This window comes from Flavobacterium sp. A45 (genome assembly GCF_002001005.1).
Classification (GTDB): domain Bacteria; phylum Bacteroidota; class Bacteroidia; order Flavobacteriales; family Flavobacteriaceae; genus Flavobacterium.
On sequence record NZ_MUNX01000146.1, the window covers coordinates 173,014 to 230,684 of the forward strand.

Consider the following 57,671-nt stretch of genomic DNA (forward strand, 5'->3'; position numbering starts at 1 on the left):
GTAATATGAACAGGGATTTTAAGCTCGCCCAAAGTTGAGTTTCTGAAAATTTCATGAAAATATTCCTTAAAAGATTCAGAGTCAATCAATCCTGCTTTGGTGAAGGTGAAATGTTTCCAATGGAAAAAATATATGGATTTAAAGAATTCCAAAATAGCCTCGGGGGATTTTCCACTCCCGTATAATGCAGCGACAATTGCTCCGGCACTTGAACCAGCAATCTGGGAAGGCTGAATGCTTTTCTCTTCCAAAAACTGCAAAACTCCAGCATGTGCAATGCCTTTTGACCCACCGCCGGATAATATTAAACCGATTGATTTTGATTTGCTATCCATTTTATAAAAATATGCATTTTGTTTATTACAAAGTGATTTTTATCACATTTTTAAAGAATCTGTATTGTTAATTTTACATCAGATAAACTTGTATAATGAAATGGGCATATCGACATTGTTTTGTATGTAATGAAGATATGCCGATTTTATGTAACAAACATATAAATAATTAGTTATGAAAAGTTCAGTAGCCAAGGCGTTATTTAATAGTTACACTTATTCAGAATATAAAAAAATCGTATCCGATTTACTCTCCGAAGGAAAGTCAACAGGAAATGAGCAATCAGAAGATTTGTTGCATTACAGTACCCTTAATGAAACCCGATTGAAGCGTCTGGATAAAACGATCACTGTTCCTGAGGAAGTAAGTGCGAAATTAAAAGCACTTGAAAAAGAATATATTTGGTTGGTTATCGCCGAAGGCTGGTGTGGCGATGCTGCACAGATTTTGCCGATTTTAAATAAAATGGCTTTAGAATCTAATAAAATTGATCTAAAAATTGTTTTCCGCGATTCAAACGATGAATTGATGAATCAATTTTTGACCAATGGAGCCAGAGCCATTCCTAAACTTCTTATTATTAATAAAGAATTGGGTAAGGTTTGCAAACATTGGGGGCCAAGACCACAAGGCGCAACCGATTTAATTAAAAACTATAAAGAACAATTTGGAATTGTAGATGAAGAAGCGAAAACTCAGTTGCAACTTTGGTATTTGCACGATAAAGGATTGTCTGTACAAAATGAAATTGTTGAAATAATGTATTCTATAAAAGAATGCGTTTGTCTATAAAAAATGTTTTTGTTTTTTATTTAAAAAAATGTAAATTAGTGGACGCTAACCAGGTCTATTGTATTGATTTACTTTTTTATAGGTGTGTTTAAATATTGTTTAACAATTAAAAAAAACATCGTTATGAAAAAACTATTTGAAAAGGTTTATGATTACGTATCACATTTCCTATTCGGAAATGAAAGTGCTACTCATTATTAACCAAACAGTGTAGGTAACTTGAAAAAAGTATGAATTAAAATTACTTTGATCTTAGCAAAAACACATCGCAAATTCAATTCTGTATTTGTCATGTGTTTTTTCTTTTTTATAATCGAGGGGTTAGGCTTTGTTCAAATAAAGTTACATCAATGGCATCGGCAACATTATAGTCCCCAATTTTCGTGCGTCGCAAAACGGTTAGATGAGATCCTGAATTCATCGCTTTTCCAAAGTCATAAGCAAGTGAACGAATATAGGTTCCTTTGCTGCAAACCACTCTAAAATCAACTTCAGGAAGTTCAATTCTAGTGATTTCGAATTCGTGAATGGTGGTTTTTCTGGAAGCAATTTCCACTGTCTCTCCAGCACGCGCGTGTTCGTATAAACGCACACCGTCTTTTTTTATGGCCGAAAAAATGGGTGGTTTTTGGTCAATTTCGCCCAAAAACTGTTTTACAGTTTCGTGAATAAGAGATTCATTGATATGATCTGTTGGGAAAGTTTGGTCAATTTCGGTTTCCAAATCATAGGACGGAGTCGTGGCTCCAATGTAGAAAGTCCCTGTGTATTCTTTGGCTTGGCCTTGAAGTTCTGAGATTCTTTTGGTGAATTTTCCAGTGCAAACTAATAATAATCCAGATGCCAATGGATCTAAAGTGCCAGCGTGCCCAATTTTGAATTTCTTGGGTAGACCTGCTTTATTGATTAAGGCATACTTGAGTTTATTTACAGCTTGAAATGATGTCCAGTGTAAGGGCTTGTCTATTAAGAGAACTTGGCCGTTTAAAAAATCTTCGGTTGTCATTAAATTACTGTCAAAGGATGAATAAAATAGTGAATCGCCAATAATACAATTCCTGCAATAATTCGGTAATAGCCAAAAACTTTAAATCCATTTTTTGTCAAAAAGCCTATGAAGCTTTTAATTGCCAAAAGAGCAACAATAAAGGCAACCACATTTCCTATGATTAAGAAGTTAATTTGGTCGTCAGACAATACAAATCCATCTTTGTAGTAATCGTAACATTTTTTTACTGTTGCTCCTAGCATTGTTGGAACAGCAAGGAAAAAAGAAAATTCTGCAGCCGATGTACGGGATAAATTTTGAGCCATTCCGCCAACAATTGTTGCTCCGCTTCTGGAAACACCAGGAATCATAGCAAGACATTGGAACAAACCTATTTTTAAAGCTTGTAGGTAAGTAATCTCTTGTGTGTTTTCGGAAACATCTGGATTGTTGAACCATTGGTCCACTTTTAATAAAATGATTCCGCCGATTAATAGTGAAACGGCAACAGTAACCGGGTTTTCAAGTAAAGCGTCAATTTTTTTGCTAAAAAGCAATCCGAAAACAACAGCCGGTATAAAAGCTACCAACAATTTAAAATAAAAATCAAAAGATTGAAAAAAGCGTTTGAAATACAAAACCAGCACTGATAGTATGGCTCCCAATTGAATCACGATGGTAAAAAGTTTGGTGAAATCATCTTGTGCAATTCCAAAAAAAGAGGAGGCAATAATCATGTGCCCTGTTGAAGAAATTGGTAAAAATTCTGTAATTCCTTCTATAATGGCAAGGATAATAGCTTGTAATGTATTCATTTTTGTGAAATTTTTCAGTTCTCAGTTTTCAGTTTTCAGACTGTTACTAACTGAATACTGAAAATTGCTACTATTTTTTAGGATTTTTAAGAATGGCATAAATGGTAATTCCAAAACCAATTAAAACGGTGGTCGGAGCCAGGCGGATTCTTCGGAAATTGAAAATATCTTCATTAAATACATTTGGATCATCACTTCCTCCTCCAGACATCAATATAAAACCAAATGCTATAACTGCGATTCCAATCAATAGAATTTTATAGTTTACCTTTTCAAAAAGGAATTCGTGTTTGTGTTCTTCGTTGTTTTTCATTTTGTCATTGTGAGGGACGAGCGCCATCTCACCCTCTGTTTTATGGTTATTTTTTAAAACTAAAAATCTGCAATCTAAAATCTGCAATCTAAAATCAATATAGGTCGTCAGTTCTTAAATTTAAAAAACGTTGTGTAGCAAAATAGGTACTCAACCAAGTAATCAAAACTCCAAGTCCAAATACAGCAAGCAATACAAGACCTATCAGTAATTTATCGTCTAGGATTCCAAGGTCTGGAAAATTGTTTTCCAGATAAACCAAAACTCCAATTAAAGCAAGAATGGCAAGTCCTGCTCCAATCATTCCCAGTTTTATGCTACGCATTACAAATGGTTTTCGTATAAAGGCTTTGGTGGCGCCAACCATTTGCATCGTTTTGATAATAAAACGATTGGAATAAATGGATAGGCGTAATGAGCTGTTGATTAAAAGGACTGCGATAAAAGTCAGGAAAGCACTAATTATCAGAATCCACATACTCACTTTTTTGATGTTGTCGTTTACTAAGTTCACCAATTGTTTGTCGTAAACAATATCCGAAATCATTGCATTTTTACGTAAGTGGGATTCAATTTTTGCAATACTGTCTTTAACAACGTAATCTGCTTTTAAGTGAATATCATATGAATTTTGCAAAGGATTTTCACCTAGAAAGGTTACGAAATCCTCACCAATAATGTCAGAATGCTCTTTTGCAGCCTGTTCTTTGGTAACATATACAAAAGTTTTGGAAAATTTGGTAGTTTTCAGTTCTTGACCAAAAGCTTTTAAGATAGAGTCATTGGCTTCTTTTTTGAAAAAAACGGTCATTGCTATTTTTTCTTTGAAATCATCGGCTAATTTTTTGGAATTAATGATGAAAAATCCCAGTATGCCTAATAGGAACAATACTAAGAATATACTTAGCACTACTGAAAAATAAGAGGAAATTAATCTGCGCTTTTGAAACTTTTCAAAGGATGAACTCATAGTATGTATAAATTATGGGGTAAAAATAATAAACATATTCTTTAATACGAAGTTATAACAAGCAAAGTTTTGACATTCTTATGGCAACATCTAAAGTTTTTATAGAATTTTGCTTTTAGAAAAAAGAATTTAAGTAAAAAGTAATTTCAAGCCCGCAATTGTCAAGCCAAGCGCCAAGAGATATTTTAATGTTTTGGAGTTGAATTTTTGACTGCCAAAATACGAACCCAGCAGACCTCCTATCACTGTAGCGATCACTGCCGCCTGTAAATCTTCAGTTAAATTAAAACCTCCTTTGTGAATTTGTCCGTAGAGTCCCGAAAGCGAATTAACAAATATGAACAATGCCGATACCGCAGCTGTTTCTTTTAATTTTGACCAGCGCATCAAAAGCATTACAGGACTAAGAATTATACCGCCGCCAATTCCTAACATTCCCGAAAGAAGCCCTATAATACTTCCTGAAAAAAGCCCAGCCCATAACGGAATTTCCCTATTTGGCTCCTTATTTTCTTCAAACTGATACACTAAACGAATGATGGAAATGAAAACACAAACGGCTAGTATTTTTTTATAAATAGAATCGGACAAAGTCATTGTGCCTCCCAAAAAAGCCATTGGAACACTCGCTATTGCAAAAGGGAGAAACAGCTTTAAACGGAAAAATCCCGACCTGTAAAAACCGATAAAAGAAAACAAAGATACCGCTAGATTCATGACTAAAGCAGATTGTTTCATCATAATTGGAGCTACTCCTGCCATTGCCATAACTGCTAAATATCCACTAGCACCGCCATGACCCACTGACGAATATAAAAAAGCAACAATAGCCAGCAGCAACAGCAATGAAATAGAATTATAATCCATAAGTTGTTTTTAATAAAATAATATTTTCAAAAATAAGTACTTATAAGTCTCGCTGAAAATGTATTAGTAATTTATTTATTGCAAATATAAGTTCCATCATAAACATGTTTTATAGTTTACCGATATTCCAGGTTAATGACAAGTAATAAAATGCTCCAATTTGTGGGCCTCCTAAAATAGAATAGTACGGTTTGTTTAGAAAATTAGTTCCTCCAAGTTTCGCGATAACACCAGGTTTTACAAAAGTATAATTGATTTGTGCATCCATTGACCAATAGGCAGGTACTTCACCGCTAACCAAAAATGAAACATAATCATATTTGCTTTGTTGATGATAAGTGACACTTGCTCCAAGATTTTTCCAAAAATTCTCGGCTACGATGGTTGCATTTGCCATTATTTGTGGTGTATTGAAACCATCTTCCAGTCCGTCTTTATCGTCAGTTCGGTCCAATTTGGAATAAGTTGCATTTCCTAAAGCCGAAAAAATATCGTTAAATTGATATTTCAATACTAAACTGCTTCCGTAATTGTAAATCTTACTTTTAGAATTGGTCCACAAACGGTAACGGCTTTGAGTTGTTTTAGCATAAAGAGTAGTTGGTATTTGTGTCGGATCAGTGGTGTTTGGAATACTGGCTTCTACCTGAGCGATGAAGTTTTCGTATCGGTTGTAATAAAAGTCGGTATCAATAAACAAACTCTTTTTTAATGCAACACCTCTAAATCCAAATTCAAAAGAACGAACAAATTCAGGTTGTAAATAAGTATAAGGATTTTTTTGAATTGTGCCTTTATTTTTATCAATGGCTTGCGCTTGTGTCAGACCAAGTGTGTTGATGTCATTGGTTACCTGAGTTTGGAATTTGTCAATAGAAACTTTAGTATAAGAGTTTTCGAAAATTCCGTCTGACATGATTCGCAATCCGCCCACTCGTTTTACGCCACCGCTGTTTACATTAGAGAAACCTTCAAAAATACTCGGGAATCGGTAACCACTTTGATAAGAAGCACGAAAGTTAATTTCCTCTTTTGGCGAATATACTGTAGTAATTCTTGGTGTGAATTTAACATCAAAATAATCGGCTTTGTCTGCACGAATGGCAGCACTCAAACGTAATTTTTTGTCGAACAAATCTTTGCTCAATTGAGTAAATCCGCCAGTTTTTCCATATTTTAAATTTTCACCATCATTCACTGGATTGATAAAATAATTTCCGTCAGGAACAATAATGTAAGTTCTGTAATCAAATCCGCTTAAAAGCTGTGCACCTATTTTTGTAAAAAAGTCAGCAAAAGCTTTGTCCCAGTTCAATAAACCTTCAGAATGAATGAGGCTAGATTTTACGCGAAGTGCCGCGCCATAATCCCAGTTATTGATGTTGACCAATTCTTCTTTCTTTTGTTCATATGCATCAGTACCAGGAATAAATCTTCCCTGATCGGATGCTGTTCTGGCTATTTTATGTGCATCTGCAACGACAGCTCCATCGGTTACAGCATCGTTATAAGCTGTAGTATAGTCGGCAAACCATTTGTCATCGGATTTGTAAGCACGATCCATATTTTCTGCTAAAGAACGCATATTGTATGAGTTACCCGTATTTTCTTGTGTTAAATAGCCACGAATCATAAAAATATCGGTATGATAATCAACCGCATATTGACTTAGTTTGTAATCTTCTAATCTAAAACGATTGGAACGCTGATAAACCGTATTAATCAGAGCTCCTTTGTAAGTTAATGCTAATTCGTGTCCTTTTTTTGGTCGGAAATACAACGCGCCATCCCATTTGTAATTTTCAATACCATAATCGGCAATGTCGGTTTCTCTGTAACCTGTTCTGGAAACTACATATTTTTTGCCATTTAAAGTCAGTGTTTTTCGGTTGGCTGATTCGTTTCCATATCCGTTTACCTCGTCATAAGCGGGATTGTCATCACCATATAAATTAGTTGAAGCATTAATTTTCGGAGCCAAATCAGTTCTGTTGTCTGCAACCCAATCCGTTCCATTAGTAATAGAACCATTTACTTTGAAGGCAATTTTTGAGTTGAATGCTTTTGCATAACGTAAATTAGTTGTGGTAAAAAGCTGGGGAGAAAAACGGTCAATATTTCCTGTGTGATTCACACCCGTTAATTGCTGAATACTCATTCCCTGATATTCAAATGGATTTTTTGTTTGGATGTTTGCCAATCCGTTAATGGCATTCATTCCGTATAAAGCGGCTGCAGATCCCGGTATCACTTCGATTTTATCAATATCAAGGTCGTTGGCTCCAAGAGCGTTGGCAATTGGCGCGCCTAAATGCGGAGCCTGATTGTCTATCCCATCGATTAATTGGGCAAAACGAACATTGGTAGTATTGGCAAATCCTCTGGTATTTATAACCTTGAAACCTAAACTGGGTGTGATGACTTGTACCGATTTTAAGTTTTCCAATGCATCAAAGCTGAATGGTGAACCGTAGTTTTTTGCTTCCGCCGATTTTAATTGTTCGATACTTACGGGAGATCTCAAAAAATTTTCCTGTGTGCGCGAAGCTGTTACGACTACTTCCTGAAGGGTTTCGGTTTTCAGGCTATCTTTTTCTTTTTCATAATTTTCGATTTGAGCGAAACTTTTTAGACCTAATAAGACTATTAATAAAAGTAGTTTTAACTTCATAATTTTAATAGATTTCCAGTATGTTTAAAAATGAATACTGTTATTTAAAAAAAAGCTAGAATTTTAAATTTTGAGTTTCTTTTTGGGCAAAATCTTTAATTCGTTTTTCGATTTCGTAAAACAGAGCAATAGCTCTTTCGCCGGCTTCGGTTAGTCTCGCTCCGCCACCGCCTTTTCCTCCGAGTAATTTTTCGACCAAAGGACTTTCGGCGCGTTTATTCATTTCTTCGACTAATTGCCAAGCCTGTCGGTACGCCATTTTCATTTCTTTGGCTGCATTGGTTATAGAACCTGTCTTTTGAATGTTTTCTAAAAGCCAAATTTTTCCAATTCCCAAAAAAGGACCTTCGGCTTCTTCGATCCAAAGACGGACTTCTATTTTGTATTGTTTAGTGGAAGACATAGATGTGTTTTTAAAAACATACTGCAAACATAAGTATTTTTACTTACTAAAAACTAATGGGTTCTGTTTTTTTATTGCAAAAGAGTTGATTTCTTTGCGCCTTTGCGTGAAATTGGGCTCGCAAAGGCCCAGAGGCGCAAAGAATAGAAAGTATGTTGTTGTTTTTGGATGATGGCAAAAAATCGAATTCTTTCTCCCTAGCCCCGATAGTAGTGAAAATCCTTGTGGCCCGGGGTTCGGGCGACAAGATTACTTCACTATGCTTTTATTTTTATTGGAGTTCAGTGAACTTCGTTTGCAATGAATAGCGGGACCAATGCCTCCTGAAAACACCAAATCTTTTTGCTCCAAAATCAATTAATTAAGCTCCAGTTTTTAAATAAAAAATAGCTTTGGTAACAAGCGACAATAAACGTAAATTTGCCAACTGAAAATTAAGATAAAATCTTAGAAACTTAGCGACTTAGAAGCTTAGAAACTTGAAGAAATGAAATACAATCCGAACGAAATAGAAGCCAAATGGCAAAAATACTGGGCAGAGCATAAAACTTTTGCGGCCAAAAACGATTCTGATAAACCAAAATATTATGTTTTGGATATGTTCCCTTATCCGTCTGGAGCGGGATTGCATGTTGGACATCCGCTTGGGTACATCGCATCCGATGTGTATTCGCGTTTTAAAAGACATCAGGGTTTTAATGTTTTGCACCCAATGGGTTACGACAGTTTTGGATTGCCTGCCGAACAATATGCGATTCAGACTGGGCAACGTCCTGAGGATACGACTCGCGTAAATATTGACGGTGGCGTTGACAAAGAAGGAAAAGTGATTGCCGGTTACAGAAAGCAGTTGGATAAAATAGGATTTTCATTTGATTGGGATCGTGAAGTGCGTACTTCGAATCCCGATTATTACAAACATACGCAATGGATTTTTATCCAATTGTTTAACTCTTGGTACAATAAAAACACAGACAAAGCGGAAGATATTTCGACTTTGGTTTCGGTTTTTTCTACTGAAGGAAATGCGAATGTAAATGCGGTTTGTGACGATATTATTGAATTATTTTCGGCAAATGAATGGAGCGCTTTCGCAAAAGAGCAACAGGAGAAAATTTTGTTGCAATACCGATTGACGTATTTGGCAGAAACCGAAGTGAACTGGTGTCCGGGATTGGGAACAGTTTTGGCGAATGACGAAATCGTGAACGGTGTTTCGGAGCGTGGCGGTTATCCTGTGATTCGTAAAAAAATGACACAATGGAGCATGCGTATTTCGGCTTATGCGGAACGTTTGTTGCAAGGTTTGAATGATATTGACTGGAGCGAAAGCATCAAGGAAAGCCAAAGAAACTGGATTGGAAAATCAGTTGGGGCGATGGTTACTTTCCCCATCCTATCCTTCCCCGAAGGGGAAGAGAACTTGGAGTCTGGAAAAACTTTAGGTTATATGAGGGGAGGGAATAATTCGCATTTATTGCTTGAGAGAGCGAAAGAAATGAGAAATAACCCAACAGAAGCTGAAAAAATATTGTGGTTAAATTTAAAATCGAAAGCTTTAGATTTTAAATTTAGACAACAACATTTGATTGATGACTATATTGTTGATTTTGTCTGTCTTTCAAAAAAATTAGTGATTGAAGTTGATGGAGAAATTCATATCTCACAACAAGAGGCAGATGCTGAACGCACAAAAGTTTTAAATAAAAAAGGATTTAAAGTAATTCGATTTAATAATAAAGAGATTTTAAATAATATTGATAGTGTTTTAAATATTATCAAACATGAGTTACATATCGCTGTTGTTCCCCCTTCGGGGGCTAGGGGGATTTCAGTATTTACTACAAGACCTGATACGATTTTTGGAGTTACGTTTATGACTTTGGCACCAGAACACGAATTGGTTGCACAAATCACGACTCCAGAACAAAAAGCGGAAGTTGAAGCTTATATCGAAAAAACAGCGAAGCGTTCCGAAAGAGAGCGTATGGCGGATGTGAAAACTATTTCGGGTGTGTTTACGGGAGCTTTTGCTGAGCATCCGTTTACGAAAGAACCGATTCCGGTTTGGATTGGGGACTATGTTTTGGCGGGTTACGGAACTGGCGCTGTAATGGCGGTTCCTTGCGGAGACGAAAGAGATTATGCTTTTGCGAATTTCTTCAAAGGTCAAAACGGAATGAAGGAAATCAAGAACATTTTTGCGAATGTAGACATTTCCAAAGAAGCTTACGGTTCAAAAGACAATGTGGAAATTGCCAATTCGGATTTCCTAAACGGATTGAATTATAAAGAAGCGACCAAAAAGATAATTGAAGAATTAGAGAAAATAGGTCAAGGAAAAGGAAAAGTCAATTACCGTTTGCGTGACGCGGTTTTCTCCCGTCAAAGATATTGGGGAGAGCCTTTCCCTGTGTATTATGTGAATGGTTTGCCACAAATGATTGATGCGCAACATTTACCTATCATCTTGCCAGAAGTGGAGAAATATTTGCCAACCGAAGACGGATTGCCTCCATTAGGAAATGCAACGGTTTGGGCTTGGGACAGTGTGAACAACAAAGTGGTTGTAACGAGTTTGGTTGACAATACAACTATTTTTCCATTAGAATTGAACACGATGCCTGGTTGGGCGGGAAGTTCTTGGTATTGGATGCGTTATATGGATGCTAAAAATGAAGGAGAATTTGCGAGCAAAGAAGCACTTGCTTATTGGGAAAGTGTGGATTTATACATTGGAGGAAGCGAACACGCAACCGGTCACCTGTTGTATTCCCGTTTTTGGAACAAATTCTTGAAAGACAAAGGTTTTGCACCAACTGAAGAGCCATTCAAAAAGCTGATTAATCAGGGGATGATTTTGGGGGAAAGTGCTTTTGTATTTGTTTTACAAACAAAATTAGGTGATGAAAATGCCTTTGAACAAGTTTTGTTAAATTACGATACATATAAGGAATATATAAATGGAGGTTCAATAAATAGCTTGCCTGAAAAATTATTTAAATTTCTTGATGAAAGATTATCAACTTTTGAGAGTTTTAATGAGAGATTAGCGGGATTAAAAAGAAGTTTTGTCTGTTATAAGTCAGCAATAGATGTTAAATATGTCAATTTGAAAAATGAAATTGATTTAACTGATTTATCCGAAGATGAAAGATATAAAAGCTTGTTTAATGCATCGTATTTTGATGGCAATGAAGTGACAGAGAATAGAAATATTACTGTTGTTCGCGAAGTCGAAAAAATGTCGAAATCCAAATACAATGTAGTTACACCGGATGATATTTGTAATGAATACGGAGCCGATACTTTGCGTTTATACGAAATGTTCCTTGGGCCATTGGAGCAAGCCAAGCCTTGGAATACGGCAGGAATTTCGGGAGTTTTTGGTTTTCTTAAAAAATTATGGCGTTTGTATTTTGACGAAAATGGTTTAATTGTAAACAACGACGAACCAACGAAAGACAACTTAAAATCATTACACAAAACCATAAAAAAAGTAGCAGAAGATATTGAAGGTTTCTCTTTCAACACTTCGGTTTCTCAGTTTATGATTTGCGTGAATGAATTGTCAGCTCAAAACTGTCATTCCCGTGCGATTTTGGAGCCGTTGGCAATTGTGATTTCGCCTTATGCACCGCACATTGCCGAGGAATTATGGTCATTGCTAGGAAATACCGGTTCAATTGCAACGGTTCCGTTCCCAGTATTTGAACCGGCTCATTTGGTAGAAAGCGATAAAGAATATCCGGTATCTTTCAACGGAAAAATGCGTTTTACTATCAATCTGCCTTTGGATTTAACCAAAGAACAAATCGAGGAAATCGTAATGAAAGACGAAAGAACCATCAAACAACTGGACGGTAAAACGCCAAACAAGGTGATTATTGTTCCGGGGAAAATTATCAATTTGGTGGGATAGAAAAAATCAAATTCCAAAATTTTAATAAATTCCAAATTCCAATTTTACGATTGGGGTTTGGGATTTTTTTGTGTAACGTTTTGAATGTTTTTATACCAATATAAAAAAACATAAAGATGAAAAAACACGAAATTCACATTTTGAAAAAAAGCGCTGGTTTTTCCGGCATGAAAGATGAATTGTCAAGAGAAGTTGAGGTTTTCTTGAACAAAAAGTCTTCTGAAGGGTATGAGGTTATAAATGTATCTTTTACATATTATGAAGCTACAGAATTGGTAGCCTTTGTTACAATCTGCAGATAAGTTATAAATGCCAAAATGACACAAAAACAATTTGGTTCAGAATTTGATGTTTAATTTAAAGATTTTAAACATAAAATATAAAAAACAAAAGATATGGGAATGAGTTATTTAATTCTTGCGGGCGCTATTATGCTGGCAAGCTGGTTAGTTAGTTCTAGACTGAAGAGTAAGTTTGAATTTTATTCAAAACTGCATTTGCAAAACGGAATGTCCGGTGCTGAAATCGCCGAAAAAATGCTCGCAGACCACGGAATACGTGATGTTCGGGTAATTTCAACTCCAGGGCAATTAACGGATCATTACAATCCTGTGGATAAAACGGTTAATTTGAGCGAAGCTGTTTATAATCAAAGAAATGCAGCAGCAGCGGCAGTTGCAGCACACGAATGCGGGCACGCAGTGCAGCATGCGGTAGGTTATCAGTGGTTAACGATGCGTTCGCAGTTGGTGCCAATTGTAAATGTGGCTTCGTCCTATATGCAGTGGATTTTGTTAGCAGGAATTTTGATGATTAAAACTTTTCCATCGCTTTTATTGATTGGAATTGTGATTTTTGCGGCAACAACTTTGTTTTCTATTGTGACGCTACCAGTAGAATATGATGCAAGTAACAGGGCTTTGGCATGGTTAGAGAACAAAAGAATGCTGACACAGCAAGAACAGGCTGGAGCAAAAGATTCTTTAAAATGGGCTGCCAGAACGTATGTAGTTGCTGCATTAGGTTCTATCGCTACCTTATTATATTATGTTTCTATTTATATGAATAGAAGATAATAATAGGAAATTTTCAAATAAAAAAAATCCAAATTCCAATAATACAATTGGAATTTGGATTTTTTATTTGGATTTTATAAAAGGTTATTTCCCTTTATTAGCCTCAGCTATGTATTTTTCTAATGCCATAGTCATTGATGGTGTTCCGGGTGTTGGAGCCATAATATCTATGCGCAATCCGTGATCCAAAGCTTCTTTCTGAGTGGTGCTGCCAAAAACAGCTATTCGAGTATTGTTTTGTTCAAAATCTGGAAAGTTTTTATATAATGATTTAATTCCGGTAGGGCTAAAGAAAGCCAAAACGTCATAATAAACATCGGCCAAATCGGATAAGTCGCTCATAACTGTTTTGTAAAAAGTGGCTGGAGTCCAGTCTACTTTCAAAGCATTTAAAGTTACGGGAATGTCTGCGTTTAATTGGTCAGATGCCGGTAATAGGAATTTTTCGTCTTTGTATTTTTTTATTAGAGGCGACAAATCAGCAAAATCTTTTGGGCCTACATAGATTTTACGTTTTCGGTACACTACATATTTTTGTAGGTAAAACGCGATTGCTTCCGATTGACAAAAGTATTTTAATCCTTCAGGAACTTTATAACGCATTTCATCAGCCACTCTAAAAAAATGATCTACACCATTTTTGCTCGTTAATATAATAGCAGTATAGTTATTAAGATCGATTTTCTGAAGTCTAATCTCTTTTGCGCTTACTCCTTCTACATGAATAAAAGGTCTGAAATCAATTTTTACTTTATGCTTTTGTTGCAGCTCAAAGTATGGAGAATTTTCCACTTTAGGTTCTGGTTGTGATACCAAAATTGTTTTCACTTTCATATTTAAATAATTTCTAAACGCTACCTTTTGTAAACCAATAGTACATAAAATAATAGGGTGCCATTTCAAGAGTGCAAAGATATAAAATAAAATAAAACAACTTGCTGAAAATTTCGTTTCTGTAGTTTTTTATAGAGTATACATAGATTAAAACGTTCAGAACTACTATGCTATATAGAACTAGCAGCGGGATATTTTTTAAGATAGATTCATAATAGAATAAAATGATGTCAATTGGTAGTAATATTAAACCGACATAAGTGCGATACGTAACCTTTTGTAAATTAAATTGTTCCACAAGTTCTTCTATCTTGAATGTAGTTGCAATGATTTTTTCAATCAAAAATTTAGATAAAATGAAGTAAATGATAAAAGTGAATATTTGAATAAACAAAACCCAATCTGTTTTTGAACCATAACCAAAACGATCCAATAAAATTTGTATAAAAAATGAAAATGAAATAATCTGGACAAAGAATAAGGAGATTGAGAACATCCCCATCAAATGGCTGCTGTCTCTGTATATTCGAATGTATTTGTCCGAAAATATTAACTTGGTGAAATCTTCAAAACGGTTTTCATATATGGATTTTGTTAAAGCAATGATGCCAAAAGCCATAATAAAAACGAGAGTTACCCAGTCGTTAGTGTCGGTTATTCTAGGATGAAGTACATGTTCAGTCATAATTAGAGCAAAATTAGTGATTTTTATAACATTATTTATTATAATTTTATAATAATCAAATGGCATAAAAAGGTTACTTTTGCACGGAAATTACGCGAAACATGAACAATTGCATTGTTATAATTCCTACCTATAACGAAATTGAAAACATCGAAAGCATTATAAGGGCAGTGCTCTCTCAACACAAACCTTTCCATGTCTTAATTATAGATGATAACTCTCCTGATCATACTGCTGATAAAGTAGTTATGCTTCAGTCTGAGTTTGACGGTAGGTTGTTTTTGGAGAAAAGAGCCAAGAAATCGGGACTTGGTACTGCCTATGTTCATGGTTTTAAATGGGCATTGGAAAAAAAATATGATTTTATTTTCGAAATGGACGCCGATTTCTCACACAATCCTCATGATTTGGAAAAACTATATGATGCCTGTCATTTTGGTGATGCTGATTTGTCTATAGGGTCTCGTTATGTTACGGGAGTAAATGTTGTTAATTGGCCTTTGAGTCGTGTTTTAATGTCGTATTTTGCATCAGTCTATGTTCGTATGATTACGGGGATGAAAATACACGATGCTACTGCCGGATTTGTTTGCTACAAAAGAGAAGTGTTGGAAGCTATTAATTTGGACAGAATTAAATTTGTTGGGTATGCCTTCCAAATTGAAATGAAATATAGAACGTTTTGTAAAAAGTTTGCCATTTCGGAAGTGCCTATTATTTTTACAGACAGAACCAAAGGGCAGTCCAAAATGAGTAATTCTATAATTGTTGAAGCCGTATTTGGCGTTATAATGTTGCGTTTAAAAAAGTTATTTAACAGTTTGTAAATGAAAAGATACTATGAATAGATATTTAATTAAAAATGCGAAAATAGTAAATGAAGGCGTTATTTTTGAAGGTGACGTTTTAGTGGAAAATGATCTTATCGTTGAGGTTTCTGAAAGCATTAGTCTAAAATCATCAGATTGTATGATTATTGATGCGGAAGGCAATTATCTTTTGCCTGGAGTTATCGATGACCAAGTTCATTTTAGAGAGCCGGGACTTACTCATAAAGGAGATATTGAATCAGAGTCCAGAGCTGCTGTTGCTGGCGGTATCACTTCTTTTATAGAGCAACCAAATACTGTTCCTAATGCTGTTACCCAGGAAATTCTTGAAGAAAAATACAAAATTGCTGCCGAAAAATCGTTTGCCAATTATTCTTTTATGATGGGCGCAACTAATGATAATCTGGAGGAAGTTTTAAAAACAAATCCTAAGAATGTTGCTGGAATCAAAATATTTTTAGGGTCATCCACAGGAAATATGTTGGTGGATAATGAAGCAGTTTTGGAAAAAATATTTTCGTGTACTTCAATGTTAATTGCTGTTCACTGTGAAGATGAAATGACAATTAAGAACAATTTAGAAAAATATAAAGAAGAATTTGGGGAAGATGTGCCGGTAACAGCGCATCATCTTATCCGAAGTGAAGAGGCTTGTTATATTTCTTCTTCAAAAGCTGTTGCTTTGGCAAAAAAAACGGGAGCTAGACTGCATGTTTTTCATCTTTCGACTGCCAAAGAAATGGAATTGTTTACCAATAAAATTCCTTTAGAAGATAAAAAAATTACAGCCGAAGTTTGTGTGCACCATTTGTGGTTTACCAATGATGATTATGCAACTAAGGGTAATTTGATTAAATGGAATCCTGCCGTGAAAACCGCTAACGACAGAAAAGTATTGTGGGAAGCACTTAATGATGGGCGCATAGATGTTATTGCCACAGATCACGCCCCACATACATTGGAAGAGAAAAAACAAAAATACTTGCTAGCTCCTTCCGGTGGGCCATTAGTGCAACATGCTCTTGTGGCTATGTTTGAAGCGCATCATCAAGGGAAAATAAGTGTCGAGAAAATTGTAGAAAAAATGTGCCACAATCCGGCCAAGATTTTCAAAATTGAAAAAAGAGGTTTTATTAAAGAAGGCTATTTTGCCGATTTAGTTATTATTAATGCAGGATTGCCTTGGAGTGTAAAGAAAGAAAATATACTTTCAAAATGCGGATGGTCTCCTTTTGAAGGATATACATTTAAATCTAGAATTACCCATACTTTTGTAAATGGCAAAATGGTTTATTCTGGTTTTAAAGTAAAAGACATTCGTGCTGGACAAAGAATGTTGTTTGATAGATAATATAATTTAGATGAAAAAGTACATTTCTCTTTTTGCTTTAGCGGCCTTATTTTTGAGTTGTAATAAGGATTTGGTTGAAAAACCGGATAATCTTATTGACAAAAAAGTGATGGGAGATATTCTTTATGATTTATCGATTTTGGAAGCTTTAAAGTATCAAGATCCAAATTCTTTATATAAGAACGGAATCAATCCAAAGACATATATCTACAAAAAATATAAAATTGACAGCCTTCAGTTTGCCAAAAGCAACGCCTATTATGCTGCGGATTACAGAGAATATAAAAAAATGTATGATGATCTTAATGATCGTTTGGGTAAGGAGAATACGGCTTTGGAATTAATAGTCAAAAAAGAGGAAAAAAAAGAGGCGGCACTTAAAAAAGCAAAAGCAAAGAAAGTGATGGATTCTATCAAAAAGGCTAATAAAAACAAGAATTTGAAAATCAAAACAAAGAAAGATTCCATTGCGCAAAAGAAGCGAGATTTAAAAACTGAAAAATAAAAGCAGTTACATATTTGTAATTTCCTTTATGTAATTATGAACGTCTATGAATGTAATATTCAAGGCGTTTTTTATTTTTTCATTGGAATATAAATCTGTTGTATATGAAGATCTTGCAGAAGCTTTACTAAGTTGTCTCTTTTGACCAAAAACGTTAGAAGCAACCCAGTCCAGTTTTGATAAGGTATTTATCATAAGCGGAGTCGCATGATATTTGGGTCTTTTGACTTTTAAGGCATCAGCGATGGAATTTAGGAAATCCTGAAAAATAATATTCTGGCTTATTAACGTAAAACGTTCACCATGGATGGGACTGTTCATCAGTTGATGCAGTATGGACACTACGTCCGAAACGGCTATAAAACCAGTTAATCCTTTGGTGTAAAATGGTAGTCCGTTTTTTACTTTTGTGAAAAGTTCCCCACTTCCTTGGTTCCAAAAACCCGGACCAATAATGACACCAGGATTTACAATCACTACTTGAAGGCCTTCTTGAAGACCTCGCCAAATTTCCATTTCGGCACCATATTTTGAAATGGCGTAATCACTATGTGGTTTTTCGGGATTCCATTCAGTTTCTTCGGTAATTATGGATTCGTGTTCAGGAAGGTCACCAAGAGCGGCTATGGAACTCACATGGCAAAGTTTCTTGATATTATTGGCCAAACAAAAATTGACAATATTAGCCGTTCCTTCGATATTGGTTTTACGGACGAGTTCTTCCTCTTTTGGATCAAAAGAAATCATCGCGGCACAATGGTACACTTGATCTATTTCAGGAAAGGCATTTTCTAAAGTAGGAATGTCCAGAATGTCTCCTTGAACCCATTGGATAGAATTATAAAGACCATTTTTTTGATACAATGAAAAAAGGGCTTTTGTTTTTTGGGTGCTTTCTGAATTTCTATAGAGGGCACGAACATTTTCTCCTTTTTCTAATAGGTGAATTAAAAGATGTGCGCCTACTAAACCTGTTCCTCCTGTGACTAATACCATTTTGTAAATATACTATTTTGTGTTAAATCATAAAATTTTTTTATAGCCATTGAATTGCTATTGATATTGGCATTGGTGTTGAAATTGCTATTGTTTTTTGAAATTGCCATTGCCATTGAAATTGTTATCTTTGCTCAAAATTGATTATTAGAAATGAAAAATATTATTTCCGAATTACAATGGCGTGGGTTGGTTCACGATATGATGCCAGGAACTGAAGAACAACTTTTAAAAGAAATGACAACTACCTATATTGGATTTGATCCCACATCAGATTCATTGCATATTGGTAGTTTGGTGCCAATTATTTTATTGGTTCACCTTAAAAATTTTGGACACAAACCTATTGCTTTGGTGGGTGGTGCGACTGGAATGATTGGAGATCCTTCCGGAAAATCGGATGAGAGAAATTTATTGGACGAAGCCACTTTAAATCATAATGTTGAAGGTATAAAAGGTGTTTTGTCTCGTTTTTTAGATTTTAATGATACAGCGGCAAATGCTCCAGTTTTGGTAAATAATTACGATTGGATGAAAGGATTGTCATTCATCAATTTTGCGCGTGATGTCGGTAAACGTATTACGGTAAATTATATGATGGCTAAAGATTCTGTGAAGAAAAGATTATCTGGCGAAGGAGAAGGAATGTCGTTTACGGAGTTTACATACCAATTAATTCAAGGATACGATTTTTATCATTTGCATAAAGAATACAATTGCTTGTTGCAAATGGGAGGTTCTGACCAATGGGGGAATATCACCACAGGAACTGAATTGGTTAGAAGAATGAACGTTGGTGAAGAAGCAAAAGCTTTTGCAATGACGTGTCCGTTAATTACCAAAGCTGATGGTTCTAAATTTGGAAAATCCGAAGGCGGAAACGTTTGGCTGACAGCGGATAAAACCTCGGTTTATAAATTTTACCAATTTTGGCTGAACACCACTGATGTTGATGCCGAGAAATATATCAAGATTTTTACTTTCCTTGGAAAAGAAGAAATAGATGCTTTAATTGAAGAGCATAAAGTAGCTCCGCATTTAAGAGTATTACAAAGAAAATTAGCTGAAGAGTTAACTGTTTTTGTGCATTCAAAAGATGAATTGGAAAAAGCGATTAAAGCTTCGAATATTCTTTTTGGAAATGCAACTGCAGATGATTTGAAACAATTGGATGAAACTACTTTTTTAGAAGTTTTTGATGGAGTTCCTCAAGCTGATATTTCAAAAAGCGATGTAGAAGCCGGATTGGATATTGTTACTGTTTTAAATGAAAAAACAGGGTTCTTTAAATCAAATGGAGAGGCAAGAAGAGCTTTGACTGCCAATTCTATTTCGGTAAACAAAGAAAAAGTGAATGAAACCTTTGTACTTTCTTCAAAAGACTTGATTAACGATCAGTTTGTACTTTTGCAAAGCGGAAAGAAAAATTATTTTGTGATTAGAGTAGTTTAAGGGTTTAATGTTTAACTGTTTAATATGGTTTAAGAGTTTTGCGACCATATACAATAAACGATAAACAACAAACAATTTTACACCACCATCAAATTACAACCACGAATATCTGAATTATCAAAACGTCCCAATACTTCGAAAGTGGTATTGGGATATTTTTTGCCCAAATCTTGCGTGGCAATAAATGAACAGGAGTTTATGTTGGCAAGGTCGATAACGTTAATTCCGCCCGTTTTTCCGTCGTTTATATATGTCAAAGCATCTTCGGTATCCCGAATGTGTATTTGCATCCAAGAGGGGCATTCAAATACGCCATTGCCTAACGAATAAGCTTGGGAAAGCAATTCAGTCATTCCGTATTCAGAATGGATGGCAGAAACTCCAAAACCGTTACAAAGCTGTTCATGTAATTCTTCACGAATCATTTCTTTGCGTTTTCCTTTCATGCCGCCGGTTTCCATGATAATGGTGTGCTGCAGTTCGAAGGTTCTTTTTTCGATTAAATCCAATAAAGCATAGGTAACGCCAATGAGAATTACATTTTGTCCCGCTTGGTCTAATACAACCAATTTTTGGATTAATTCGTCGTGATTGTTGAGGTAAAATCCACTTTCGGGATTATTGGTCATGTTGATTAAATCGTCAACCATATAAATCAAGGAAGAACCTTCTCTTTCAAGATAAGAAGGGAGTAAGGCTAAGACAACATAATCTTCAATGTTTCCGTAAAATTGAGAAAAACCTTTGCGATAGCTTTCTTCATAAATGGAAACATCTGTAACAAGATGTCTGCTAGTGATGGTTCCTGTTGTTCCGCTACTCGTAAAAGTTGCCTGAATAGGGTCGTTGTTGGAGACAACGTTATGGCTTTTGAAAAACTGAATTGGCAAAAAAGGAATTTGATGCAACGATTTTATTTTTTGCGGATTGGTTTTTAGTAAATCGCAAAATTCTTGGTACACCAAATTATTTTCATACTGAAAACGGAATACTTTTAAAGCTATTTTTTCAAATTGCTTCTGACTCGAAATGGTAAATATATCGCTGGCTGTAATCAAGTTCTTTTTTTTGAATGCAAAGGTATTATTATTTTGGAACCTTTTTGTTTTTGATGTTTATGGCTTTGAAAAAAAAAGCAAAAAAAAGTCCCAATGTAAATTGGAACTTTTATGAATATTTTTAGAAGAATTATTGGATTATCAGTTTTCGGCTGCTGGTTGCATTTTCTTCGGTGATTTTTATGATGTAAACACCTGGAGAAAGATTGGAAACGTTTAACTCTTTTGTGGTGATAATGGTTTGCAATACTTTTTTTCCTAATACGTCAAAAATGATGATTTCTTTTTCTAAGTCGTTTTTTGAAGAAATATAGACTTTGCCAGTAGTCACAGGGTTTGGGTACAAATTTAACCCTTCAATAGAAGTGTTCTCTTGTACTTTTGGCAATTGCTTACTATCTTGTGCTGTTGCAGCAGTTGTAAAAAATATTGCCAGTAAAAGTATAATATAAAAGTAGTTTTTTTTCATTGGCTTTGCTTAATGAGTAGTAAAGATAATAAAATATTCAAAATCAGAACATAAAAAAAGACTGTTTTTTTAGGACAGTCTTTTTTTGTGATTTTATTGGGAATTGACTACAAATTAGCTAGCAAATTTACTCCGTCAACAATTGCCCAAGCTCCTGGTGTTAAAGCTGCTCCAGTCGAAGTTGTGCTGGTAGTAAAATTTCCTACTGGGAAACTAACTGTAAATGAAGATGAACCTGCACCAGTTAGTGGTGTGCTGTCTGCAATTTTTACATTTAGTAATTTTATTTTACCTCCATTAACTTGATTTGTATTTGTGTTGGCATCTTGGATTCTAGCTATAGCTGCATTTGCTGCATATCCTGATATTACTATATTAGAGTATTCACCGTTTCCTTCTTTTTTGAATTGGATTGCATCAATTTCAGTTGGATTTCCTGCTTCAGTTACTGTTCCTGCAGCTCTTCTTAAAGTGATGTTAGATACTTTTGGAAAGAAAGCATTGTTAACACTTTTTGATTCGATTTCCATTCCAAAATTTCCAGTTCCAACTTGGTATGCATACCAGTTAGTGTTTGCTTGACCTTGCCATCCATCTTGCCAGTCAAATGAATCATCTGAGTTTCCATAAGAGATTAGATTTTTTGCACTTACAGTTCCTCCGTAAAATTCAAAACCGTCATCAGCTCCTTTGTAAGATACTAGGTTTTCTAAAACTGTTCCAGAACCTACTGAATAAAATGAAAAACCATTCATTTCAGAGTTTCCGTCAAGGATTTTTTTACCAGCATATTCAACACGTACATATTTTAATGAACCACCATTGTGAGCGGCATTTGTACCTCCGTAAACGATGTTTGTTCCATCTTCAGATGTAGCAGAAGTTATTGGTGTTCCTTCGGCAGTTTTACCAGAAACGATTGGTGCATCACCAAACATTATAATTCCTCCCCAAGATCCAGGAGTTTTTGATTTCTCTGTAAATACTACTGGTTCAGCTGCTGTGCCTGCGATATTCAATTTTCCGCCATTCTCTACTAATAATGCATCTGCTCCATTTGAAACATCAGCAGTTATAACTGATCCAGCTTCAAAAGTAAGTGTAGCACCTGATTTTATTCTCACAGTACCACTTATAGAGTAAGTACCTTTGATATATGTTTTTGGAGCTGTAATGTCACCTGTTATTTCTCCAGAACCTGTTGCAGGAGGTGTTACAACATCATCGTCACTTGATGTACAACCAATGAATACCGTCGATAATAAGGCAAGGCTAAATACTAATTTTTTCATTTTTGATAATTTTAAAATTATAAGTTTTTCGTGTTATTTATTTGTTTCAAAAGTACTTTGAGGGTTCTAAATTTTAGTTACGTAATTGTTATTATAGTATTATATAACAATCAACTGCATGTAAATTTTGTGTTATGTATCTAAATAAAAAAAAGAGCTGAATAAGCTCTTTTTTTTATAGTTTGTTAAAATGTATATCCTAGATTGACAGAGAATCCTACCCCTTTTTTATATTCTCGGACTATTAAAGAATTTTCAGTAATATTTATAGTACTGTTGTTTCCTAATTCCTTTCTGTAGCTTGGATTCAAAATGTTTTCTACTGCAAATTTCATCTCAATGTTTTTCGAAAATATACTTGACCATACAAAATCTAATTTGCTAAACGATTTTTCATAAATATGGTCAAGTCCAGAAGAACCTACTGCAAAAATTCGATCTCCATAAACATTGTATACCAAGGTCATAGTGTTTTTCCAATCTTGGTTTACAACGAAGTCATACTTCAAATCGGTATTGATTAGCCAGTTTGATGCTCCTTGAAGTTTTCTATGAGTGCTGTTTTCTAACTCGTTACCTTGTTTTTTAATGTCAATAGTTACATCAGTACTCATTATTGAGGTATTGAAACCAAATGAAAAGTTAGATAGGGATTCGTTAATTCGGCTCAATTGATAAAGCACTTCGATTTCTGCTCCAAAGATTATTGCCTGTTCTGAGTTTTTGAAAGTTGTTATTTGTCCTCCACTGTTTGCAGTAGGTTTAAAAACTCTTTCGATTGGATCATTAATCATTTTTCCAAATACACCCACAGCAAATAATTCTTTACTATTTGGGAACACTTCATATTTAATATCTGCATTGTAATTTTCACTGTTCAGCAAATTTGGATTTCCACTTTCTGAAGTTGCATCTGCATTAATATAGTTTATTGGAAGTAACTCCATTGCAACTGGTCGTGTTATTGTTTTTGCAACCGATGCACGAAGATTGCTGTTTTCGTTTAATAGGTATTTTGCATTTACAGATGGTAAAATGTCAAGTTTGTCATCTGTTTTGGTACGGTAAGGGCTTCCAAAAGGGTCGCCTTGTTCTCTGTATTTTATTTCGCGATTAGAATTTTCTGCTCTTACTCCAGCGTTTAAGTCCCATTTTTCACCTGCTGGAAAGAACATGTTCACATATCCGGCATTTACAAATTGATTTAGTTTTACTTTGTAATCTCCATTTGATTCTTCTTGAACATAGATGATTCCATTATTGGTGTCTTCATTAATGTTTGTACTTATCGTGTTTAAAGGAGCAGTATAATTTTTATCTATATTTCTTTTAGTTGATAAGAATCGGTAAGTAGACTGCATATCATTATAAAAACTATTGTAACCAACAGATAAATTGTTTAATTTTTCTTTGTTTCCAAATTTCCAGTTGTATTCAAGTAATGAAGAGAAATAGAAATTTCCATTTACATCAAGGTATTGGCGGTTCAAGTTGTTTCCTCCATATGACATGTTTATGTCATTTTCATTAACCTTTAGACCTGTAATGAATTTTCTGTCTGGCTGTTGAAAAGAGGTGTTTACATAAGCTCCTCCAGCTTTAATGCTGTGTTTCCCATCTTCGGTAATTTTATAATCCCCAAACAGCTGTGTATTCCAATAAACAGTTTCTTCGAATTGATTCAATCTTATAAGATTATTTGTGTCATTGGCCAAACTGTTCGTGTATCCTAATTGGTCTTGTATTTTACTTTCAGTGCTTTTGATTAAAACTGAGTTTAAAGCAATATTGAAACGGTCTGTTTTGTATTTTATACCTCCCAAACCAGAGAAAGTAGTTCTATAGTTGTATTGGGTGTTGTATAAATTATTGTCATAATTTCCTTGGCCAAGATTGAAAGTTCGGTCAACACCTTCAGTGAAAATGTATTTATTGTCAAAATTGAATGAAAAAACATAACTGATTTCTCTGTTTTTTTCTAAATCAAATTTTTCGGCATATAAAAAACCAAGACTAGAATTTAAAGGGCTGTTTGTATCTTGAACATCCCAGTTTTTTGTGCCGTAGTTTTCTTCGTATTCGGTTGGTGAAAGTTTTGTCCCATTAGGAACTGAACCAAAAACACCTGGAAGGGCTCTATCGTCTCCAATTAATCCAAAGGTTCCTTTTGTTGAGTTGGCATCATCAGAAAGAAGGAAATCATTCAGGTTGTTATTTGTGGTATAGCCAAATCCAATGTTTAATTTTGCTATGCTTTTGGATTGTGTTGTTTGTATGTTTATGGTGGCTCCAGCAAAGTCTCCTGAAATATTTGGATTAAAAGTTTTGTAAACATTCAAAACCCCTACAACATCAGTTGGGAATAAATCCAATGGGATTATTTTCTTGAAAGGACTGTTGGATGGCGATTGTAAATCATTCACCAATAAATTGTTGTATCTGTCTTCAAGTCCGCGTATAAACAAACCTCTTCCGTCTACTTTACTAATACCAGTAACTTTTGTCAAACCTTCTTCTACATCGCTAACGCCTTTTCTTGACATTTCTTGGGCACCGATGCTTTGTTTGATAACCACTGCTTGTTTTTGATCTAATAATAATGCGGTTTCTTTTTCTCGACCTACATTTGATTTGATAACTACGTCTTTCAATGTGTAACTCCCTGTGCCTAGTGAGTTGTTTAGAATAACCGTTTCGTTGGCTACTACTTTTACAGGTGCTTCGACTGATTCATAACCTAAGAAGCTAAATTGAACAGTATATTCGCCAGGGGCGATTGTAATCGTATATTTTCCATCGACATCTGTATTAGTACCAATTTTTGTTCCTTTTATTAATACATTGGCAAATGGTAAGGATTGATTTCCGGAATCTTTGTCCAATAAAACACCAGTTATTGTTCCTTTGCTTTGTGAGAAACCAATAACACAAATAAATAGTGTAAAGAATAGAAATTTTAATTTCATTTTAAGTAGTATTTAATTTTCTGCAAAGAAATGGCAGGAATCTAGTCTTTGTGTTAATAGCAGGTTATCAATCAATGTTATTATTATTATGAAATCGTTAACATATTAAATTAAGGTTAAGACATGATTTTCTGCATTGATACTTACCGTTTATTATTACTTTTACATTGCAATAAAAAGTCATTGTGTTTAATTAAGAGAGAAATACAACGAGAAAGCTTAATTTTTTGCCATTAAATATGAAGAAAAGAAACACCAAAATTCTACTGGTTGATGATGAACCGGATGTTTTAGAAATTGTAGGCTATAACCTAGCACAAGAAGGGTATCAAATTGTTACAGCTGTCAATGGTAAGGATGCTATTGAAAAAGCAAGAAAAGAAATACCAAGCCTTATCATAATGGATGTTATGATGCCAGAAATGGACGGAATGGAAGCTTGTGAACATATTAGAAGAATTCCTGAGTTGAATAATGTTATCATTACATTTTTGACAGCCAGAAACGAAGACTATTCGCAAGTAGCAGGATTTGATGCTGGTGCTGATGATTATATCACCAAACCGATTAAACCAAAATTATTAGTCAGCAAAGTGAAAGCATTGTTGCGTAGATTGAAAGAACAGGATCAAAACAGTGAAACACTTAATGTAGGTGGTATTGAAATCAACCGTGAAGAGTATAAAATTGTAAAGGATAATCTCGAAATTGCTTTACCAAGAAAAGAATTTGAGTTGTTTTATCTTTTGGCTTCAAAGCCGGGTAAGGTATTCAAAAGGGAAGAAATTTTGGATAAGGTTTGGGGAAATGATGTAGTAGTCGGCGGAAGAACAATTGATGTTCACATTCGAAAACTTCGTGAAAAAATAGGAGATGATCTTTTTAAGACAATAAAAGGAGTAGGGTATAAGTTTGAAGTTTAGATTCTAAGATTTAGGGTAACAACTTCAAATAAAATGAATAACTAACTCAAAAATCTAGAATTAATAGACTGGTATTTAGAAAAAGCAAGTATTTTTTTGGCTTTGCAACTTAGAATCTTATTAACTTAGCTTTTTAGTTTAAAAATTCTAAAAGTTTTTTCAAATAACCATAATGCGCATGCTAAATCAATAATGAAAATCAATTTTAAGAAAAGTTACAAGTTTGCAATAAAATCCTCTTTGTACATCAGTTTATTTGTGTCGGGATTTTGCATGATTCTTTCTGTAATACTGTTCAAATCTTCTTTTTCGAACATGCTATTGTTTGGCTTTATTAGCTTGTTTTTTGTTTATGTGTTTTCCTTTTTTGTTTTGCAATACCGAGTGGAGCGATTTATTTACCGAAGGGTAAAGAAAATTTACGATGATGTGGCACTATTAGAATCGAGTACATTTATCAATACTCCCATAACCACCGATATGGAAACTTTAACACGAGAAGTAAAGAAATTTGCCACCGATAAAAAGCTGGAGATCGAAATGCTTCAAATACGTGAAGAATATAGAAGAGAGTTTTTAGGAAATGTCTCCCATGAGCTTAAAACCCCATTATTTACCGTCCAAGGTTATTTGTCAACTCTCATCGATGGCGCTATGGAGGATAAATCCATTAGAAAAAAATACCTAAAACGTGCCGAAAAAGGAGTGGAGCGCTTGATTTATATTGTCGAAGATTTGGATATGATTACCAAATTGGAATCAGGGGATTTAAATCTTGAGTTTACAAAATTTGATATTGTAAAACTGATTCAGAATGTTTTCGATTTGTTGGAAATGAAAGCTGATAAAAAGAATATCACTTTGGCATTCGAGAATGATAAGATTCAGCCCATTTTTGTAAATGGCGACAAAGACAAAATTCAGCAAGTAATTGAAAATTTGATTGTAAATTCCATAAAATACGGAAAAGAAGGCGGTTTGACAGAAGTTTCCATTGTGAACTTGACCAATAAAAAAGTGCTGGTCCGAGTTACTGATAATGGAGAGGGAATAGAGTTACATAACATTCCCAGACTTTTTGAACGATTTTATAGAGTGGACAAAAGCGGTTCCCGTACCGAAGGTGGTTCTGGTTTAGGACTTTCCATAGTGAAGCATATTATTGAAGCACATAAAGAAAAAATTTATGTCGAAAGTGAGTTTGGAATAGGTTCTGAGTTTTCTTTTACGCTTGAAAAGACTTATATCACCGATCAATTTGGTTTGAGGAAAGATTAAATTAATCATTTGTTAATCTAAAGTGTTTAATTGTAATTACTTGATAATTAGTTTTTTAGGTGGCTCTTCAATGGTTTAAAGTCTAAATAATTTTATCAGAAAAAGAGCATTAACATTAAATTAGCATCTAAATAACGTTGTGTTAACCTTAACTTAACATAGCAGTATCACCTTTGCCGCAAATTAACATTCATATAAAAGAAATGAAAAAAGTTATAGTTGCAATAATGATATTGAGTTTTGGTATAGTTAATGCTCAAGAAGTTACAAACGATCAAATTACCAAAGCGGTTGCCCGCTACATGGACTCTATCAATAAAGCAAAGCCTGTTGCTGTGAAAGAAACAGAAAAAAAGGAAAAGTGGTACGACAAATTTTCTATTCGCGGATATGTACAGGTAAGATATAACGGTTTGTTTTCTACCAATGATAAAGTTTCTTGTGATCAATGTGATAAGTCATGGGGTACAACCTCTTCAGACCCTGATGCAAAATCCAATAATGGGTTTTTTATTAGAAGAGCCCGTATAATTTTTTCGGGTCAAATACATCCTAATGTTTATTTTTATATTCAACCGGACTTCGCAAGTTCGCCTAGTTCAGGCGTGAATAATTTTGCGCAGTTACGAGATGCTTATTTTGACTTGTCATTTGACAAGAAAAAAGAATATAGAGTAAGAATTGGTCAAAGTAAAGTGCCTTATGGATTTGAAAATTTGCAGTCTAGTCAAAATAGATTGACTTTGGATCGTAATGATGGTCTGAACAGTGCAGTTGTTAATGAACGTGATTTAGGTGTTTTCTTTTATTGGGCACCAAGTGAAATCAGAGAACGTTTTGCAATGTTAGTAAGTGAAGGTTACAAAGGTTCTGGAGATTATGGTGTATTCGCATTTGGAGCGTATAATGGACAAACGGCCAATAAATCGGAGGCTAATAGAGATCTGCATGTAGTGGCAAGAGTAACTTATCCTTTTGTAATCGGGAATCAAATTATTGAGCCTGGATTGCAAGCTTATACTGGAAAATGGGCTTTTACAAACGAAATTTCGACCGGCGTAACTACACCTTTAGATAAAACCTATGTAGTTGATCAGCGAGCTGCTGCTACTTTTGTTCTTTATCCAAAACCATTTGGAATTCAAACGGAGTATAATATTGGAAAAGGACCGCGTTATGATAAAACTACCAATTCTATACAATCGGATGATTTACAAGGAGGATATGTGACTTTGAATTACAAATGGGATTTACCAAGACACCATTTATTATATCCTTTTGCTAAATTTCAATATTATGACGGAGGAAAGAAATTTGAAAAAGATGCCAGAAGTTATATAGTAAGAGATTATGAATTTGGATTGGAATGGCAGCCGTTAAAAGCCTTTGAGTTAGTAGCAGAATGGGTTATTTCTGACAGGACTTTTGAAGACAGCGCTAAAATGAATAATAGACAGCAAGGAAATTTGTTAAGATTGCAAGCGCAATTTAATTTCTAGTAACAAATAATAAAAAACTTAACAATTCTATAATGTTTAAATCAAAAACCGCCTAAGGCGGTTTTTTTATTGTAAAATTAGTGTAAAAATTAAGTAAAGAATAAAGATTCAATAATGATGACTTAACACAGGGTTAACGTTGTGCCTGTACTTTTGTATAAAATTTAAATAACTTTAAAAATGAATAAAAGTAAATTAAAAATAGCAGCAATATTATTAGTTATAATGACTATTGGATATTCGTTTACAACTTTGAGCAAGGTAACCATTAAAGGTTCAGATACTATGGTGATTCTGTCCCAAAAATGGGCTGAAGTATATATGAAAAAGAATCCGGGAACTTCTATACAAGTAACAGGTGGAGGCTCAGGAGTAGGTTTGGCGGCATTAATAAACGGCTCTACGGATATTGCTAATTCTAGTCGTCCTATTAAATCTTCGGAGGTTGAGAAATTAAAAGCAAAATACGGTTCGAAAGGTGTTGAAATAGCATGTGCCAAAGATGGTTTGTCTGTTTTTATTAATAAAGGGAACACTGTTTCGGAGCTTACTATTAAACAAATAGGTGATATTTTTTCTGGAAAGATAACGAACTGGAAAGAAGTGGGAGGAGCTGATGCTAAGATACAGTTGTACGGAAGAGAAAGTAGTTCTGGTACATTTGAATTTTTTAAAGAGCATGTGGTTAAAACAGATTTTTCTCCAAGATGTCAAACTTTGCCTGGGACTGCAGCTATCGTAAATGCTGTTAAGAAAGATAAATACAGTATTGGTTATGGCGGAGCTGCCTATGCTGAAGGAGTAAAGGATTGTAAAGTAAAAAAAGATGCTAAAAGCAAAGGTATTTTGCCGACAGTTGCAACTATTAAAAATAATTCATATCCAATCACAAGATACTTATACATGTATTTGAAGTCAAAGCCAACTGGACAATCGAAGGCTTTTGTGGATTGGATTTTAAGCCCTGCAGGTCAGAGTCTTATTGCAGAAGTAGGTTATTATCCTTTAAAGTAAATTGAAGTAAAATATTCCTCATTTTGAATTAAAGTGAGGAGTATTTGTGCTTATTCTATTTCCTAAATAAATATAATGAATTCACAATTACCTATCAAACAAAGTTTTACCAAAGAAAGTTTAAAGAAGCAATTCAGGCTCTCTGAGTTTCTGGCCGAAAAAATTATATCGTCGATTGCTTTTTTATCAATCGCGGTTATTTTTCTGATTTTCATTTTTGTTTTCAAAGAATCATTACCGTTATTTACTTTAGGAAGTGATGATAAGAACAATACTGAAATTCATGCTTCGACTGTTGATAAACCGGAATCTTATGGTTCATCTTCAGAAGAACTGAAACCCGAGTCATATGGATCAGAAACTACTGAGGATTTAAAACCAGAATCGTTTGGTTCAGATACAGCTGCACAAGATGATTTGACGCCAGAAAGCTACGGTGATACTCCAAAAGAAGATTTAACTGTTTCATCAGAAGAAACTGTGGATGTCGCTCCTCAAAATCAGGAGGGTGCTGATAAAACATGGAGTACTTTTTTTAGTACAGAATGGGTTCCAGTATCGGACAATCCTAGATTTGGATTAATTGGGCTGTTAATAGGAACCTTAAAAGTCACTATTATCGCCATGCTTATTGCTGGGCCATTGGCAGTATTGGCTGCTTTGTTTACTTCTTGTTTTGCTTCCAAAAGAATCAAAGAAATCATAAAACCTGTTATCGAAATGCTTGCAGCTTTTCCATCGGTGGTTATTGGTTTTTTTGCATTGATGGTATTGGCTAGTTTTTTTCAAGATGTATTTGGGTATGATTCCAGATTAAATGCTTTCATCGGCGGTGTAGCGATGGCTTTGGCTGCTATTCCAATTATTTATACGATTTCAGAAGATGCGCTGGCATCGGTTCCAAAGACTTACACCGAAGCAAGCTTAGCATTGGGAGCCAGTAAATGGCAAACTGCTTTTTTTGTGGTTCTGCCGGCTGCAACACCCGGTATTTTTGCGGCATTATTGCTCGGAGTTGGAAGGGTTTTTGGCGAAACAATGATCGCGTTGATGGCAACCGGAAATGCGGCTTTACTCTCTGCGAATCCTTTTGAAAGCGTGCGTACTTTTGCTGCGACCATTGGTTCCGAAATGGCCGAAACAGTATTTGGTGAGACTCATTACAGTGTCTTGTTTTTTATAGGGTCTTTACTTTTTATCTTCTCATTTGCCTTAAATGCAGTGGCTGAGTTTTACGTTAAAGGCAAATTGTTGAAAAAATTCCAAGGAAAATAATTATGGATAAAGTTATAAATGAATCAGAAGACCACTTTTTTTCCAGTAAAAAAAGTGCTTCGGAAATAAAAGGAAAAATTTTCATTGGGATTACTCAATTAGCTGTAATTCTTATTGTTGCTATTCTTTTTGTTATTTTAGGGATTATTATTTACCAAGGAAGGACAAAATTTTCTTGGGATTTCATATCTTCTTTCCCAACAAACGGTATGACCGAGGGAGGGATTTTTCCGGCCTTGATCGGTACTTTTATTTTAGTGATTGTAATGTCTATTGCTGCGGTTCCTTTTGGGACAATTACCGCGCTTTACTTAACGGAATATGCCAGAGATAATTCTAAATTTGCGGCAGCAGTACGATTTTCGGTTCGTACTTTGGCGGTAGTTCCGTCTATTATATTTGGTCTTTTTGGTCTTGGTTTTTTTATCCAATTTTTGGGGACTGGTGTAGATACTGTTTTTAATGATGGGCAATTACGTTGGGGACAACCCAATATTCTTTGGGCCAGTTTAACGATGTCTTTGTTGACATTACCCGTTATCATTGTTTCTGTGGAAGAATCTCTGAAAACAATCCCGCGCGAATTAAGGGAAGCCAGCTTGGCACTTGGCGCGACCAAATGGCAAACCATATGGAAAGTAGTGCTTCCGGGGTCAGTTTCCGGAATTATGACGGGAACCATTCTTGCCGTAAGTAGAGGAGCTGGAGAAGTTGCTCCAATATTATTCACGGGAGCTGCCTATTATTTGGCTACGCTGCCGGGCTCTTTGAGCGATCAATTTATGAATTTGGGTTACCATGTTTATATCATGTCAACTCAATCTTCGGATGTGGAGAAAACGATGCCGATTCAGTTTGCCACAACTTTGGTGTTGTTGATTTTGACATTGTCACTAAATGTTGTTGCCGTAATTATTAGATCAAGAATCAGAAGAAAAGCGAAATAAGTATTAAGCTTTGAGTACTAAGTATTAAGAAGTTCATGTTTTGGAAGGCAATATTTAAGAAATAAATTAAATATTAATTCTTTTTAACGACTGTGACTTAACCTATAAAAAAATGAAAGACATAAAAATAAAAGTTAATGATTTGTCATTATACTATGGTGAAAAAAAGGCGCTGAACGAAATCACAATGGATATTCCAGCCAACAAAGTGACTGCCTTAATCGGGCCTTCGGGTTGTGGAAAATCTACTTTTTTGAGATGTATCAACAGAATGAATGATTTGATACCGAGTGTTTCCATCACAGGAAAAATGCTGGTGGAAGATGTTGATATCTATGATAAAAATGTTGATGTAGTTAATATTCGAAAAAAGATTGGGATGGTTTTTCAAAAATCGAACCCTTTTCCTAAATCCATATACGAAAATATTGCTTACGGGCCACGTATCAACGGGGTAACAGATAAAACAAAATTGGATGAGATTGTAGAGACTTCTTTGCGTCAAGCTGCAATTTGGGATGAGTTGAAAGATCGTTTGGATGATTCTGCATTAGGACTTTCCGGAGGGCAACAACAACGTTTGTGCATCGGAAGAACTTTGGCGGTAAGCCCAGATATAATTTTGATGGATGAGCCCGCAAGTGCTTTGGATCCAATTTCTACTTCAAAAATTGAAGAATTGATTCACGAATTGAAAGAGCAGTACACCATTATTATTGTAACCCACAACATGCAGCAAGCGGCTCGAACGAGTGATCACACAGCCTTTTTTTACATGGGTAATTTAATAGAAATGGGGAAAACAAATTCTATTTTTACAAAACCAATACAAAAACAAACGGAAGATTATATTACAGGAAGATTTGGTTAATGGTTTTAAGTATAGTAGTTTTGGTATGATAGTTGATCTAAATTATCAAGCTTTTAGACTATTAAATTTATAAACTTCTACAATTTTAAACAAAATACAATGGCAACACATTTCGAAATGGAACTAGATAATTTAAAAAGTATTATAAAAAAAATCGGAAAGTTGGCTGAAGGTCAAGTTAACGAAGCAGTTAAAGTACTTTTGCAGGAACCGGAAGCCGCTGAAGGGAAAACCATAAAAAAAACCGAGAATAAAATTGACAAATTAGATGTCAAAATTGACGAAATCTGTCAAAGTATTTTTGCTTTGCAACAACCCGTTGCATCTGATTTGCGTTATATTATGTCGGCAATGCAAATTAGTAATGAAATTGAGCGAATAGGTGATTTATCTATCAGCATTGTAAAAAAAGCCAAAAATATAAAGGAAAAACACGATTTGATTGTAAAGTTCGATATCGCCGATATCGCCAGACAAGTTGAATTAATTACCGAAAAAACCAACAAATGTTTTGCAATGCAAGATGGTAATGCTACCGGAGAGATATTTGTTCTAAATAGGGATATAAGAAATAACTGCGAAGATGCCATACATGATATTATCAATGAAATGAAGGTGAATTCTAAAGCTGTGGTTTCTGGAACAAATTTGGTGATTGTTATGAAACATTTGGAGCGTATTTCTGAGCATTGCACGAATATTGCAGAGTATGTTTATTTTACGGTGAATGCCAAAATTATCAAACACGATAAATTAGATGATATATTGCCTGAAGAATAATTTTCTAGTTTTAAAGTTTACAAATAGTAATAAAGTCGGAATCTTTTATAAGTTCCGACTTTTTTGATTTTTGTAATGACTGTTTTTATTTAAATTCAATTGTTTAACTTTATACTTTGACTTCTATTTAATCTGTATGAAATGTTTTTTACTTTCTTTGTTTTCACTGTTTTACATTGGACTTTATGGACAAAAGGACACTTTGTATTTTAAAAATAAAGAAATGATGGTTGGGGAGGTGAAAAGTATGTCAAACAATATACTTATTGCTGAAACTAAATACAGTGATCAAGATTTTAAAATTGAATTTGACAAAGTCGTAAAACTAATTTTGGTCAATAAATATTCCATTTATTTAGTAGATGGCAGTAGTTTTTACGGTACCTTAAAATCAAATAAAGACAATGAGGTCACAATTACTTATGGCGATACCATTCAGGATGTGTCGGTTAATAAAATAGTGAGTTTGAATAAGATTGAAAGCGGGTTTTGGAAACATTTTACGGGCTCATTTGATTTTGGGTATAATTTTGCAAAAACCAATAACAGTGAGCAATTAACATTTGCATTGCAATTGAATTATATTAGCGAAAAATGGATTCACACCATTAAGTACGATGAATTGCAAACGGTTCAAGACGATGTTGAAGACATTGAAAGGGTCGATTGGGAGTTGGATACCAAAAAATATTATAGGAATAATTGGTTTTTTAATTCGAATTTTTCCTTTCTGTCAAATACAAGCCAATCCATAAAAGGAAGATTTAGTCCAAGTTTTGGAATGGGAAATTATTTGGTTAGAAATAATAAGCTTTACTTTTTGGCTGGAGCAGGTTTGACCTACAATATCGAAAAGTATTTTGATTCTACAAACGATAAGAATTCCTTCGAATTGGTTTTAAACACTCAGCTTAATATGTTTAATTTCAAAGATATTAATATAAATACATCAGTTTTAATGTTTCCCAGTTTGTCCGAAAAAGGGAGGTTTAGAACCGATATTGACTTTTCATTCAAATACGATTTGCCACTTGATTTTTATATAAAATCGTCCATTAGTGTGAATTATGATAATCAGCCTTTCCAAGATACCGAAAAATTGGATTATGTTTTTTCAACAGGCTTTGGTTGGAAATTGAAACATTGATTTTGGGCAAAACTTTAGTCAATATTATTGTTTAAAACACTTTGAATAACTCTTCCCAATTTACAGCAGTGTCTATTTCAGGAAGACCTTTGAATTTCTCTATTTGTGAAAGATTTTCAATTCTAAAGCGGTCTTGGGTTGAGTAGGGTACCAAACCTTCATTTTGTAATTTTTCGGCTAAATAGATTTGTTCATATTGCCCAGGAGTGGGTATAAAAAAAGCTTTTTTGTGAAGTTTTACTAAATCCATTATGGTTGTATATCCCGAACGGCATAGTATTTTTTTGCTTTCATTGAAAGTGTGTTCCAATTGACGGGTTTTCATGAAATTATAGTAAGTCACATTTCCTATTTGCTCCTTTTTTTGTTCTGCTTCGATGATACCTTTAACGAAAACTACTTTTCCGTCGAATCGTTTGATTTCTTCTGTTAGATGTGCTTCCAATAATCCTCTTTGCGGTTCGGGTCCAGACAAGATAATCATTAAGTCATATTGAATAGGCAATGCCATTTTGTGCATACGGCTCAATGGTCCCAGGTAGCGTAAGTTTAGAGAATTGTTGTCTAAATGTCCGAGTTTTCCAGTCAGATTCAATTGGGCATTTACATCGGGAATCCAGCAGGCATTGTATTTTTTTATAATGTGTTGGTGCAATTTACTGGTAATCCAGGTTGTATTTCCCGTCATTACATTCAGTTGATGGGTGATAAAAACAGATGGAATTTTGTTGCTGATAACTCCCAGTCGGTTGTCGGATATGATGCCGTCTATTCCATATTTCTGAATCCATTTTTTTACAATCCTTTTTTCTTCCCGAATGGCCTCTATCATTTTAGGGAGGTTTTTCAGCAGTTTCCACTTGAAGTTCTTTCCGTTTTTGGCATATTCAATTTGGTATGAAGGCAATTCTAAAGTCTTTAAATAAGGGAATTCTTTCTTAAGTAATTCAAGTGCAATTCCATCTGACGCAATTATTGGTGTAAAATTATTCTCCTGCAATGCTTTGATAATAGGAATACAGCGGGTAGCATGACCCAATCCCCAATTTAATGGAGCTATCAAAATAGTTTTATTTTTGGAATCTAAATTCATGTTGAAGTCTTACAGTTAAGTTGTAAGGCGAAAGATACTAGATGCTTTGTTTTTTAATGTTTGCAATGTATTACTAAAAGATTATTTAATTTGAAAAATTGTGGATTTTTGATACTAAAGTACAATTGAAGATTTATTCTAAACAAAAAAGGCTAACCAATTTTGGAAAGCCTTTGAGGTATTTGAAAAAGAATAAGTCTATTGTTTGATATAGGTTTTGTTTCCGTTTGAATTGATGTAGTATTTGCCTCCTTGTGGGCCAGTATATACTTTTTTACCATTATAGTATTCTCCGGATGCTTTATCCTTTGTTTTTGCTACTGCTTCATTTTTGGCGCTGGTAGTTTTGTCTGTTGCTGTTTTTTTAGCAGCCGCTTTTGGATCTTGGACTACTTTGGTTGCTTTGTCCGTTTTTGCTTTTGCTTCAGCTTTCGTATCTTTTGCGTCTTTTACTTTCGAATTGTTAGATGTTGTGCTGATGTTTTTTTTAGCTTCTGTTTTTACTCCATCTTTAGCGGCAGTTTTCGGATCATTGGCTACTTTGGTTGCTTTATCAGCTTTTGCTTTTGCGTCAGTTTTTGTTTTTTCAGCTGATGCTTTCGTCTCTTTGGCGTCATTTACTTTTGAATTATTAGACGTTGTGTTGACGTTTTTTTTTGCCTCAGTTTTTGCTTCATTTTTTACTTTTTCTTGAGTTTTGCTTGTTTGCCCGTAAAAAGTATTCGAAACAATAAATAAGAAACTCAATAATAATAATTTTTTACTCAAGACTAGTAGTTTGTTTTTTTGGTTCTCGTGACCCGAGCCTAAAAGGCCAACAGGCGAAGCAATCTGTGATTTCATGTTTATTAGTTTTAAGATTAAACCTAAATTTAGCACTTTATTTTTAAATATTGGATTTAAAATATTTAAAAATAAGCTCTTAGCTCTACGCTTCCAGTATGAATAGCATCGCTTGTTTCACTTTTTCGACCTTGATAAACGAAATTTAAATCTAGAAATTTAGTCAGATTCATTTGAAAAAGAGATCTCCAAGTTATATTTTGTCCTCTTTGTAATCCTTCCAGCATTTGGTATCCAGCAGAAGAAAATTCATTGCCCACAAAGTCATTTTCATACAAAGAGATTTCTCCGTTTATGTTAAACTTAGAATTGCCGATGTAACTAAAGGAAGTGCCAAAACGATTTTGGGTTAAAGTGTCCAAACTGCCAATTTGATTTTCCTTATTGATGTATTCATAGAAAAGATCTAAGCTGATCTTATCGGAGAAAAGGTAACTGATTTTTGGAATCCATAAATAGCCTTCAATGGTATAGTTTTTTTCGGCGAATGTTTGTGATTCTGTTGCGGTTTGGATTGTTTTGGCCAAAATATCAAATAGCCAACTTTTTTGCAGTAAATGTTGGTATTGCAGCTGATGGAAGCTGTTTTTGTTTTGGATTGTTCCAATGGATAATAAATTTTGGGTTTCGTTTTTGGTGAAAGTGTAGGTAACAGAATTATCTCTTTTTCCTCTGTTGTACGACAGACTATTGGTAAAGGTTTTTATAAGTCCCAAAATGTCTTCCGAAGACGATTCAAATGGATTTAGGGCCAAATGTTCTCCGTCATTTTTAATTTTTCGGTCCATAATAAAGGAAGTTTGCATGTAAAAATAGGAGAGCGCTTTCTTGAACGGACTGCTATTTTGCCAAACAATAGGATTGATTATAAAAGACTGAGAAAATCTGTTTTGGTTTGTTTTAATGTAAATTTGATTTGGCAAAAAGATTCGGGTATAGGTGGCCAAATCTGAAAAAGGGGCGATTTCAAATTCTTCCAAATCCTTTATTCCATTACCATTGTAGTCATTCCAAGTGTATTTTCCCTGTCCGGCAGGAACTTCAACATAAGTGTAATCCTGAAAAGGCATAGTTCCGGAATTAGTTTCGTAAAGGGTATTGCTTTGAATCAATTTGTTGAAAAACTGGTCATTGTACAGCATTTTTGCATTTAGCGAAGGCGTTGTTTTTAAAGCAGGGTCAGTGTAGTTCAATTGTCTGTAATTTACAAATAAGGATACATCCCGACTCTCGGTTTGAAATAATTTGGTTTGTAAATTATAACTGTTTGAGGTATTTACTCTTTGCAACAAACCGTTTTGAACACTGTCGTTTACTCTTTTTATATAACCCAATTGGACATACACTTTGGTGCTGTCGCCATGACCGGCATAGATTCCGTATTCCGAAAAGCGCTGGCTGAGCAAAGAGAATTGTTGTGTTACTTTGTTTTTTTCTTGATTATCCTCGAAACGGAGCGTACTGCCAATCCAGTTTTTTTTGGAATTGTAGCGAACATGCGAAAAGTTTCTGAAGAATTTTGAAGTGTTTTGCAAGTCGTCACTTTTTAAATAGCTTCCGTCGTTTTTAATGATCCAATTGTTAAATTCAAATCCTGCGTTGAGGTTGTTTTTTATTCCCGAATATGTATTTGAAAGTGCTAGTTTCTGAAAAGCATAGGTAATTGTTGCTGTCTTTGTTGAGTCTGTACTTGGGATTAAATTAAAATTCAAGCCAGTTCCCAATAAGCTTTGGTCACCCGTTGCTGTTGTGTTGACATTCCAATCGCGGTAGAATTCGATGCTGTTGATGCGTTCTACAGGTTTGAACCCGGCTTCTATGCCTTGATAATTGAAGAAAGCATCCACATTCCATTTTTTAGAAAACAGTCGTTGTTTGGCGTTAATTTCGCCCGACAATCCTTGATTGTTATTGTCATCTATTGTGGAGAACAAGTTTTTATCGCTATTGCTTACCGCCAATTCAAAATCGACTGCTGTTTTCTCTGAAGGATTGTATTTTCCAAAAAAAGTCGCTACTTGCGCTTTTATGGGAGCTACTAATTGGATGACAGGTTCGTAGTTTCCTTGTAATATTCCGTTTACTGGTGCGACATATTCAAATATTTTGTCCACGCTGGTAGGATTTGTAAGTATGTAATTTCCTTTGGCTTGTCCGATCAAAGTAAACTGAACATTGTATAGTTCGTCATCGGGAGTAGTGGAATATTCATAAATAGTTGCCGTGCCGAGAATTGTTTTTTTATACTGTATTTTCTTTTCGTCATAGATATCAGGAACGGCCGAGGGCGCAATCATTAAGTTCTGATTGTCTCCGGCGTTCGCCAAAATTAGAGCCTGTTCACTGGAAAGGTTTTGCTGAACAGGTTGGTTTTTTAAATCATTTTCAGAATATACAGCGGCTCCGAAATTCCATTTTTTATCGGTGAAATTTCCACCATCATAGGTTATGAATCTTGTGTAGTTGTTTTCGGAATATTGGTATTCAACCACAATTCGCATTTCGGAAGTAATGGGAAATTGAGGATTGAATACTATTTCTCCCGAATTATAATCGATAATGTAGTCGAAGTTTTCACCTCTTTTTAATAGAACACCGTTGACATAAACTCGCTCCGAACCAATGATGACCAACACATACAATTCGCCATTTTGTCCAACCAATTTATATGGTCCTTGATTTCCTTCCTGTCCTTTGAAATTACTACTAGCATATGTTCCGGTAACAAGTCCGCCCGAGGCAAAAATATTGGTTTTGCTGTCATCATCTCCAAAATTGACTGTTGCTGATAATCCCTGTGTTTTCTTGTTGAAAGTTAGGAAACGGTTAGTGTTGTTGCCAATAAAGACATCGCCGGCACGAACATTCCAGCTGTCGGTAAACAGCTCCATGAAAATGTTGTCATACTGATTCAGTCGCTGCGAATAACTGCCTTCCTGAACTGGAATATTTGTATCTTGAATCGAAGCTCGAATACTGACTTTCTCGGATATTTTACCCGTGATTTGAAAATCTAGTTTTGAATTTACCACTGCATCTTGATTATTGCCAATCGTTACACCTCTAGAGAGACTTCCTGTTGCCAAAAGACCATCGAAGGGAATATTTTTTGGAGCCGAAATACTCTCCATTCGATATAAATTCTGATTGGTAGCATCGTTATCAATGATTTTACTACTGTCGTAAATGGTATATTCTTTGGTTAAAATATCCGGTAGTTTTAGATACTGAACCGTTAAGGAATCAGTAGAGGATAAGTTTTGATTTTTGAATAAAAGATAACCTTTAGGAAAGTCGATTTGGTACAAAGTACTGTCGATGACTTGGTTTTTATTATCTAATATTTTAAAATTACTGGAGTTGATACTTACATTTTCCAAGTGAATGGTATCGGTCGTAAAAGCGATTTTCTTGGTGGTGTAAGTCGAATCTATTTCTTGAGCCTGAAGCCCAGAAAAATAAAAAATGACAACCCAAAATAATACTTTTTTCAGCATAAATAATATAACTCCAAAGTGCCAAAAATAGTGTTTATTATTTTATAATGTGTTAATTAGTCGATACCACAATTCGCGATGTTGAAAATGATTTTAAGGATTGAATTTTAGACAATAAGGTGTGTTAAAAAATAAAAAAAATGGAAGCCGAATTCTCAGCTTCCATTTTTAATGGTAATTTGTTTTTTGGTAATGTATTAGTTTTCTTTAGTCACAATCTGCATCGTTTCTCTACTCACTTGTTTTAGCAACACCGTTTTGTTTTCTTCAACCGTTTGTGCTGCATTTTCATTAAAATGTCTGATGGTGTATAAAGTAACATTTTCAGTAAAATCTACTTTAAACTTTTTGGAAAGTATCGCATTCAATTCATTGAAATTTCCAAATTTATCTTCTACACAAACCGAAAAACTAATCGCAGAATTCTGGATTAAGTTTACTTTTAGTTTGAATTGGTGAAATAAACCAAAGATTTCGCTGATGTTTTCTTCCATGATGAAAGAGAAATCTATCGAAGACAATGAAATCAATAATTGGCTTCTTTTTACAATGAAACATGGTAAATAGGGTTCCAAATCCACTCCTTTGGAAACGGCAGTTCCTTTCAGTAACGGATTGATGAACGATTTTACATATAATGGAATTTCCTTTTTCTGTAAAGGTTGTAATGTCTTTGGGTGAATAACAGATGCTCCATAAAAGGCCAATTCGATTGCTTCACGATACGAAATTTGATTCAGCAAACTTGCATTTTCAAAATATCTTGGATCGGCATTCATAACTCCAGGAACGTCTTTCCAGATGGTTACACTTTCGGCATTTAGGCAATACGCAAAAATGGCAGCACTATAATCCGAACCTTCACGACCTAATGTCGTAGTAAAATTATTTTCGTCAGAACCTAAGAATCCTTGAGTGATGTTCAGAATTTTACGTTTTACGTTATTGGCAATGTTTTTCTGCGTCAATTCCCAATCTACTTCCGCATCTCTATAAGTTGAATCTGTTTTTACAAAGTTTCTAACGTCCAGCCATTGTGTTTGAATTCCTTTGAAAGACATGAAATGACTCAAAATTGTAGTCGAAATCAATTCTCCGAAGCTTACGATTTGGTCGTAAACAAAATTGTAATTTGGAGATTTATTATGGGCTAGGAAATATTCTAAATCAGCAAATTGAGCATTCACTGCAGAAAAAACTTCACTTTTTTCATCTTCAAACAAATCCAACAAGATTTGATTGTGGTATTTTTTTACTTCTTGTACCGATGAATTTAATTCGGGAGATTTTTCAAAATAATTTTTGATTACCACTTCAAGAGCATTAGTCGTTTTTCCCATTGCCGAAACAATCACTAATACATCCTCATAACCCACTTGTTGCAAAACGTCATAAACGTTTTTGATACCGGCTGCATCTTTTACGGAAGCACCACCAAATTTAAATACCCTCATTTTAATTTAGATTTTAGATTTCAGATTTTGGAATTTCTCCAAAACGCAATCATATTTTAATTTTTTAATTTGTTGTCTACGAAATAGTTAATATCATTTTCGGCCATTTGAACAACACGCCAGTCATCTAATATTTTGGCTCCCGATTTTTCATAAAAATCAATTGCCGGTGTATTCCAATCCAAGACATTCCATTCAATTCTTCGAACTTGATCTTGCTTTCCCTGTTTGATAATTTCAGAATACAAAGCATAACCCAATCCAGTTCCGCGCATGCTATCTTTTACTACTAAATCTTCCAAATGGATTGTTTTTCCTTTCCAGGTTGAATATCTATAATAGTACAAAGCAATGCCAACAATTTCATTTTCGACCTCGGCTACAAAAACTTGAAATAAAGGATTTGTTCCGAAACCATCACGAACCAAATCTTCTTCGGTAATTAAAACGGCATCTGGCTCTTTTTCGAATACTGCCAGCTCCTGAATTAATGCCAAAACACCATGCATGTCCTCTTTTTTTCCTTTGCGTATTTTCATGATTTCGTATTATTATTCTTGAATTCTATTAAAAAACAGTCAAATAGCAACTTGTTTTTGTGGAATATGTAGCAAATATACAATACTGATAAACTATCTAAGTATTATTCTTTTCAATTTCACAAAAAAAACGATATTTGTGACTTCAAATTAACTACATCGATTTCGTAATGGAAGAACAAAACAAAACACTAGGAGAATTTATTATTGAAAACCAAAAAGCCTTTCAGTATTCATCAGGTGAATTATCCAGAATTATCAACTCAATTCGTTTGGCTGCCAAAGTGGTCAATTATAAAGTAAATAAAGCAGGATTAGTTGATATAATAGGGGCAGCCGGGGAACAGAATATTCAAGGTGAAGATCAACAAAAATTGGATGTTTATGCCAATGAAATCTTTATACAAACCTTAATTAACCGTGAAATTGTTTGCGGTATCGCATCCGAAGAAAATGATGATTTTATAACTGTTGAAGGAAGTGATAGCAGTCACAATAATAAATATGTTGTTTTGATGGATCCTCTAGATGGCTCTTCGAATATTGATGTAAATGTTACAGTGGGAACGATATTTTCGGTTTATAGAAGAATTACACCTATAGGAACTCCAGTGACTTTAGAAGATTTTTTACAACCTGGGACTCAACAAGTGGCTGCTGGTTATGTAATTTATGGAACATCTACTATGCTTGTGTACACAACTGGTCATGGTGTAAATGGATTTACATTGAATCCGGCTATTGGGACATTTTATCTTTCGCACCCAAATATGAAATTCTCCGAAGACGGAAATATTTATTCCATTAATGAAGGGAATTATGTTCATTTTCCGCAAGGGGTGAAAGATTATATTAAATATTGTCAGTTGGAAGAAGAAGATCGTCCTTACACTTCCCGTTACATAGGAAGTTTAGTTGCCGATATTCATAGAAATATGATTAAAGGTGGAATTTATATTTATCCAACAAGTTCCAAAGCTCCAAAAGGGAAGTTGCGTTTGTTGTACGAATGTAACCCTATGGCATTTATTGTGGAGCAGGCTGGAGGAAAAGCTTCGGATGGTTTTGATAGAATAATGGAAATCCAACCTACAGAATTACATGAACGAGTGCCTTTCTTCTGCGGTAGCATAAAAATGGTTGAAAAAGCAGAAGAGTTTATGTATAAAGCAAAACTAAGTAAATATTAAACCAAGAATAAACCAAAAAAAATTAAACCAAAAAAATAGCTCCAATTTAGGAGCTGTTTTTTATTTGTACATATTCTTCATTTCATATAGGAAAGTTTCTTCATCAACATTTAAATCTACTAATTTTAACGCTTTGTCAACTATGTAATTTACATTGCTAGGAGTAAATCCTAAGGCTAAGCTAAACTTGACCATTAAATGTTCTTGTAAATCTCCTAATTGATGATCGCGATGTACAATTCTAGCCAGCTTGTAAAGGGCTTCTAGTCTTTCAACATACAGGTATGGAGCGTTGATTGGATATTTTGAAGGGTCTTTTAAAATTTCTTTGTATTCTGCATCCGAAATTTGAAGACTGATAGCTAATTTATCCAAGAATTTTTGCTCTTGTTCCGTAATATTGCCATCCGCATAAGCTACACGAACAATAGCTGAAAAATTACCTCTGGCTTTTTGGATGGTTTCGCTACTAAATAAATCTGAAAATGGCATAATTTAGGTCTTTAAGGTTTGACATAAAGATAATTAATTTTTTGCTATGGTTTTGTTTTTGGTTGGTTTTTTTGTACGATTGACCTTTGTTTTTGTTTTTTTTGAGAATGATTTTTTTAATCAAATATTCCATTTTCAAAATTAATCGTAAGTTTACAACCCCATATCAAATTAATTAATTTATGATGTCAGAATTTTTGATTTACTTTCAAATAGGATTGAAACACGTACTGGATATTCATGCCTATGATCATGTTTTGTTTTTAATTGCTTTGTCTGTTCCTTTCTCTTTCAATGACTGGAAAAGGATTTTACTTTTGGTGACTGTGTTTACTTTAGGACATACAACCGCGTTGTTTCTTTCCGTTTTTGGAATTATTGCTGTCAAAGTAAATGTGGTAGAATTACTCATTCCGATTACAATATTAATAACAGCTCTCTATAATTTGTTTACAGCTGGTAAAACCAGTAAAAACGGCAATATCAATTTAGTTTTTATAATAACGCTATTCTTTGGAATTATCCATGGATTGGGATTCTCAAATTATTTTAAGACAATATTGGGAGGTAGTCCAAGTTCGAAGTTATTACCAATGGCCGAATTTGCATTAGGAATCGAAGCCGCACAAATTGTGGTAGTGATTGTTGTGTTGATTTTGTCGTATATTGTACAAACGGTATTTCGTTTTTCAAAACGCGATTGGACATTAGTGATGTCGGCTTTTATAATTGGAGTAGTTTTGCCAATGATACTGGAAAGCGAATTCTGGATAAGATAATTCAAAATATGAAATCGCCATTAAGAACAAGTTTGTTGCAAACAAACACCAATAAAAAAAGGCGATAACATATATGACTTCTAATAAATATGGTTTACATATATGAATAAAATTAAATTAAATAAATACGACAAAGCTTATCTTAGGATTGCTACAGAATGGGGTTTGTTGTCTTATTGCCAAAGAAAAAAAGTAGGGGCCATTATTGTAAAAGACCGCATGATTATTTCAGACGGGTATAATGGAACTCCTTCAGGATTTGAAAACTGCTGTGAAGACGAAGAGGGTTTGACGCGTTGGGATGTTCTCCATGCCGAGGCAAATGCAATATTGAAAGTAGCCAGATCAACTCAATCCTGCGAAGGGGCGACGTTGTATATTACGCTTTCGCCTTGTAAGGAATGCAGTAAATTGATTCATCAATCGGGGATAAAAAGAGTGGTATACCACAATGGATACCGCGATGATTCCGGAATACAATTTTTAATGAAGGCTGGTATAGAAGTAGAACATATTTCTGTTTTAGAAGATTAAGGGAAAATGAAATCGCCATTAAAAACAAATTTGTTGCAAACAAATACCAATAAATAAAAAGCGACCCGATCGGTAGCGAACTGGCGAAGCATAACATATATGACCTCTAATAAATAACTTTTGCATATATGAAATTCGACAACAAATATTTACCCATTCTTATTGGAGGCATTTTTGCCCTCGGAATATTTATTGGTAGTTTGTCTGGTACGCCTTCGTCTAAAGCTTTTTTGGCCAAAAAGAATACCAAGGAAAAACTCAACAAACTGATCGATTTTATAGACAATGAATATGTAGATGATGTCAATACAGATTCGATTGTGAGTCTTACGGTAAATAATATTTTAGCAAAACTGGACCCTCATTCAGTGTACATACCGCCAAGTGAGCAAGCTGAAATTGCGGAGACCATGAAGGGCGATTTTGTTGGGATAGGAGTAAATTTTTACATGTATAATGATTCTTTAGCGATTATTAATCCAGTCAAAAATGGCCCTTCTGCAAAAGCGGGAATCAAAGCTGGAGATCGTATTTTGTATGCGAACAAAACCAAGTTATTTGGTCGGAAATTGCCTAACGACAGTTTGTTTGCCGCGCTAAAAGGTGAAGCTGGTTCTCAAATTGAATTGACGGTTTATAGAAAATCGGAGCGTAAAAAAATAAAAGTAACCATAAAGCGTGATGTTATCCCGTTGAAAAGTGTTGATGCAGCATTGCTTTTGGATAAAACTACGGGTTATATCAAGATTAATCGCTTTGCCGAAACTACAGCTGATGAATTTAACAAAGCTTTAATTTCTTTAAAAAAGAAAGGCATGAAAACACTCGTGGTTGATGTTCGAGATAATGGCGGAGGTTATATGGAAAAGGCCATTGCTATCGCCGACGAGTTTTTGAAAGATAAAGAATTAATTGTCTTTACGAAAAGCAAAAAAGAATCTACCGAAAAAACGTATGCCACAAAGCAGGGTAGTTTTGAAAGTGGAAAAGTATTTGTTTTGATTAATGAAAACAGCGCTTCGGCGAGTGAAATTTTGGCTGGAGCCATTCAAGATAATGATCGCGGTACTATTGTAGGGAGACGTTCTTTTGGTAAAGGTTTGGTGCAACGCGAAATGGATTTTAACGATGGTTCTGCTGTGCGATTAACTATAGCTCGATATTATACACCAACCGGAAGGTCAATCCAAAAGCCATATTCTCATGGTAATGAGGAATACTTTAAAGAATCGGATTCGCGTTTTTTGCATGGTGAACTGTATAAAAAAGACAGTATAAAAGTGGTTGATTCCCTTAAATATAAAACCAAAAAAGGTAAAATTGTTTACGGCGGAGGCGGAATTGTACCCGATGTTTTTGTCCCTTTGGAAGCAGAACACGGTGCGGAAAATGTTTCTTATTTGCTGCAGTCAGGAATCGTAGGACATTTTGTTTTTGAACAATTAGACAAAAATAGAAATGCATTTGCAAAATTGACTTTCGATCAGTTTAAAGTAAAAATCAATTCGACCGATTTGTATTTTAATGCTTTCCAAAAATATCTTTCCCAAAACGGGTTGGAGGTTAATTTGGAGAAATATAAAACATTGGTAAAAAGATATGTAAATGCAGAATTTGCAAGACAGTTATATGGTGATAGTCATTACTATGAAATGGTTTTGAAAGAAGATGCTATGATAAAAGTAGTTTTGAAGCAAAATTCAAAACCTCAAACTGCAAAGTAAATTTAATAAGATAAAAAAGGATTTATTTTCTAATGCTATCGTGGGAATGTGTTTGAATTCCCTCGTTCCATAAAGTAAGTAAATCTGTTGCGACGGCAGCACCACTTCCAGCGGCAATAGCCAATTGGCTTCGCCAACCAGCAAGAGTTCCTATCACATAAATACCATCGGCCACTTTATGGTCGATATTCTTAAGCTGAATTCTTTGTTTTTCGGGAAGGGCTTTTTTATGAGGTTCCACAAACTGCATTAAACCTTCGATAGCAAATGTATTGGCTGAACCAATACCAATTACAACATTAGCTGTTTTGTATGTGTTTTTGTTTGTGACAACGGTAAATTCGGGAAAGTGCCCCTCGATTTTCAATACTTTTTCCTCTGGGATTTGAATAATATGGGGATAAGTATTGGATAAATGATCGATGCTCTCAATTAGTAATTCTGAACCTAATTTTCCTGGAGGAATTCCGTAAGCATTGTTGAAAAGAGCCTCTTGAAGAGAGGAAGTCTTTTGATGCGTAAGAATTCCGATTTTCTTAGACGAAACAAATGATTTGTTTTTGGCGGAACCCAATACCATGGCGCATGATATTCCAGAAACGCCGCCGCCTATAATTAATACGTCAAACACAGTTATGCGTTGTCGTTCATTTTTTCAACTATTTTTTTAGACATTCTAAAAATAAGAAGAATTAATACTGCACAAAATGAAGCGACCACACCAACGAATGCCACCACGCTATCTCCTTTAAATGGATTTTGAAAATCAATTAAAGTAATGTTGAAAATAAGAAGCGCAACTGCTAAAAGCACTAAAATGTTAGTGAAAATTTTCATAGGTTTATTTTTTTATAAAAGTCAAAGATTTTTTGAGTCAATTTAGAAATAAAAAATGCTTAAAATGGGCTGTAATCTTTAACGAATAAAATATTTAGGGGGTAAATTTATAATATTTTTTTTTAGACGAACAAACCTTTAACATTAGCTGCGAATAATTTAACAGCTATTGCCAAAAGTACTACACCAAAAGTCTTACGAATTACGCCAAGTCCATTTTGTCCTAGCATTTTTTCAATTTTCCCGGATGATTTTAGAACGATGTAAACCAATATAATGTTTACTACAATGGCGAGGACAATATTTATGGTGTGAAATTGCGAGCGCAAAGAAAGTAAAGTGGTCATGGTTCCTGCACCAGCAATTAATGGAAATGCCAATGGCACAATTGAGGCAGAACTCGCTTCTTCGTCTCGATAAATGCGAATACCTAAAATCATTTCTAAAGCCAAAAAGAATAATACAAAAGAACCCGCTACTGCAAATGAATGAACATCAATTCCGATTAGGCTTAAAAATTCCTCTCCAATAAATAAAAACAATATCATAATCAATCCAGCTACCAAAGCTGCTTTTTCCGATTCAATGTGGCCGTGTTTGGCTCTCAATCCCACAATGATTGGAATAGATCCTACTATGTCAATTACGGCAAAAAGTACCATTCCTACTGTTATTATTTCTTTTAAATTGAAGTCCATCATAAGTGCCTATTTTTAGAAAAAGTTAGGGTGTTTTTTTGGTATTCAAAAATACGGTTATTTTTTTTATTTTGGGATTTCTATTATTAAATGATTGTGACGTCAGTTTTTTAGCTTTTTATTGAATTATAAAAATAGGAGAAATCAAACGTTAAAATATTTAACTTACTGAAAATCAATTAGTAAATTTGTTTGTAATTTAAATGTAACGATTATGAAAAAAATGAGTTTTGTTATAGTACTCTTGGTTCTGTTGTTTTCCTTTGATAGATCACAGGCTCAAATTTGGAAACAGATTCAAAAAGCTGCGGAGCAAAAAGCTCTGAATAAAGCTTCACAAAAGGCGGGCAATGCAACAGATAAAGCTTTAGAAGAAAGTGTAAACCAAAATGTAAATATGAATGAAGCGATTTTGGGTTACGGCAAAAATAAAGTAGATGCTTCGGAAGTTCCAAATTCGTATGCTTTTAGTTGGAAATACATTATGGAAATTAAAAGTGATGATGGCAAGGCCATGAATGTGGATTATCTACTAGAACCCAATGCTTCTTATTTTGGATTCAATGTCGGGCAGGGTGAAGGGCAAAGCATGTTGATGATTATGGATACCAAAAATAGGATTACGGTAAGTTGTTTTGGTAGTGGCAAAGATAAGATGGCTTCGGCTTCAAAAATGCCTGATTATGCGGAAATGGCTAAAAAGGAGGGAGAGAAGTCGAAATTTACTTATAAAACATTGCCGAATAAAACATTTCTAGGGTACAACTGCAAAGGAATTCAGGCGACAAATGATGAATACGATATCATTTTTTATTACACAAATGAAGCCAAAGTGAGTTTTGGGGATATGTTTAAAAATCAAAAAAATTGGAAAATGCCTGATGCTTTAGCAGGGTATTTCAAACCCGATGAGAAAACCTTGTTGATGGATATGAATATGAAAGATTTGAAAAATAAAGGAAAAGTGACTACTATGAAATGTATTAGCCTAGAGAAAAGCGCTTATATGTTCAATAAAGCAGATTATACATTTATGTAAGTAAAATAGTTGCAATGTGTTAATTTGTTCTGTTTTGGGACTTATGTTCGGGAGTGTTTTTTATTTCTTGAATCTTTGGTTACCTTTGCAAAATGTTTCAACTAGGAAAAACCATCGTCTCAGAGGATATACTCGAAAAAGAATTTGTTTGTAATTTGTCAGCTTGCAAAGGAGCTTGTTGCGTCGATGGCGATGCAGGAGCGCCATTGAGCTTGGCAGAAACAAAAATATTGGAGGAAATATATCCAAAAGTAAAACCATTTTTACGAAAACAAGGAATTGAAGCTATAGAAGCGCAAGGAACTTGGATAAATGGTGCAGATGGAGATCTTGAAACACCTCTAATTGACAATAAAGATTGTGCCTACGTTATTTTTGACGGGAAAACAGCTCTTTGTGGAATCGAACAAGCCTACAATCAAGGTATAATAGATTGGAAAAAACCTGTTTCCTGTCATTTATATCCAATACGAGTTAAAGATTTCACCGAGTTTGCAGCTGTTAATTATGACAAATGGGATATTTGTGATGCTGCCTGTTCTTTAGGGCAAGAACTCGAAGTTCCAGTATATAAATTTGTCAAAGAAGCGCTTATTCGTCGCTTTGGTGAAGATTGGTATTTGGAACTTGAAAAAGTGGCCGAAGACTTAAAAAAAGGTTTGTAAAATCTAACACTAAATTTCTATTTCTTATCTTTTAAAATTCCTATATTTTACGGGAGTTTGTATCTTTTGTCCATAATTAAAGTATTGTTAATCAGTATGTTAATTATTCAGCAATTAAATAAGGGTTTTTTCTTATTTGTTAAAAACTATGAGGTATTGTGAATAAGTTTGGCTTTTAATAACAACATTAATTCACAATCTTTGTAATTCAAATTTCGCATCTATTTTCAGTATAAAAATCAAAATAAACAAACAGTACAAATGTCTCAAATAGAACCAATTTTACAAGAAAACAAAAATCGTTTCGTGATTTTTCCAATTAAACACCAGGATATTTGGGAGTTTTATAAAAGTATGGAAGCTAGTTTTTGGACTGCTGAAGAAATTGATTTGTCACAAGATTTAAACGACTGGAATAATAAACTAAATGATGACGAGCGTTATTTTATAAAGCATATTTTAGCTTTTTTTGCAGCTTCGGATGGAATTGTTAATGAAAATCTAGCGGAGAATTTTGTTAATGAAGTACAATATGCTGAAGCTAAATTTTTCTATGGTTTCCAAATCATGATGGAAAATATTCATAGTGAAACCTATTCACTTTTGATAGATACTTACGTAAAAGACGAAACTGAAAAATCTGATTTATTCAATGCTTTGGATGTTTTTCCAGCCATTAGAAAAAAAGCAGATTGGGCTTTAAAGTGGATCGAATCCGATTCTTTTGCTGAAAGACTAATTGCTTTTGCTGCAGTAGAAGGGATTTTCTTTTCAGGAGCATTTTGTTCTATTTATTGGTTGAAAAAACGAGGATTGATGCCAGGATTGACTTTCTCTAATGAGCTGATTTCTCGTGATGAAGGAGTTCACTGTGATTTTGCAGTGCATTTACACAATCACCATTTGATTAATAAAGTACCAAAAGAAAGAATAAGAAGCATTATCGTTGATGCTTTGAACATTGAAAGAGAATTTATCACCGAATCACTTCCAGTAAGTTTGATCGGAATGAATGCAGGTTTAATGACTCAATATTTAGAATTTGTTGCCGATAGATTATTGGTTGAATTGGGCTGTGACAGAGAATACAATGTTGCCAATCCGTTTGATTTCATGGATATGATTTCACTTCAAGGGAAAACTAATTTCTTTGAGAAAAAAGTTGCCGAATATCAAAAATCAGGGGTTAAAGTTACCGAAGGTGATTCCCAAAAAATTAGCTTTGACGCCGATTTTTAGAATGAAGTTTTGAATTTCAAATATTTTCTATAGTATTTGATAGCACTAAAAAAAATAAAAATAATTATAATTAAATAGTTTTTGATTCCCCAAATCTAAAAGCTAAGTTAATTCAGCCTGATTAATTTCGGGTCAAATGACGGCGTTTTGTTTCATTTCATTTTATGCGATGAAACAAAATATCGAAATGGGTTATGGATTGACAGTGAGTAAAAAAATGGATTATGAATTCCTACTATTCGTAAATCACAATTCATTAATTAAAAAATTGATAAAAGTATGTATGTAGTAAAAAGAGACGGCCACAAAGAACCTGTAATGTTTGATAAAATTACAGAGAGAATCAAAAAATTATGTTACGGCTTGAACGAATTGGTAGATCCAGTTAAAGTTGCTATGCGAGTTATCGAAGGTTTGTATGATGGGGTTTCTACATCTGAACTTGATAACCTAGCTGCTGAAACTGCTGCATCAATGACCATTGCTCATCCCGATTATGCACAATTGGCAGCTCGTATTGCAATATCAAACTTACATTCAAATACCAAAAAATCATTCTCGGAAACGATGAATGAAATGTTTCATTACATCAATCCAAGGACCAACCAGGAATCACCTTTATTAGCCGAAGAGGTTCATAAAGTGATTATGGAAAATGCTGAATTTTTGGATTCACATATTATCTATAATAGAGATTTTAACTACGATTATTTTGGTTTTAAAACACTGGAGCGCTCGTATTTATTGAAAATAAACGGAAAAATCGTAGAGCGTCCGCAACATATGTTGATGCGTGTTTCTGTGGGGATTCACCTAGACGATTTGAAATCGGTAATGGAGACTTACGACTTAATGTCTAAAAAGTTCTTTACTCACGCAACTCCTACTTTGTTTAATGCAGGTACTCCAAAACCTCAAATGTCTTCTTGTTTCCTTTTGGCAATGCAGGATGATAGCATTGATGGTATCTACGATACTTTAAAACAAACTGCAAAAATTTCACAATCAGCGGGAGGAGTTGGACTTTCTATACATAATGTTCGTGCGACTGGTTCTTATATTCGTGGGACAAACGGTACTTCAAACGGAATTGTACCAATGTTGAGAGTGTTTAATGATACTGCTCGTTATGTGGATCAAGGTGGTGGAAAAAGAAAAGGAAGCTTTGCTATCTATATCGAAACTTGGCATGCAGATATCTTTGATTTCTTGGATTTGAAAAAGAATACCGGAAAAGAAGAAATGCGTGCAAGAGATTTGTTCTTCGCGATGTGGACTTCGGATTTGTTTATGAAACGTGTACAGGAAGATTCTACTTGGACTTTGATGTGTCCTAATGAATGTCCAGGTTTGTATGATGTGTATGGAGAAGAATTCGAAGCTTTATATACCGATTACGAATTTAGAGGAAAAGGTAGAAAAACCATCAAAGCGCGTGAATTATGGGAGAAAATCCTAGAATCACAAATTGAGACTGGAACTCCTTATATGTTGTACAAAGATGCTGCCAACAGAAAATCAAATCAAAAAAACCTAGGTACTATTCGTTCTTCGAATTTGTGTACTGAGATTATGGAATTTACTTCAAGTGATGAGGTGGCGGTTTGTAATTTGGCTTCTATTTCGTTGCCAATGTTCGTTGAAAACGGGAAATTCAATCACCAATTATTATACGATGTTACCAAACGTGTGACTCGTAATTTGAACAGAGTAATCGACAGAAATTACTATCCTGTAAAAGAAGCTGAAAATTCCAATATGCGTCACAGACCAATCGGTCTTGGAGTGCAAGGACTTGCCGATGCTTTTATCATGTTGCGTTTGCCTTTTACAAGTGACGATGCCAAAACATTAAATCAAGAAATATTCGAAACCCTTTATTTCGCTGCTTGTACCGCATCTATGGAAATGGCAATCGAGGAAGGTCCTTATTCTACTTTCAAAGGTTCTCCAATGTCAAACGGAGAATTCCAACACAATTTGTGGGGAATGAAAGACGAAGAATTATCAGGAAGATGGGACTGGGCTTCGCTTAGAAAAGAAGTGGTGAAAAACGGTGTTCGTAACTCATTATTGGTTGCGCCAATGCCAACAGCTTCGACTTCTCAAATTTTGGGTAACAATGAAGCATTCGAACCATATACTTCTAATATTTACACAAGACGTGTATTGTCTGGAGAATTTATTGTGGTAAACAAACATTTATTACATGACTTAGTAAGACTTGGATTGTGGAATGAGAACTTGAAACAAGAAATCATGCGTCACAATGGATCGGTTCAAAATATTGATATCATTCCGCAGGATTTAAAAGAATTATACAAAACCGTTTGGGAAATGTCAATGAAAGACATTATCGACATGTCTCGTCAAAGAGGTTATTTTGTGGATCAGTCACAATCATTGAACTTGTTTATGCAAGATGCCAATTATTCTAAATTGACTTCAATGCACTTCTACGCTTGGCAATCTGGTTTGAAAACAGGAATGTATTATTTGAGAACCAAAGCAGCGGTTGATGCGATTAAGTTTACTTTGAACAACGATAAAAAAGAGGAAGTTATTCCAGATTCTAAGCCACAAGCTAGAGTTCTTGAGGCGGTTGAAGTAGTAGAAACTCAAATGACTGCTGAAGAATACAGAGCAATGATTGAATTAGCTAAAAATGCTGGTCCAGACGATTGCGAAATGTGTGGATCTTAATCAGAAAATAGATTAAAGAACAAAGAATAAAGAGAAACAGCTGTCGTAAATGATAGCTGTTTTTTTTTAGGAGCTAATCCCGCTTTCCGTTTCAATCTTTTTATTTTTAAAGAAAAATAAAAAGGATTTCCACTGCAATCGGGGCTAAAACACATTCGTTTTCATAATTAAATTTGTGTAAATTTGTAGTATTCAATACTAATAAAAGGGATTATGGAAATTAAAAATTTATCTAAATACAGCAATGCAGAAAAAATTGTTCTAGCTGAGCAATTGTGGGACAGTGTTTCTAAGAAGGATTTAGAGATTTCTGATGATGTGAAAAGAGAATTAGATGTTAGAATAAAAAATTTAGAAGACGGGAAAACAGAATTATATACATGGGATGAGGTTAAAAATCATTTGAAATCTATTCGATAGTGTATAAAATTCATTTCGTAAAAGAAGCGTTATTTGATATTGAAGATATTGTTCTTTGGTATGAAGAACAAAGAATAGGACTTTCCTATGATTTTGAACTTTGCTTGGAAGCTGGAATTGATACTGTTTTAAGAAATCCAGAATCATTTCAAAAAAAGTATAAAAATATAAAAGTTAGATTTATTACAAGATTCCCTTATGGAATACATTATAAGTTTGAAAAAAATGAAATTATTGTTATTGGTGTTTTTCATACCTCCCGCTCTCCTAAAAACTGGTCTAAAAGGCTAGGGTTTTGAGTAAAAACATTTTTTAAAATCCAATCCATTTGAGTTTGTTATATTTTACAGACCGAAGTATTGTTCATCTTGAAGATGTAGTGTTCAATGACGCCGTTTCCGAGCAAATCAATCAGTTCTTGAAGGAATATCAGTTTCGTTCCGTTTTGGAGCAATACGAGTTGCCTGTGGTTAATAAAATACTGTTGCACGGCAAAACTGGCTGTGGCAAAACAATGACTGCAAAAGCAATTGCCAGAAAACTGGACAAAAAATTAATCATTGTCAATCTCTCACGCATTGTTTCCTCCAAATTGGGCGAAACCTCCAAGAATATTGAAGGTTTATTCAAGGAAGTACAATACGAAAGTTCCGTTTTATTCTTCGATGAATTTGATTCCCTAGGTCAAATTCGGGATTACGACAATAAAGACAGTTCCGAGATGAAACGGGTCGTGAACTCGATTATTCAGCTTATAGATAATTTCCCCAATCGATCAGTCTTAATTGCTGCAACCAATCAAATCCAGATGATTGACGAAGCCTTGGTTCGTCGTTTTGAAATGCAACTGGAATTTACTGCTCCTTCCAAAGAAGTTTTGGATAATTACTACACAAAGTTGCTTGTCAAATATCCTGTAGAATTTCAGGATGTAACCCGCATCTATGATGTGGCTTTTGCGGAAGCGAAAAATCATTTACTGAAAGAAGTGAAAAATAATATCATTGAGGCAGAGATGAAAAAGCAACAATAACTTCAAGTTGAATAGTATGTAATTCGAAGGTTTTGGTACAAAAACATTTGTTGATTGTAAAATTACTTTTGTTTTTAAAATCTATCTATTTCTCTATCTTTGAAAACAAATCCGAAAAATACATCATGAACTGGGAACAATTATTATCACTAAAACGACAAGGAGATACAGGCAAAAGACTAAGAATCGAACAAGACGAAACCCGTTTGGGCTTTGAAGTCGATTATGACCGAATCATATTCTCCTCCGCTTTTAGAAGTTTACAGGACAAAACACAGGTGATTCCGCTTTCCAAAACCGATTTTGTGCATACTCGTTTAACTCACAGTTTGGAAGTTTCGGTTGTTGGGCGTTCTTTGGGACGATTGGTAGGAAAAAAAATATTAGAGAAATATCCATATTTACAGGAAGTTCACGGTTATCAGATGAATGATTTTGGAGCTATTGTGGCTGCGGCATCTTTGGCACACGATATTGGGAATCCACCATTTGGACATTCGGGTGAAAAAGCGATTGGCGAATATTTTTCGATAGGAAATGGACTTAAATACAAAGATCAATTGTCAGCTAAAGAATGGCAAGACCTGATAGATTTTGAAGGAAATGCCAATGGCTTTTCGGTTTTGAACAGTTCGCGTCCTGGTGTTGAAGGTGGAATCAGACTTTCCTATGCTACCCTTGGTGCTTTTATGAAATACCCAAAAGAGAGTTTGCCTAAAAAGCCAACTAAAAACATAGCCGACAAGAAATATGGTTTTTTTCAAACCGACAAAGCTTTCTTCAAGGAAGTCGCTACCGATATGGGAATGATAACCAATAAAACAGGAAATGATATTGGTTTTGAAAGACATCCTTTAGCTTATCTTGTTGAAGCGGCAGATGATATTTGCTACACCATAATTGATTTTGAAGACGGAATCAATTTAGGTTTGGTTTCCGAAGATTTTGCTTTGGAATATTTAATTAAATTGGTAAAAGACAGCATTGATACTTCTAAATACAAGACTTTAGAAACCAAAGAAGACCGAATCAGTTATTTACGAGCACTTGCCATTGGAAGTTTAATCAACGATGCAGTAAAAGTTTTTATTGAAAATGAAGAGGCAATTATGCAAGGTAAATTTCCTTTTTCCTTAACCGATAAAAGCAAGTACAAAGCCCAAATGGACGATATCATCAAGATTAGTGTGAAGAACATTTATCAAAGCCGTGAAGTGGTAGAAAAGGAAATTGTTGGATATCAAATTATACAAACGCTTTTGGATAAATTCGTAACGGCTTTCAATAATAAATTCGAAGGAAAAATGTCTAATTATGATAATCTTATTCTGAAAATGTTGCCCGAAAAGCATCATTTGGAAAAAGAAAATCTATACGAAAGATTGCTTCATATTTGTCACTTTGTTTCAATGCTCACAGATGGAAATGCATTGTTGTTTTACAAAACAATAACCGCGGCAAAAAGTTAGATTTTAAAAATGAAGACAAAAATGCCCTCAAACAGTTTGCTGCTTGAGGGCATTTTGTTTTAGTTTTTTGATTTAAAAAACATATTCAAGGCCAATTC

General features: G+C 34.5%; 53 protein-coding genes and 1 pseudogene (2 of these 54 only partly in view). 29 read left to right on the forward strand and 25 right to left on the reverse strand.

Translation table 11 applies throughout. The annotated features are described in order from the left end of the window. Positions 1 to 335, reverse strand: partial view of a patatin-like phospholipase family protein gene (locus B0E44_RS17180; RefSeq protein WP_077378124.1) — the 5' portion only. It extends 472 nt beyond the left edge of the window; the window shows 335 of its 807 coding nt (coding positions 1-335); its start codon is at positions 333 to 335; the stop codon falls past the left edge of the window. 175 nt (positions 336 to 510) lie between these two features. Between B0E44_RS17180 and B0E44_RS17185 the strand changes: the two genes are divergently transcribed. Further along, positions 511 to 1,128, forward strand: a complete 618-nt coding sequence (locus B0E44_RS17185) for a thioredoxin family protein (protein ID WP_077378127.1) — start codon at positions 511 to 513, stop codon at positions 1,126 to 1,128. A 307-nt stretch (positions 1,129 to 1,435) separates the two neighbouring features. Here the strand turns inward: B0E44_RS17185 and truB are convergent, their stop codons facing one another. The 7 genes from truB to B0E44_RS17220 all read right to left on the reverse strand — a co-directional run bounded on the left by truB (position 1,436) and on the right by B0E44_RS17220 (position 8,155). Beyond that, positions 1,436 to 2,134 (reverse strand): tRNA pseudouridine(55) synthase TruB, encoded by a 699-nt coding sequence (truB, locus tag B0E44_RS17190; protein WP_077378130.1) that lies wholly within the window; start codon positions 2,132 to 2,134, stop codon positions 1,436 to 1,438. Beyond that, positions 2,134 to 2,931 carry an undecaprenyl-diphosphate phosphatase gene (locus B0E44_RS17195; protein WP_077378133.1) on the reverse strand — a complete coding sequence of 266 codons (798 nt, stop codon included), beginning with the start codon at positions 2,929 to 2,931 and terminating at the stop codon, positions 2,134 to 2,136. Before B0E44_RS17195 ends, truB begins: the two co-directional genes overlap by 1 nt. A gap of 70 nt (positions 2,932 to 3,001) precedes the next feature. After that, a complete protein-coding gene (locus B0E44_RS17200; protein ID WP_077378401.1) occupies positions 3,002 to 3,244 on the reverse strand; it encodes a DUF3098 domain-containing protein in 243 nt (80 codons plus the stop codon). Positions 3,245 to 3,338: 94 nt separating this feature from the next. Further along, entirely contained in the window at positions 3,339 to 4,214 is an 876-nt protein-coding gene (locus B0E44_RS17205; RefSeq protein ID WP_077378136.1) for an ABC transporter permease, read from the reverse strand. Between the two features lie 129 nt (positions 4,215 to 4,343). Continuing rightward, a complete protein-coding gene (locus tag B0E44_RS17210) occupies positions 4,344 to 5,081 on the reverse strand; it encodes a sulfite exporter TauE/SafE family protein (RefSeq protein WP_077378139.1) in 738 nt (245 codons plus the stop codon). Between the two features lie 109 nt (positions 5,082 to 5,190). Next, positions 5,191 to 7,752 (reverse strand): TonB-dependent siderophore receptor, encoded by a 2,562-nt coding sequence (locus B0E44_RS17215; protein WP_077378142.1) that lies wholly within the window; start codon positions 7,750 to 7,752, stop codon positions 5,191 to 5,193. A 55-nt stretch (positions 7,753 to 7,807) separates the two neighbouring features. Next, the gene (locus B0E44_RS17220; RefSeq protein WP_077378145.1) at positions 7,808 to 8,155 is read right to left on the reverse strand and encodes a winged helix-turn-helix domain-containing protein; all 348 of its coding nucleotides are present in this window, start codon (positions 8,153 to 8,155) and stop codon (positions 7,808 to 7,810) included. 487 nt (positions 8,156 to 8,642) lie between these two features. Between B0E44_RS17220 and B0E44_RS17225 the strand changes: the two genes are divergently transcribed. From B0E44_RS17225 to B0E44_RS17235, 3 genes are all read left to right on the forward strand, one after another. Further along, the gene (locus tag B0E44_RS17225; protein ID WP_077378148.1) at positions 8,643 to 12,077 is read left to right on the forward strand and encodes a DUF559 domain-containing protein; all 3,435 of its coding nucleotides are present in this window, start codon (positions 8,643 to 8,645) and stop codon (positions 12,075 to 12,077) included. 116 nt (positions 12,078 to 12,193) lie between these two features. Continuing rightward, complete coding sequence (locus B0E44_RS17230; protein WP_077378151.1) at positions 12,194 to 12,379, forward strand: hypothetical protein; 186 nt, start codon at positions 12,194 to 12,196, stop codon at positions 12,377 to 12,379. Positions 12,380 to 12,472: 93 nt separating this feature from the next. Then, complete coding sequence (locus B0E44_RS17235; RefSeq protein WP_174565137.1) at positions 12,473 to 13,153, forward strand: zinc metallopeptidase; 681 nt, start codon at positions 12,473 to 12,475, stop codon at positions 13,151 to 13,153. Between the two features lie 84 nt (positions 13,154 to 13,237). Here B0E44_RS17235 and B0E44_RS17240 read toward each other — a convergent pair whose 3' ends face one another. Beyond that, positions 13,238 to 13,987 carry a uroporphyrinogen-III synthase gene (locus tag B0E44_RS17240; RefSeq protein WP_077378154.1) on the reverse strand — a complete coding sequence of 250 codons (750 nt, stop codon included), beginning with the start codon at positions 13,985 to 13,987 and terminating at the stop codon, positions 13,238 to 13,240. Between the two features lie 13 nt (positions 13,988 to 14,000). Further along, complete coding sequence (locus B0E44_RS17245; RefSeq protein WP_077378408.1) at positions 14,001 to 14,672, reverse strand: DUF4271 domain-containing protein; 672 nt, start codon at positions 14,670 to 14,672, stop codon at positions 14,001 to 14,003. 101 nt (positions 14,673 to 14,773) lie between these two features. Between B0E44_RS17245 and B0E44_RS17250 the strand changes: the two genes are divergently transcribed. Genes B0E44_RS17250 through B0E44_RS17260 form a run of 3 tightly spaced genes read left to right on the forward strand, consistent with a single transcriptional unit; the run spans position 14,774 to position 17,358 of the window. Beyond that, entirely contained in the window at positions 14,774 to 15,499 is a 726-nt protein-coding gene (locus B0E44_RS17250) for a polyprenol monophosphomannose synthase (RefSeq protein ID WP_077378157.1), read from the forward strand. A gap of 13 nt (positions 15,500 to 15,512) precedes the next feature. Continuing rightward, positions 15,513 to 16,853 (forward strand): dihydroorotase, encoded by a 1,341-nt coding sequence (locus B0E44_RS17255; protein ID WP_077378160.1) that lies wholly within the window; start codon positions 15,513 to 15,515, stop codon positions 16,851 to 16,853. A 10-nt stretch (positions 16,854 to 16,863) separates the two neighbouring features. Next, positions 16,864 to 17,358, forward strand: coding sequence for a DUF4296 domain-containing protein (locus tag B0E44_RS17260; RefSeq protein ID WP_077378163.1), 495 nt, complete (start codon positions 16,864 to 16,866; stop codon positions 17,356 to 17,358). Between the two features lie 6 nt (positions 17,359 to 17,364). On the opposite strand, the gene B0E44_RS17265 is transcribed toward B0E44_RS17260, so the two are convergent. Continuing rightward, on the reverse strand, positions 17,365 to 18,354 hold the full coding sequence (locus B0E44_RS17265) for an NAD-dependent epimerase/dehydratase family protein (protein WP_077378166.1): 990 nt from the start codon (positions 18,352 to 18,354) through the stop codon (positions 17,365 to 17,367). Positions 18,355 to 18,507: 153 nt separating this feature from the next. On the opposite strand from B0E44_RS17265, the gene tyrS reads away from it, so the two are divergent. Next, entirely contained in the window at positions 18,508 to 19,806 is a 1,299-nt protein-coding gene (gene tyrS, locus B0E44_RS17270; RefSeq protein WP_077378169.1) for a tyrosine--tRNA ligase, read from the forward strand. Positions 19,807 to 19,883: 77 nt separating this feature from the next. On the opposite strand, the pseudogene B0E44_RS17275 reads toward tyrS, so the two are convergent. The 4 genes and pseudogenes from B0E44_RS17275 to B0E44_RS17290 form a co-directional block, all read right to left on the reverse strand. Continuing rightward, a pseudogene (locus B0E44_RS17275) lies at positions 19,884 to 20,879 on the reverse strand (acyl transferase); the annotation flags it as partial. 115 nt (positions 20,880 to 20,994) lie between these two features. Beyond that, positions 20,995 to 21,333, reverse strand: coding sequence for a T9SS type A sorting domain-containing protein (locus tag B0E44_RS17280; RefSeq protein ID WP_077378175.1), 339 nt, complete (start codon positions 21,331 to 21,333; stop codon positions 20,995 to 20,997). A 107-nt stretch (positions 21,334 to 21,440) separates the two neighbouring features. Beyond that, positions 21,441 to 22,625: a hypothetical protein gene (locus B0E44_RS17285; RefSeq protein ID WP_077378178.1), complete on the reverse strand. Its 1,185-nt coding sequence runs from the start codon at positions 22,623 to 22,625 to the stop codon at positions 21,441 to 21,443. Positions 22,626 to 22,810: 185 nt separating this feature from the next. After that, positions 22,811 to 25,591, reverse strand: coding sequence for a TonB-dependent receptor (locus B0E44_RS17290; RefSeq protein WP_077378181.1), 2,781 nt, complete (start codon positions 25,589 to 25,591; stop codon positions 22,811 to 22,813). 239 nt (positions 25,592 to 25,830) lie between these two features. Between B0E44_RS17290 and B0E44_RS17295 the strand changes: the two genes are divergently transcribed. The 9 genes from B0E44_RS17295 (at position 25,831) to B0E44_RS17335 (ending at position 35,325) form a co-directional block, all read left to right on the forward strand. Continuing rightward, positions 25,831 to 26,514, forward strand: a complete 684-nt coding sequence (locus B0E44_RS17295; RefSeq protein WP_077378184.1) for a response regulator transcription factor — start codon at positions 25,831 to 25,833, stop codon at positions 26,512 to 26,514. A 192-nt stretch (positions 26,515 to 26,706) separates the two neighbouring features. After that, positions 26,707 to 27,792: a cell wall metabolism sensor histidine kinase WalK gene (locus B0E44_RS17300; RefSeq protein WP_077378187.1), complete on the forward strand. Its 1,086-nt coding sequence runs from the start codon at positions 26,707 to 26,709 to the stop codon at positions 27,790 to 27,792. A 203-nt stretch (positions 27,793 to 27,995) separates the two neighbouring features. Further along, complete coding sequence (locus B0E44_RS17305; RefSeq protein ID WP_077378190.1) at positions 27,996 to 29,291, forward strand: porin; 1,296 nt, start codon at positions 27,996 to 27,998, stop codon at positions 29,289 to 29,291. Positions 29,292 to 29,471: 180 nt separating this feature from the next. Next, the gene (locus B0E44_RS17310) at positions 29,472 to 30,305 is read left to right on the forward strand and encodes a PstS family phosphate ABC transporter substrate-binding protein (RefSeq protein WP_077378193.1); all 834 of its coding nucleotides are present in this window, start codon (positions 29,472 to 29,474) and stop codon (positions 30,303 to 30,305) included. 75 nt (positions 30,306 to 30,380) lie between these two features. Then, positions 30,381 to 31,580, forward strand: coding sequence for a phosphate ABC transporter permease subunit PstC (gene pstC / locus B0E44_RS17315; RefSeq protein ID WP_077378196.1), 1,200 nt, complete (start codon positions 30,381 to 30,383; stop codon positions 31,578 to 31,580). A gap of 2 nt (positions 31,581 to 31,582) precedes the next feature. Then, the gene (gene pstA / locus B0E44_RS17320; protein ID WP_077378199.1) at positions 31,583 to 32,527 is read left to right on the forward strand and encodes a phosphate ABC transporter permease PstA; all 945 of its coding nucleotides are present in this window, start codon (positions 31,583 to 31,585) and stop codon (positions 32,525 to 32,527) included. 112 nt (positions 32,528 to 32,639) lie between these two features. Continuing rightward, positions 32,640 to 33,398, forward strand: coding sequence for a phosphate ABC transporter ATP-binding protein PstB (gene pstB, locus B0E44_RS17325; RefSeq protein ID WP_077378202.1), 759 nt, complete (start codon positions 32,640 to 32,642; stop codon positions 33,396 to 33,398). A gap of 99 nt (positions 33,399 to 33,497) precedes the next feature. Further along, positions 33,498 to 34,178 carry a phosphate signaling complex protein PhoU gene (gene phoU / locus B0E44_RS17330; protein WP_077378205.1) on the forward strand — a complete coding sequence of 227 codons (681 nt, stop codon included), beginning with the start codon at positions 33,498 to 33,500 and terminating at the stop codon, positions 34,176 to 34,178. A gap of 136 nt (positions 34,179 to 34,314) precedes the next feature. Continuing rightward, positions 34,315 to 35,325, forward strand: coding sequence for a DUF481 domain-containing protein (locus B0E44_RS17335; RefSeq protein WP_077378208.1), 1,011 nt, complete (start codon positions 34,315 to 34,317; stop codon positions 35,323 to 35,325). Positions 35,326 to 35,356: 31 nt separating this feature from the next. On the opposite strand, the gene B0E44_RS17340 is transcribed toward B0E44_RS17335, so the two are convergent. From B0E44_RS17340 to B0E44_RS17360, 5 genes are all read right to left on the reverse strand, one after another. Next, the gene (locus B0E44_RS17340) at positions 35,357 to 36,418 is read right to left on the reverse strand and encodes a glycosyltransferase family protein (protein WP_077378211.1); all 1,062 of its coding nucleotides are present in this window, start codon (positions 36,416 to 36,418) and stop codon (positions 35,357 to 35,359) included. Between the two features lie 198 nt (positions 36,419 to 36,616). After that, positions 36,617 to 37,261, reverse strand: coding sequence for a hypothetical protein (locus tag B0E44_RS17345; RefSeq protein ID WP_077378214.1), 645 nt, complete (start codon positions 37,259 to 37,261; stop codon positions 36,617 to 36,619). A 65-nt stretch (positions 37,262 to 37,326) separates the two neighbouring features. Continuing rightward, positions 37,327 to 40,758: a hypothetical protein gene (locus B0E44_RS17350; RefSeq protein ID WP_077378217.1), complete on the reverse strand. Its 3,432-nt coding sequence runs from the start codon at positions 40,756 to 40,758 to the stop codon at positions 37,327 to 37,329. Positions 40,759 to 40,955: 197 nt separating this feature from the next. After that, the gene (locus tag B0E44_RS17355; protein WP_077378220.1) at positions 40,956 to 42,212 is read right to left on the reverse strand and encodes an aspartate kinase; all 1,257 of its coding nucleotides are present in this window, start codon (positions 42,210 to 42,212) and stop codon (positions 40,956 to 40,958) included. 56 nt (positions 42,213 to 42,268) lie between these two features. Beyond that, positions 42,269 to 42,751: a GNAT family N-acetyltransferase gene (locus B0E44_RS17360; protein WP_077378223.1), complete on the reverse strand. Its 483-nt coding sequence runs from the start codon at positions 42,749 to 42,751 to the stop codon at positions 42,269 to 42,271. Positions 42,752 to 42,921: 170 nt separating this feature from the next. On the opposite strand from B0E44_RS17360, the gene fbp reads away from it, so the two are divergent. Continuing rightward, a complete protein-coding gene (gene fbp / locus B0E44_RS17365) occupies positions 42,922 to 43,941 on the forward strand; it encodes a class 1 fructose-bisphosphatase (RefSeq protein WP_077378226.1) in 1,020 nt (339 codons plus the stop codon). 60 nt (positions 43,942 to 44,001) lie between these two features. On the opposite strand, the gene B0E44_RS17370 is transcribed toward fbp, so the two are convergent. Next, positions 44,002 to 44,433, reverse strand: coding sequence for a TerB family tellurite resistance protein (locus B0E44_RS17370; protein WP_077378228.1), 432 nt, complete (start codon positions 44,431 to 44,433; stop codon positions 44,002 to 44,004). A 185-nt stretch (positions 44,434 to 44,618) separates the two neighbouring features. On the opposite strand from B0E44_RS17370, the gene B0E44_RS17375 reads away from it, so the two are divergent. The 3 genes from B0E44_RS17375 to B0E44_RS17385 all read left to right on the forward strand — a co-directional run bounded on the left by B0E44_RS17375 (position 44,619) and on the right by B0E44_RS17385 (position 47,470). Next, on the forward strand, positions 44,619 to 45,212 hold the full coding sequence (locus tag B0E44_RS17375; protein ID WP_077378231.1) for a HupE/UreJ family protein: 594 nt from the start codon (positions 44,619 to 44,621) through the stop codon (positions 45,210 to 45,212). A 102-nt stretch (positions 45,213 to 45,314) separates the two neighbouring features. Continuing rightward, positions 45,315 to 45,746, forward strand: a complete 432-nt coding sequence (locus B0E44_RS17380; RefSeq protein WP_077378234.1) for a dCMP deaminase family protein — start codon at positions 45,315 to 45,317, stop codon at positions 45,744 to 45,746. A 128-nt stretch (positions 45,747 to 45,874) separates the two neighbouring features. Continuing rightward, on the forward strand, positions 45,875 to 47,470 hold the full coding sequence (locus B0E44_RS17385) for a S41 family peptidase (protein WP_077378237.1): 1,596 nt from the start codon (positions 45,875 to 45,877) through the stop codon (positions 47,468 to 47,470). A 22-nt stretch (positions 47,471 to 47,492) separates the two neighbouring features. Here the strand turns inward: B0E44_RS17385 and B0E44_RS17390 are convergent, their stop codons facing one another. From B0E44_RS17390 to B0E44_RS17400, 3 genes are all read right to left on the reverse strand, one after another. Continuing rightward, the gene (locus B0E44_RS17390) at positions 47,493 to 48,101 is read right to left on the reverse strand and encodes an FAD-dependent oxidoreductase (protein WP_077378240.1); all 609 of its coding nucleotides are present in this window, start codon (positions 48,099 to 48,101) and stop codon (positions 47,493 to 47,495) included. A gap of 2 nt (positions 48,102 to 48,103) precedes the next feature. Continuing rightward, complete coding sequence (locus tag B0E44_RS17395) at positions 48,104 to 48,307, reverse strand: hypothetical protein (protein WP_077378243.1); 204 nt, start codon at positions 48,305 to 48,307, stop codon at positions 48,104 to 48,106. Between the two features lie 122 nt (positions 48,308 to 48,429). After that, positions 48,430 to 49,005, reverse strand: a complete 576-nt coding sequence (locus tag B0E44_RS17400) for a MarC family protein (protein ID WP_371594887.1) — start codon at positions 49,003 to 49,005, stop codon at positions 48,430 to 48,432. 214 nt (positions 49,006 to 49,219) lie between these two features. Here B0E44_RS17400 and B0E44_RS17405 point away from each other — a divergent pair, with 214 nt between their 5' ends. The 8 genes from B0E44_RS17405 to B0E44_RS17440 all read left to right on the forward strand — a co-directional run bounded on the left by B0E44_RS17405 (position 49,220) and on the right by B0E44_RS17440 (position 57,573). After that, positions 49,220 to 50,044 (forward strand): hypothetical protein, encoded by an 825-nt coding sequence (locus tag B0E44_RS17405; RefSeq protein WP_077378249.1) that lies wholly within the window; start codon positions 49,220 to 49,222, stop codon positions 50,042 to 50,044. A 92-nt stretch (positions 50,045 to 50,136) separates the two neighbouring features. After that, the gene (locus B0E44_RS17410) at positions 50,137 to 50,709 is read left to right on the forward strand and encodes a DUF3109 family protein (protein ID WP_077378252.1); all 573 of its coding nucleotides are present in this window, start codon (positions 50,137 to 50,139) and stop codon (positions 50,707 to 50,709) included. A gap of 261 nt (positions 50,710 to 50,970) precedes the next feature. Next, positions 50,971 to 51,948, forward strand: coding sequence for a ribonucleotide-diphosphate reductase subunit beta (locus B0E44_RS17415; protein ID WP_077378255.1), 978 nt, complete (start codon positions 50,971 to 50,973; stop codon positions 51,946 to 51,948). Positions 51,949 to 52,227: 279 nt separating this feature from the next. Continuing rightward, positions 52,228 to 54,651, forward strand: coding sequence for a ribonucleoside-diphosphate reductase subunit alpha (locus tag B0E44_RS17420; RefSeq protein ID WP_077378257.1), 2,424 nt, complete (start codon positions 52,228 to 52,230; stop codon positions 54,649 to 54,651). 213 nt (positions 54,652 to 54,864) lie between these two features. Continuing rightward, positions 54,865 to 55,071 (forward strand): addiction module protein, encoded by a 207-nt coding sequence (locus B0E44_RS17425; RefSeq protein WP_077378260.1) that lies wholly within the window; start codon positions 54,865 to 54,867, stop codon positions 55,069 to 55,071. Next, positions 55,071 to 55,370, forward strand: coding sequence for a type II toxin-antitoxin system RelE/ParE family toxin (locus B0E44_RS17430; protein ID WP_165688824.1), 300 nt, complete (start codon positions 55,071 to 55,073; stop codon positions 55,368 to 55,370). Before B0E44_RS17425 ends, B0E44_RS17430 begins: the two co-directional genes overlap by 1 nt. A gap of 29 nt (positions 55,371 to 55,399) precedes the next feature. Next, positions 55,400 to 56,104 (forward strand): AAA family ATPase, encoded by a 705-nt coding sequence (locus B0E44_RS17435; protein WP_077378267.1) that lies wholly within the window; start codon positions 55,400 to 55,402, stop codon positions 56,102 to 56,104. Positions 56,105 to 56,229: 125 nt separating this feature from the next. Next, positions 56,230 to 57,573, forward strand: coding sequence for a deoxyguanosinetriphosphate triphosphohydrolase (locus tag B0E44_RS17440; RefSeq protein WP_077378270.1), 1,344 nt, complete (start codon positions 56,230 to 56,232; stop codon positions 57,571 to 57,573). Positions 57,574 to 57,645: 72 nt separating this feature from the next. Here the strand turns inward: B0E44_RS17440 and B0E44_RS17445 are convergent, their stop codons facing one another. Next, positions 57,646 to 57,671: the end of a DUF3078 domain-containing protein gene (locus tag B0E44_RS17445; protein WP_077378273.1), read on the reverse strand. 985 nt of this gene lie beyond the right edge of the window; 26 of the gene's 1,011 nt are visible here — the last part of the coding sequence; its start codon lies off the right edge, out of view; it ends in the stop codon at positions 57,646 to 57,648.

Excerpts from the sequence above, each read along its gene's own strand:
- B0E44_RS17220 (WP_077378145.1), bottom strand. The coding sequence starts at position 8,155 with ATGTCTTCCACTAAACAATACAAAATAGAAGTCCGTCTTTGGATCGAA.
- pstA (WP_077378199.1), top strand. The coding sequence starts at position 31,583 with ATGGATAAAGTTATAAATGAATCAGAAGACCACTTTTTTTCCAGTAAA.
- B0E44_RS17375 (WP_077378231.1), top strand. The coding sequence starts at position 44,619 with ATGTCAGAATTTTTGATTTACTTTCAAATAGGATTGAAACACGTACTG.
- B0E44_RS17195 (WP_077378133.1), bottom strand. The coding sequence starts at position 2,931 with ATGAATACATTACAAGCTATTATCCTTGCCATTATAGAAGGAATTACA.
- B0E44_RS17420 (WP_077378257.1), top strand. The coding sequence starts at position 52,228 with ATGTATGTAGTAAAAAGAGACGGCCACAAAGAACCTGTAATGTTTGAT.
- B0E44_RS17360 (WP_077378223.1), bottom strand. The coding sequence starts at position 42,751 with ATGAAAATACGCAAAGGAAAAAAAGAGGACATGCATGGTGTTTTGGCA.
- B0E44_RS17240 (WP_077378154.1), bottom strand. The coding sequence starts at position 13,987 with ATGAAAGTGAAAACAATTTTGGTATCACAACCAGAACCTAAAGTGGAA.
- B0E44_RS17300 (WP_077378187.1), top strand. The coding sequence starts at position 26,707 with ATGAAAATCAATTTTAAGAAAAGTTACAAGTTTGCAATAAAATCCTCT.
- phoU (WP_077378205.1), top strand. The coding sequence starts at position 33,498 with ATGGCAACACATTTCGAAATGGAACTAGATAATTTAAAAAGTATTATA.
- pstB (WP_077378202.1), top strand. The coding sequence starts at position 32,640 with ATGAAAGACATAAAAATAAAAGTTAATGATTTGTCATTATACTATGGT.
- B0E44_RS17405 (WP_077378249.1), top strand. The coding sequence starts at position 49,220 with ATGAAAAAAATGAGTTTTGTTATAGTACTCTTGGTTCTGTTGTTTTCC.
- B0E44_RS17185 (WP_077378127.1), top strand. The coding sequence starts at position 511 with ATGAAAAGTTCAGTAGCCAAGGCGTTATTTAATAGTTACACTTATTCA.
- B0E44_RS17395 (WP_077378243.1), bottom strand. The coding sequence starts at position 48,307 with ATGAAAATTTTCACTAACATTTTAGTGCTTTTAGCAGTTGCGCTTCTT.
- B0E44_RS17415 (WP_077378255.1), top strand. The coding sequence starts at position 50,971 with ATGTCTCAAATAGAACCAATTTTACAAGAAAACAAAAATCGTTTCGTG.
- B0E44_RS17225 (WP_077378148.1), top strand. The coding sequence starts at position 8,643 with ATGAAATACAATCCGAACGAAATAGAAGCCAAATGGCAAAAATACTGG.
- B0E44_RS17410 (WP_077378252.1), top strand. The coding sequence starts at position 50,137 with ATGTTTCAACTAGGAAAAACCATCGTCTCAGAGGATATACTCGAAAAA.
- B0E44_RS17250 (WP_077378157.1), top strand. The coding sequence starts at position 14,774 with ATGAACAATTGCATTGTTATAATTCCTACCTATAACGAAATTGAAAAC.
- B0E44_RS17340 (WP_077378211.1), bottom strand. The coding sequence starts at position 36,418 with ATGAATTTAGATTCCAAAAATAAAACTATTTTGATAGCTCCATTAAAT.
- B0E44_RS17335 (WP_077378208.1), top strand. The coding sequence starts at position 34,315 with ATGAAATGTTTTTTACTTTCTTTGTTTTCACTGTTTTACATTGGACTT.
- B0E44_RS17425 (WP_077378260.1), top strand. The coding sequence starts at position 54,865 with ATGGAAATTAAAAATTTATCTAAATACAGCAATGCAGAAAAAATTGTT.
- B0E44_RS17350 (WP_077378217.1), bottom strand. The coding sequence starts at position 40,758 with ATGCTGAAAAAAGTATTATTTTGGGTTGTCATTTTTTATTTTTCTGGG.
- B0E44_RS17205 (WP_077378136.1), bottom strand. The coding sequence starts at position 4,214 with ATGAGTTCATCCTTTGAAAAGTTTCAAAAGCGCAGATTAATTTCCTCT.
- B0E44_RS17440 (WP_077378270.1), top strand. The coding sequence starts at position 56,230 with ATGAACTGGGAACAATTATTATCACTAAAACGACAAGGAGATACAGGC.
- B0E44_RS17280 (WP_077378175.1), bottom strand. The coding sequence starts at position 21,333 with ATGAAAAAAAACTACTTTTATATTATACTTTTACTGGCAATATTTTTT.
- B0E44_RS17385 (WP_077378237.1), top strand. The coding sequence starts at position 45,875 with ATGAAATTCGACAACAAATATTTACCCATTCTTATTGGAGGCATTTTT.
- B0E44_RS17285 (WP_077378178.1), bottom strand. The coding sequence starts at position 22,625 with ATGAAAAAATTAGTATTTAGCCTTGCCTTATTATCGACGGTATTCATT.
- B0E44_RS17200 (WP_077378401.1), bottom strand. The coding sequence starts at position 3,244 with ATGAAAAACAACGAAGAACACAAACACGAATTCCTTTTTGAAAAGGTA.
- B0E44_RS17235 (WP_174565137.1), top strand. The coding sequence starts at position 12,473 with ATGGGAATGAGTTATTTAATTCTTGCGGGCGCTATTATGCTGGCAAGC.
- tyrS (WP_077378169.1), top strand. The coding sequence starts at position 18,508 with ATGAAAAATATTATTTCCGAATTACAATGGCGTGGGTTGGTTCACGAT.
- fbp (WP_077378226.1), top strand. The coding sequence starts at position 42,922 with ATGGAAGAACAAAACAAAACACTAGGAGAATTTATTATTGAAAACCAA.
- truB (WP_077378130.1), bottom strand. The coding sequence starts at position 2,134 with ATGACAACCGAAGATTTTTTAAACGGCCAAGTTCTCTTAATAGACAAG.
- B0E44_RS17355 (WP_077378220.1), bottom strand. The coding sequence starts at position 42,212 with ATGAGGGTATTTAAATTTGGTGGTGCTTCCGTAAAAGATGCAGCCGGT.
- B0E44_RS17310 (WP_077378193.1), top strand. The coding sequence starts at position 29,472 with ATGAATAAAAGTAAATTAAAAATAGCAGCAATATTATTAGTTATAATG.
- B0E44_RS17255 (WP_077378160.1), top strand. The coding sequence starts at position 15,513 with ATGAATAGATATTTAATTAAAAATGCGAAAATAGTAAATGAAGGCGTT.
- B0E44_RS17215 (WP_077378142.1), bottom strand. The coding sequence starts at position 7,752 with ATGAAGTTAAAACTACTTTTATTAATAGTCTTATTAGGTCTAAAAAGT.
- B0E44_RS17210 (WP_077378139.1), bottom strand. The coding sequence starts at position 5,081 with ATGGATTATAATTCTATTTCATTGCTGTTGCTGCTGGCTATTGTTGCT.
- B0E44_RS17260 (WP_077378163.1), top strand. The coding sequence starts at position 16,864 with ATGAAAAAGTACATTTCTCTTTTTGCTTTAGCGGCCTTATTTTTGAGT.
- B0E44_RS17380 (WP_077378234.1), top strand. The coding sequence starts at position 45,315 with ATGAATAAAATTAAATTAAATAAATACGACAAAGCTTATCTTAGGATT.
- B0E44_RS17295 (WP_077378184.1), top strand. The coding sequence starts at position 25,831 with ATGAAGAAAAGAAACACCAAAATTCTACTGGTTGATGATGAACCGGAT.
- B0E44_RS17265 (WP_077378166.1), bottom strand. The coding sequence starts at position 18,354 with ATGGTATTAGTCACAGGAGGAACAGGTTTAGTAGGCGCACATCTTTTA.
- B0E44_RS17370 (WP_077378228.1), bottom strand. The coding sequence starts at position 44,433 with ATGCCATTTTCAGATTTATTTAGTAGCGAAACCATCCAAAAAGCCAGA.
- B0E44_RS17230 (WP_077378151.1), top strand. The coding sequence starts at position 12,194 with ATGAAAAAACACGAAATTCACATTTTGAAAAAAAGCGCTGGTTTTTCC.
- B0E44_RS17305 (WP_077378190.1), top strand. The coding sequence starts at position 27,996 with ATGAAAAAAGTTATAGTTGCAATAATGATATTGAGTTTTGGTATAGTT.
- B0E44_RS17290 (WP_077378181.1), bottom strand. The coding sequence starts at position 25,591 with ATGAAATTAAAATTTCTATTCTTTACACTATTTATTTGTGTTATTGGT.
- B0E44_RS17345 (WP_077378214.1), bottom strand. The coding sequence starts at position 37,261 with ATGAAATCACAGATTGCTTCGCCTGTTGGCCTTTTAGGCTCGGGTCAC.
- B0E44_RS17400 (WP_371594887.1), bottom strand. The coding sequence starts at position 49,005 with ATGGACTTCAATTTAAAAGAAATAATAACAGTAGGAATGGTACTTTTT.
- pstC (WP_077378196.1), top strand. The coding sequence starts at position 30,381 with ATGAATTCACAATTACCTATCAAACAAAGTTTTACCAAAGAAAGTTTA.
- B0E44_RS17245 (WP_077378408.1), bottom strand. The coding sequence starts at position 14,672 with ATGACTGAACATGTACTTCATCCTAGAATAACCGACACTAACGACTGG.